The sequence below is a fragment of the uncultured Flavobacterium sp. genome (genome assembly GCF_963925415.1).
Lineage (GTDB): Bacteria > Bacteroidota > Bacteroidia > Flavobacteriales > Flavobacteriaceae > Flavobacterium.
On sequence record NZ_CAWUTS010000035.1, the window covers coordinates 1 to 53,570 of the forward strand.

Consider the following 53,570-nt stretch of genomic DNA (forward strand, 5'->3'; position numbering starts at 1 on the left):
TCAGAAAAATATTTGTCAGAATCTTTCAAAATTTGCGGCTTATCCATTGAATTATTCCAATAGTAAGTGTTATTTCCAACTTCATTATTAGGATTCCAATCAAAATATATTGTAGAACCATCTATAGACCAATGTTGATTTTCGGGTTGATTTCCTATAAAATTATCGCCCTTCATAATGTCTTCTAGTTGAAGACTTTGTGCAACAGCATTGTGTCCAATTAAGGTAAAAAGAAGTAAAAAATATTTTTGCATGGTTTTAGCGTTCGTATAATACAAATATATTAAATAAAAAAAGAGTCAAATTACTTTGACTCTTTTTTTATTTAATACTCTAAAAAATTATCCGTTCAATGCTTCCGCACCGCCAACAATTTCAAGAATTTCTCCAGTAATTGACGCCTGACGTGCTTTGTTGTAGGTTAATTTTAATTGATTTCTTAAATCTGTTGCGTTATCTGTTGCTTTATGCATTGCAGTCATACGAGCACCATGTTCAGAGGCAAATGAATCTCTAACTGCTTTGTATAATTGAGTTTTTAATGATTTTGGGATCAAAGTTAGCACAATTTCTTCTTTTGATGGTTCAAAAATATAGTCTGAAGACACCACTAGACCACCTGTTATGGGAGCTAAAGGCAAAAATTGTTCTCTTTGTACAATTTGAGTAGCTGCATTTTTAAACTGATTGTAAATTAATTCAATTTTATCATAGTCACCTGCTTCAAACATATTCATTATTTGTTGCGCAACTTCTGATACATGCTCAAAAGTTAAATCATCATAAACAGCGCTTTTATTTTCTACTACAGTATAGTTTTTTCCTAAAACATCGTTTCCTTTTTTACCAATAGCAAAAATATCCACTTGTTTACCTTCATAAGAATTAGCCACAACAATAGATTGTTTGATAACATTGGTATTAAAAGCACCACATAATCCTCTGTTTGAAGTTATGGCAACAACTAATACTTTGTTTATTTCTCTTTGTTCTGCAAAGGCTCCACCAGTGTCTCCATCAAGTGTTGCGCTAAGGTTTTGCAACAATTCCGTTAATTTTTCGGCATAAGGTCGCATGGCCGTAATAGCATCTTGTGCTTTTTTTAGCTTTGCTGCAGAAACCATTTTCATTGCCGATGTAATTTGCATCGTAGATGAAACGGAGGTAATTCTATTTCTAATTTCCTTTAAATTTGCCATCTGTATAGGTGTTAGGTTTTAGGTTGTAGGTTGTAGGTGTAGCACTTCTACTACCTACAACCTAATTCCTTTTTTCTAGTATTTCGCTGAAACTTCTTTTGCTGCTGCTCCTAAAACATCAGTAATTTCATCTGTGAATTTACCCGCTTTTAAAGCATCTAATATTGGTCTGTGTTTTGCATTAAGATATTCGATAAAATCTTTTTCGAATTCTTTTACTTTAACAACAGGTACGTTTTTTAATAAGTTTTTAGAACCCGCATAGATAATAGCAACTTGATCTTCAACTGTAAATGGGTCATTTACGGCTTGTTTTAAAATTTCAACGTTACGTTTACCTTTTTCAATTACGTTTTTAGTTACTGCATCTAAGTCAGAACCAAATTTAGCAAAAGCTTCTAATTCTCTATATTGAGCTTGGTCTAATTTTAAGGTACCCGCTACTTTTTTCATAGATTTAATTTGAGCATTTCCTCCAACACGAGAAACAGAAATACCTACGTTAATGGCAGGACGAACTCCAGAGTTGAATAAATCTCCATCTAAGAAAATTTGTCCATCAGTAATCGAAATTACATTTGTTGGAATATAGGCAGAAACGTCTCCTGCTTGTGTTTCAATAATTGGCAAAGCTGTTAATGAGCCTCCACCTTTTACAATTGGTTTTAAAACATCTGGCAAATCATTCATATCTTTTGCTATTTCGTCATTAGCGATAACTTTACAAGCTCTTTCTAATAAACGAGAGTGAAGATAAAAAACATCCCCAGGATATGCTTCACGACCTGGTGGTCTTCTTAGTAATAAAGAAACCTCACGGTAGGCTACAGCTTGTTTTGACAAATCGTCATAAATTATTAATGCAGGACGACCTGTATCGCGGAAATACTCTCCAATAGATGCTCCAGCCATTGGTGCATATACTTGCATTGCTGCAGGATCTGAAGCGTTTGCTGCAACAATAACGGTATAGGCCATTGCTCCTTTGTCTTCTAATGTTTTAGCAATTAAAGCTACAGTTGAGGCTTTTTGCCCAATTGCAACATATATACAAAATACGGGTTCACCCGCATCATAAAATTCTTTTTGATTTAAAATGGTGTCAATACAAACCGTTGTTTTACCTGTTTGACGGTCACCAATTACCAACTCACGTTGCCCTCTACCAACTGGAATCATAGCATCAATTGCTTTAATACCGGTTTGTAATGGCTCTGTTACCGGTTGACGATAGATAACTCCTGGAGCTTTTCTTTCTAAGGGCATTTCATATAAAGTGCCGCCAATAGGTCCTTTACCATCAATTGGGTTTCCAAGTGTGTCTACTACACGACCTACAATGTTTTCACCCACTTTTAATGAAGCAATACGTTGGGTTCTTTTAACATTTGAACCTTCACGAATTCCTGTAGATGGTCCTAAAAGCACTACCCCAACATTGTCCTCTTCTAAGTTAAGTACGATAGCTTCCAAGCCGTTGTCAAACTGAACTAATTCACCATATTGTGCATTAGACAATCCATAAACACGTGCTATACCATCCCCTACTTGAAGTACTGTTCCTACTTCTTCTAACGTTGCACCAGATTCAAAACCTGATAATTGTTGCTTTAATATTGCTGATATTTCAGCTGGATTTATTTCTGCCATTTTATTATAATTTGTACACTATTAACGTGCAATAAATATTAATAACTAAATTCTCTTTTTAAATTTTGCAATCTGTTTGAAACAGAAGCATTGTATTGTTGATCTCCCATTGTTAAAATAAATCCACCAATGATAGATTCATCTACAATGTTTTCTAAAGTTATCGTTTTATTTGAAAACTCTTTAATTTTTGCTAATACTTTAGCTTCTAAATCAGCCGTAATAGGAAAAGCAGTTGTTACTTTTGCAACTTCTATTCCGTTTAATTCATTAACTAATGCTTTAAAATCTGATGCTATTGTTGGCAATAATTCAAATCTCTTATTAGTTAAAAGCAATTGAAACAAGCTTTTCGTTTCTTTTTGTGCTTGAGCAAAAATTTGTACCAAAGAAGCGTGTTTAATTTCTCCTTTAATAATAGGGCTTTGTAAAAAGTTTTTTAACTCATTACTTTCCTTCACAGCATGAACAATCGATGTCATATCGTTTGTTACTTGTGCTGTGTTATTGTTTGCTTGTGCAATATCAAGTATGGCTTTTGCGTATCGAATAGCTGCTCTTGTACCTGCCATATTTTTTAGTTTAATTTGGCATCACCTAACATTTTCTCAACTAATTTAGTTTGAGATTCTTTGTTCGATAATTCTCCTTTTAATACTTTTTCTGCAATTTCTAAAGAAAGTGTTCCCACTTGATTCTTTAAGTCAGCAATAGCCGCGTTTTTTTCGCTTGCAATTGTTGCTTTTGCTTGTTCAATCATTTTTTCACCTTGAACTTGAGCTTCTGTTTTAGCATCGTTAATCATTTTATCTTTGATTTCACGTGCTTCTTTAATCATCATCTCTCTCTCTGTTCTTGCCTCAGCTACTAACTTTTCATTGTCTGATTTAAGGTTTAGCATTTCTTTTTTAGCATTTTCTGCCGAAAGTAAAGCCTCCTTAATTCCTTCTTCTCTTTCATTAACCGCATCAAGAATAGGTTTCCAAGCAAATTTTTTAAGTAGTAAAATTAATCCTACGAATAATAATAATGACCAAAAAAACAAACCTAATGAAAATTGTTCTAATAACTTACCCATTGTATATATTCTAAATTAGAAATTTTTTTGTTTTAAAAAACAACAGTTATAACCAACCGTTATAACTGTTGTTTAAATTTTAATTAAGCGAATAAAGCCGCGAAACCAATACCTTCAATAAGAGCTGCTGCTATAAGCATAGCTGTTTGAATTTTTCCTGAAGCTTCTGGTTGACGAGCAATAGCGTCCATTGCTGAACCACCAATTCTACCAATACCTAAACCTGCTCCGATTACGATCAATCCTGATCCAACAATTTCTGGAATTTGCATAATGTATATATATTTAATTAAACATTCAATTTATTAATGAGCATCATCATGATGCTCTTCGTTACCTGCTCCAAAATACAGGGCAGATAACATGGTAAAGATATAAGCTTGCAGTGCTGCTACTAATATTTCTAACAACGATAAGGCAAAAGCTAAAAAGAAAGATAAACTACTTCCTAACCAGTTTTTGAATATAAACATTAAACCTATAATACTCATTAATACAACGTGTCCTGCAACCATGTTTGCGTATAAACGTATCATTAAAGAAAAAGGTTTAATAATTGTTCCTAACAATTCTATTGGGGCTAATATGATCTTCATTAAAGAAGGTACACCTGGCATCCAAAAAATGTGTTTCCAATAGTTTTTATTGGCTGTAAATGTTGTAATTAGATACGTTAACAAAGCTAAGCATGCTGTGATTGCTATGTTTCCTGTAACGTTAATCCCTAAGGGAGTTAAGCCAAACATATTTAAAAACCATATAAAGAAAAATATAGTTAATAAATAGCTCATGTATTTTTTATAATTTTTTCCAATGTTTGGAATAGCTATATCGTCTCTTATATATAAAATGATTGGTTCAAAAAATCTTCCTGCTCCTTTTGCAATTCCGCCGTTTTTGGCATATGATTTTGCTAAACTTGTAAACAGCAATAACATTATTAGCCCTACTACAAAAATCATGAAAACATTTTTTGTAATAGAAAAGTCTAAAGGCATTTCATTTATTGCATGATGATGAACATCTTCTGCTACTTCTGCATTAGCATTGGCTACTTTATAAATTTTGTTGTGGTGTAGCCTATAAAAGTTTCCGTTTGACTCAGCTACAGCTTCACCATGATGAAATTTTGATGATAAAAAAATCTGTAATCCATTGTCTAGTAAAATAACAGGTAACGGAAAACTAAGGTGATGTTCTAAACCCGCATCATCTGTATATGATGTGAAGTGAAAGTCATGCGAATCTAATAAGTGATGACCAATAAAAGTTTTTATTTCAGATTTTAAATCACTTTCGCCTTCGGCATGAAGTGGGGTTTCTGATTGAATTATTTCTGCACTTTCTGCAATAGAATCATTAACTACAACTGCATTTGAAAACAAAGGTAACAAAGCAACAAATGTTGCTAGTATAAATTGGAGTGGTTTTTTTGAAATCACCATATCTTTTATAAACTTAATTTCTAAGGTTTTTAATTTTGGTGCAAAAGTACAATATTTATTCATATTCCAAATGAATTGTAAAAAAAAATTGCTCTTTTTTATAATGATTTTGTGCTTTTTTATTTTTTATTTAAAATCTTAATACTAAAAACAGTTTCTATTATTAGAAATAAAATAAAAATAAAAAAGAAGTTCGATTTTTCTATGGTAGTTGAAAGTGTATTGTTAAGTATGGGTCTTGCAAGTATAAAAGCAGTTATTGTTTGAATTGTTGTAGCCAACATAAAAGTCATGCCTGTGCTGTCAAAGTTTTTTTGAGCAATTTTTAAAACGAAGAACAAGCTTATTGCAGAAAAAATAAAAAAAAACAAGTATAAAAAAGGAATGCTGTAATAAAATGTTTCCTGGCTTTCATTTAACAAAGTGTACTCAAAAATTAGATAATGAATACTAAATATAGGCAAGGTTAATAGCAAAAAGAGGGCTAGTAAACCCAAATAGTTATTCGTCATCTTTATTTATATGTTTGACAGGTATGTTTACACGATATAATGGCAAAAAACAGGTGTTAGTATTAAGTTTTAAAAAAAACCAAAGAATATGTTTATTAATTACAACCTTTTATAGAGCTTTTTTTTCTTCTATTTGGGATTCATTTTTAACTTCGTTGATGTTTTTTACAGCGCTCTTCATTACACATGTTGCATTAAAAGTTGCTCCAGGCTCTACCCCAAGTTTTCCAATAATAACATCTCCTATTACATTTGAAGTTGATTTTAAGTTCAGCAAATCTATCGCTTCTAGTTTCCCAGAAAATCTTCCTTCAATATCTATGTTTTGACATTTTATAGTTCCCTCAACATATCCTTTTGGACCAATTACGAGTTTACCTTTTAAAACGCAACTTCCTAATAATGTTCCGTCAATTCTAAAATCAGCATTAGAAACAATATCCCCAGTTAGCTGTGTGCCTTCTGATATTCTGTTGATATTACTTACTATATTTTCAGTTGGTTTTTTTTTGTCAAACATAATTTATTTGTTTTTAGTTATATATTCTTCCAGATTTTTCTTTATTTGAACTACTTTGTAATTGTAGGAAGATATTACATAAGCTTGATCTGTAATTTTATAATCTTTATAGTCTTTTAGTAAAAACAACGTTGCCTGAGCTGATTCTTTTGATTGAAAACCATGCAGAACAACGAAATTAGTAGAGGCGTTATAAACGTCCAATGATCTTTTTACTCGCACATCGCTTCGGTCTTCAATAAAGGCATCAAGTTTTGCGTATAATGCTTGCGTTTCATCATTTTTTATATGGTCTTTTGGAAAAATAATTTTCCAAAAAGTTGATTCGGTTGTAAAATCTAAATTTTCTAAATTTGGAATATCTTTTGACAAAATATCCTCTGCTTGTTTGCCCTCTTTTGTGTTTGGATAGTTTAAGGCCACAAAGTTTAAGGCCTTTTTATAGGCTTCAAGCCCGCTTAAACGAGCTGTTATTTGTGCTTTAAGTAGTTCAAGTTTTGGTGCAATTTCATCTCCAGTGTAAGTGTCAATTAAGGTCGTAACTTTTAAATCAGAATCTCTTATGTTTCCGTTTTCAAATTCTTTATATAGATTGGTATAGATTGCTTCTGGTGACTGACTTCCTTGAGTTTCTTGATTGGGATTTTGAATTATTTGTGCATATCTACTGTCTGGGTATTCTGAAATTATTTGCTGCTTTATTTCATTTAACTTAGTGCTTCCTAAAATTTCATATATCTTAAATAGATTGTATTTTGACGGTAAAATTAAACGTTGTTCTGGCTGATTTTCTAATAGTTTTTCAAATTTTGATGCCGCTAATTTATATTCTTTAAATTTTTCTTTATAAATAGTTCCCAATTGATAATCGGCAAAATTTCGCTCTTTTTTTAAACTATCTAAGACTTTTTTAGTACTTGGCAATTGGCTTATGTAAAAAGCAACTTTATATTCTGGATTCTCAACAATTTGTTTTGTTTTAGAGTCTTTATTTACTTCTTTTTCATTAGAATCTGATGCATTAACAGAAGACGTACTCAAACGCCAATTATCTTTTAAATCTCTTTTGCCCCATTTTTTTTGAAAATCAGTTTTTCCTAATGAAACATTTGTTAGGCTATAAAAATAAAAGAGGCTAGATGTGTTGTTAAACATGTCTTGTGTGGGAGGTGATAAAAGATTAGAGTTACTTGATGATTGAAAGGCTTTATCAATGTTTATAGAATTGTTTTTTGATAGACCTAAACTATTTGCTTTATTTTCTTCAATTAAAGCAAGCCTTTCTTGTTCTTTAAGCTTTATTAAATCTTGTTCTTTTAGTTTTTCTATATGATCTAAATAATAGCTGGATTGTTCGTCAAGAGAAAGACTGACAACATATAAAATACTATCTGCTGCTTTTACAATAGTTTCATATTTAATTACATCTTCTAAATTTTCTCTTTTTTTGTTAATTACTCTGTATTCTCTTGTTTTTTGGCCTAGTTTAGTTAAAGTACTATCGTAATACTTACCTGCCACTAAATATTCAGTATTATAAAAATTAATTTCAGCAATATTTCTATAATTTGATGCAACTAGGTATTGGTCTTCCGTTTGATTTCTTAACGATTTATTGTAATAAAAAACGGCTTGCTTATCTTTGCTTTGTTTGTTATAAAACAAGCCCATTTGGTGATTTAATACGTCTAAAAATGGTCTGTTTTCTCGGTCTTCTAAAAGTTCATTGAAATGCTCAAGAAAAACAATAGTGTCCCCTTTTTCAACATCAAATTGTGACGCTAATTTTGCATGTGCTTGCATGGTGTATTTTTTGGGTGCTTTTCTTTTCATGTCAATAACTTCTTGAAAAGCCATGGCAGCACTGTCTTTAATGTTTAAACTTTCGTATAATTGGCCTATAATAAAAGTATATCTTGCTTTTTGATCTTTTATTTTGGTGTTTGCTTTAGCCGTTTTTAAAACCGCCTGTGCGGTGTCTTTTATTCCTAAACTCATATAGGCTTGAGACAAAATTGCAGACGCGTTAGCCAAATTTTGTCCTTGAAGGTTTTGATCTTTTAAAAGGCGTTTTAAATTATCAATTGCAAGTTGCTCGTTTTCTAATCTAATGTTGATTTTTTCTCTCCAAACCTTAGCGTCATATATTTTATCGCTGTTTGGGTATTTGTATAATATATAATTAAAGGCTTCTAAAGCCGGAATGTATCTTTTGTCATAATACCTAGATTTTCCTAGTAAAATATACGATTCGTCCATTTGAGAATTCTTTTCAGAACCTTCAATATTCATGGAGTGTTTTTGGATGGCTTTAATGGCTTTATCTTCAGAACGTTCAAAATTAGGATTTTTGGTTTCATCGGGGTTCATATCTGCCGCATCTTTTTGCATATATTCGGCAGGTAAAATTTCCCAAAAATTATCTTTATAGTTGCTTTCTAGTTCCGTTAACCCTTTTTCTAATGCCGTTTCACCATTATATAAAATATTGTATTTTGAAGTTTTAGCATGATAAGTTCTGTTTATAAATTTATCTTTCTTGACTGAACAAGAGACAATCAGAAGCGTTAATGCAACAATAATTATATAGGCGTATTTATTGATTTTCAAAGTAAAATAGTTTATTTGTGTATAACTAAAAATATTCTTTTTTAGTATCTGAACTTGTAAAAATACACTTTTTTTGGAACTATGAAAAATTTTAAAGATTTTTGAGCAAACTCGATACTGATTTACAGCAAATAATGGATACGTTATTGGTTATGCGGAAAAAAACATTTCTAATTCTTTTAATGTTTCTGTTGTGGGCACTAGGTCTTTAACAATAATCCCTTTTTCTAAAACCACAATTCTATCAGAAACCTCAACCGTGTGTTGCAAATCATGACTCGAAACTAAAACAGTAATGTTTTGATCTTCGGCCAATTCTTTAATTATTTTTTTTAATCTAAATTGGCTTGTAGGGTCAAGGTTAGCAAAGGGTTCGTCTAAAATAATTACTTCGGGGTTTCCAATTAAAGCACCCACAATACCTGCTTTTTTAGCATTCCCTTTTGATAAGTCTCTCAAGTATTTTTTATTGTTTAGAATTTCTCCATTAAAAAAATCTTCATGCTTTTTTAAAAAAGAATCTACATCTGCTTTATTCCATCCGCGAAGTTCTCCTATAAAATAAAAATATTCTTCGGGTGTTAAATAGCCAATTAAAAAAGTTTCATCAATAAATGAAGAGGTGAACGACTTCCAATCTTCACTGGTATTTATTTGAATGTTGTTTGACGTAATTTTGCCCGAAGTTGGTATTATTAAATCCAACAACATACTAAAAAAAGTGGTTTTTCCGGCTCCGTTATTCCCTATTAATCCAAAGCTTTGCCCTTTTGGAATATCTAAAGTGTCTATTTGTAAAACGGTTGTTCCGTTGTATGTTTTTTTAAGGTTTGAAACGTGTATCATGATTTCTTAATTTTCTTGTTGTTTAAATCCTGCTATGGCTTGATATTTTCTTTTCTTATAGGCTAACGTGATTTTTTTCATAAAAAAAGATCTAAAAATTAGGCCTAAAATTCCTATTATGGCTAATAAAATTGTAGCCGTATTCATGTTTGTCCATTTAAAAAATAAATACCAAAGCAATAAAGGAAACAACATTAAAGGTATTCCTACTATCCATTGTGCTGCTCCAGTTCCTTGATAATTCATAAACGGGCTTTTTTCTAAATCAATTTTCTTTTTATTAAACGAACCTGCATATAAAATTACCAACACATTAATTCCGATATTGTAAATAGCACAGGCCAAATTAATCCATAAAATATGCCATCCAAAATATACATACGGAATAGAAAGTAGCCCTAAAACAAGTGTTGAAAAAGTCATTAATGCTGCCTTTGATGCTAAATAATTTCTAAATTGAATGTTTTGAGCATGAATTAAACTAAAATAATTGCTATCCCAAGCTGGTATAAATTGTCCGAAATTGATCATAAACATTCCGGATGTAAAAATCCCTACGAACACAAAAAAGGCAGGCATTTTTTGATAAACTGGATTGTTATAAAAAATTAAACCATAGGCTAAAATGAGTACGGATAAAAATATAGTTGTTCTTGGTCTTTTGTTTCTCCATATTAATTTTAAATCGAGTTGTAAAAAAGGTGCTATAGATCCAAAACGTTTTGTCCATGTTAAATCAGTTGTTTCGGCAGTGGTTGTTTTTGACTTTAGGAAACTATCCAAATAGAAATTTTTTGACAGAAAACTATAATTTAAAAAATAAATTGCTCCCAAAACAGCTAAAAGACTAATAATAGTAAGTGGATTGTTGGAAACAAACAGCATTGCATTTGCAATACTTTCACTAATGCTAAAAATATTGAAATAATCTAGAACCCCTAAAATTAATCCCATAACAACAAAAGGAATAAACTTTGACAGTTGTGCTGTAAAACTTTTTTTGATTAAAAAATTAATATAATTTAAAATGATGTTTATTAAAAAAACACTTATAAACCAAGTAATTGCTTGTGAAGCAGTAATTGCTTTTTCTGAATAAGCAATAAGGGTAAAAGGAATAAAAATGAATAAGGAAATTAAATTGTAAAAGGAAAACAAGCTTTTTACCAAAACATAATTAATGATTTTTTTCTTTTTTATGTTTTGCGTTAAAAAAGATTTCATGTTGATAACAGGCAAAGTTTGCATAAAAAAACGAAGAATTAATTGAAATCCAATCCAAGAAGCAATATAGTTTTGAATAGACAGAAAAGGATTTGTTTTTGGAAAAATTTCTTCTAATATTTTATATAAGCCTAAGCCTAATGCTAAAAAAGAAAGCGAAAAATATAGAGCAAAAAAACCGAGCAGCATTTTAAGAGCTATGCTTTTTTCTACGCTAGAAGATCTAAAAAACGATTTCCATTCTAATTGTAAAAAGTGTTTTATCATGATTCGTTCTTTGGTTTTTTGTTAACTATTTGTAGCTTAAAAACTGATTTTTTACACCGTATTTGCTAATTCATATTCGGGGTAGGTTTCTTTGAGGTATTTTTCTGCTTTTGAAGGAATAATTTTAACAACAATATAAGTGACCAATAAAAACGTTACAATAAATAAACTAAATCCAAATAAAAAATAGTCATTAGGCATGTCTCCTGAAAAACTATTGATGGTAGTAAACATATGGGCAGGTAAAGTTAATATAATAGACATAGTGCCATAGCCCGAAATTATTTCTTCAAAGAGCCAAATTTTTCCTGTTTTTGATTTTCTTTTTTTCTTTTTTTTGTGTTCATAAATTATAATCGGCATTAGCATTATATACAGAGTAATTATAAAATAAGCTATGAACTCATTAAAAAAATAAAGTTTAAAAAAATAAAACAAACCTAAAACCATACTTAGTGTTAGAATAATTTTTGGAATCGTAAAAAAATCTTTTAAATGAGACCAAATAATTTTGTTGTATTTTTTACCTAAGGCTGCCTGCCGTTTTTCAACCACATCCATAAAACCAAAAACACCAAATTTTTTGAATTCAATTTGTAAAGCTTCTTCAAAATTTTGTTTTGGGTTATGCAACCATTGTTCTTCAATTGCGTTGGCCAAATGATCGACTAATTCGGTTTGCAAATCGTACCATTCTACATAATGTTGCCTTGTGAATTGGTATAAACGTTGTATTTGTTGATTATTTAGTTTCATTATCCTTTTGTCTTTTTAATAAAATTTATGTTAACTTTTGATAATTTCATCTTAATAACTCAATTTAGGATTCACAATAGTTTGCATGTTTTTTATAAATTCTTCCAATTCCGAAAGTCTGTTTACGGTTTCTTTTGTGCCTTTTTCGGTTAGTTTATAATATTTTCTTAATCGATTATCTACTTTTTCAACCTCAACATCTAATAAGTCTTCGGCTTCTAATTTATGTAACGCAGGGTACAAAGCACCTTCGGTAATGTTTAACTCACCTTTGGTAATTTGTTTTACCTTTTGTGTAATTTCGTAACCATACATTCTGCCGTTTTCTTCTAACAACTTCATGATAATGGTGTTTAAACTTCCTTTATACAATTGCGAATTTTTCATTTTAGGTTTTTTTACAACACAAATATACATAATATTCTTATACATTAGAATCTTATGTATAAATTTAATACATTTTTATTTTTTTACTATTCTTTGTTTTCTGTTTTTGTAGTATTTTTGTAAAAAATATATACATGTCCGCATTTTATAAACTCGCTATAAAAGAAATTAAAAGAGAAACCCCTAATGCCGTTTCAATACTTTTTAATGTTCCTGAAGAATTAAAAACCAATTATATATATATTGCCGGTCAATATGTAACGATTAAGCTAAGTCTTGACGGACAAGAAATTCGAAGAGCTTATTCTATTTGCAGCAGCCCAAAAAGTGGTGAACTACGAATAGCTGTAAAATCTGTGAAAAATGGTTTCTTTTCCAAATTTGCTAACGAAAGCTTAACTGCGGGCAGCTTATTAGAAGTGGGCACACCTGAAGGAAAGTTTGTTTTTGAACCTGATTTTGACAAACAAAAAAATTATGCTGCGTTTGTTGCCGGTAGCGGAATTACTCCTGTCATGTCAATCATACAAACGGTTTTAGAGCAAGAGCCAAACAGTACTTTTGTTTTGGTATATGGTAATAAAAACAAAGAAGAGACAATTTTTTACCAACAATTGCATGATTTGCATTTAAAATATGTAGGCCGTTTATTTTTACATTATGTGTATAGTAAAACTAATGTTGATGGTGAACTTTTTGGCAGAATTGATAAGGCAGCTGTAAATTTTGTATTGAAAAACAAACATGCACAAAAAGAGTTTTATACCTATTATTTGTGTGGCCCAGAAGACATGATTAACTTAGTTTCAAGCACCTTAAAAGAAAATAATGTGGTTGAAAAAAGTATTAAGTTTGAATTGTTTTCGAGTCCAACTTCAGAAAATGATGCTGCAATAGCTCAAGAAGGTCATACAAAAATTACGGTTTTGGTAGACAACGACCAAACCACTTTTGAAATGAGCAAAAAACAAACGCTGTTAGAGGCGGCTTTGAAACAAGGTTTAGACGCTCCTTATTCGTGTCAGGGTGGAATTTGCAGCAGTTGTATTGCGCGAATAACATCGGGGACAGCAGAAATGAAGAAAAACAACATTTTAACTGATACTGAAGTTGCAGAAGGTTTGGTTCTAACTTGTCAGGCACACCCTACATCGGCAGAAGTTTTTGTAAATTATGATGATGTTTAAAAATTAGTGATTAGTGATTAGTGATTAGTGATTAGTGATTAGTGATTAGTGATTAGTGATTAGTGATTAGTGATTAGTGAAATATACTAAATGCTAAGCCTTTCTAACTTTTTTTATCCAATACATTATAAAAATTGTTCCAACAATTGAAGGTGAAATCCAGTAGATTAAGCCTTCAAAACGTAGACCTGCAACTAAAAAAGCAGTAATTGAAGCAATATATGCACCTGACATTTTTCCAATATGAAAAGGTAGGATTTTTGTTTTATCTATGCTTTTATAAAATTTAAAGTCTCTTATTGAGGTTAATAAAGCCGTTAGTCCAAAAAACAGATATAAGATTCCACCAGAATTATTTCTTAGAAGAAAGTAAGTTCCAAAAAACAACATGACTAAAGAGGCAACAAACATTACACCTGAAATCAATTTATCTGTGAAATTTGCTTCTTTTTTCTTTTGGAATAAAAGGATTCTATTTCCTGAAATTACTAAGTAAATTGTAAAAATTCCGATTAAGAATAAAAAGTTGTTTTCATGATTTGGTAACCCACAAATTGGTAGAGAAATTAAAGAACTAATCACCATTCCATAAGAAAAAACTTTTCCTGCTTTTTGGTGATTTGCACTTCCTTTTATAAATAAAATACTTGCTAAACCTGATAAAAGAGCAATTCCTCCAAAAAAAGCGTGAATATAAATGAAGATTTTAATGACTTGTTCCATGATATTTTAATTTTATAGAACAAACTTATATCAAATAGGTTGCTTGAAATATTTTAATATTCTGAACTGTTGAAATAGGTTGATGAGTTGTTATTTTCTAACTAATTCTCAATGCTGGATACTACTTTTTCAACTGAAATACTTCGCATTACATCTTCATAGCCAGGAACAATTTTATTTCCATAAACAGATGTTGGTAATAAAGGATACTTTGTTCTATCCGAAATCAAACAGTTTACCATAGGTTGATTAAAAGGCTTAAAGCCCGCATAAGGATGGGTTGCTCCCCAAAGTGTAACAACCTTAACTCCAAGCATTGCGGCAATATGTGAGTTGCCTGAGTCCATGGAAAGCATTATATCTAAATTTGAAATCAAATGCAATTCTTCAGAAAAAGATAATTTTCCGGCAACAACAATTACGTTTGCATTATTATTTTGTAATTGATTTAATTTTTGAATTTCAGTTTTACCACCTCCAAATAATAAGATTTTTTGATTGTGTTTTTTTGATAATTCATTAATTACTTCTTGCATTAAATCTTGTGGGTAAACTTTACTTTCGTATTGAGCAAATGGTGCAATTCCAATTAAATTCATTTCAGAAAAAGCTTCAATTTTACTCAAAACTACAGTTGACAAAATTGCTTTTTCAGGAAATTTTGGATTGGTTAAATCAATTTGAAAACCTAATTTATTAAAGGTTTCAATATGTCTTTCAAACATTGATTTTGTAGGTTCAAAAATCTTGTTTTCAGCACGAGTTAATGCTTTTTTATCTGTCCGTCCTTTATCCGTTGCAGCTGATTTTATTCCTATAGAAAAAAATAAAATTCGAATTACTTTTGAACGTAACACATTGTGTAAATCAGCAATATGTGTAATCTTTAGTTTCTTTAAGTCTAGAAACAAGCGAATTAATCCTAAAAAGCCTTTGTGACGTTTTTTTACATCAACAGCAAAAAAAGACACGTTTTCAAGGCTGTCAAAAAAGGGCCTAAAAAAAGGTCTAGAAACAATTGTGATTTTTACCTCTTTATGCTGAATAGAAAAAGCTCTCAATACAGGAACGGTCATTGCGACATCACCCATGGCTGAGAGCCTTATTACCAGTATGTGTTTATTTGTTTGCATTGCTAAAATGCTTATTTTTTACTCTGATATAAAACAGGATTTAACTCATCGTCATTATACATTTTCATTTGTTTGTATACTTTCATAAATTTATCACCGTTTTCAATATCTACAACTAATTGACTGATTGAAGAAAACATATCGCTTTTTTGATCTAAAAGCACGTTTAATTTTTCTTGACATTTAGCTCTATGTTCCGACGAAGCTTCTTTTCGGGTTGCTTCTTCATTCATATGATATATTTTTAAAGCTAAAATAGATAAACGATCAATTGCCCAGGCCGGACTTTCGGTGTTAATTTTTGCTAATGGTTTAACTTGAACAGTACTATATTTTTGAAGAAAGTAGCCGTCTATATATTCAACCATGTCGGTACGGACTTGATTAGAAGCGTCAATTTTTCTTTTTAAAACAAGGGCTGCTACTGGATCAATTTGTGGATCACGAATAATATCTTCATAATGCCATTGAACAGTATCTACCCAGTTTTTAGCAAATAATAAATGTTCGATTTTATCTTTGGGAAAAGGGTTGTTTATAGGTTGGTCAACAAGGTCGTGAACATGATAATCGTTTATACTTTGTTCAAAAATGGAATAGGCAAGTTTTGCAAACATGGTTGTGTACTATTAATTTCTACAAAAATAGATAATTTTATACTTATAGCCCGAAAAAGAAAAGAATATTTCGATGTCTTTTGTTTGTAGCAGTTTTGAGAGATCTGTTTTTAAAAAAACTACAGGTTATGCTCTAAATGATATAAAAACAACCATTTAATTTAAATTTATAATTGCAAAACAAATAGTGTAATAGAAACAACGAACAATACATAAAGGGTTGTTTCTTTCATCCAATTTGTTTTTATTTTTTCAATAAAATTTGCACCTAAAATAGCTAAAGAAGGCAAACAAAATATGAGATAACTGTTGTTTTTATGGTTTGATAAAACATAAATTAACAGGCCTAGTATAAAGGCAAATATAATTTTTTGATGAGTAGCGTGGGTATTAAAGGGCTTGTTTTGAAAATCAAATGCTTGAGTAGAAAACAAAAGCAATGCAACCGAGCTAAAAACAGCCAATGCAATATTTTGATAAATAGTGTCAAAATAACTAAAATTAAAACTAACGGATATATCATTCACAATTGAAGAAAGCAATTGATTTTGAAAAATTAAATCAATTAATAAGGTAATATTTGCAACAACAAAGAGTGCTAAAAAAGGGATAATCCAATTTTTATAACTTCCTGAAACATGAAAAATTATAGTAATAAACACTAATATAATATATGTAATACACCAAAAATGAAATAAAGCCGCTATAAATATCCAAAATGAGGCGTCAAATATTTTTTCTTTTGTGCTTCTTAGGTTTTGCAAAGTAATTAATTTTCTTGTTGCTAAAAGCAAGAAAAAATTTGCAATAATTACATTTGGATTGGAAAAAATTGTTGGAAAGAAAAATAGAAAAATAGAAAACAAAAAAATAGCATAATTGTTTAATTTAGTCAGGTTGTTTCGAAGAACTAAATAATTATAAATAACATAAGAGGTCAGCAATAAAACAAATATTCCTATTTTTTGTGCAATAGACCATCCGTCATTTATGGTGCCTGGATCTTTAAATTGATATAAAAAATATAAGAGAAACGAAGTTATTCCTATAATTAAATAATTAATTGGTCTTGTTTTACTAAAAATGTTTGCTATCATAAAGATATTGTATATTTTTGCAGTGTAAATATAATACTATAAAAAAATGAAAGCATTTTTTGAAGGAATACAGACACTTTTTGTTGATTTTTTATTCTGGCCATATGATCAGTTAAGATCATTAGAACTTACAAGTTGGTGGTCAGCAAACATTGTTAATTGGATGTTTATTATTATTTGTATTTGTGCAATGGCTTATTGGACCATTCAATTAAATATCTTCAAAAACAACAATGAAGATGAAGATGACACAACAGCCCACTCGTTTTTAAAATAAATTTTTTCTCCAAAGAAGAAAAACGCTAGAGATCAAAACCAATATCTCTTCTATAATTCATCTTATCAAAGTGTAATTTATTTATATTTTGATAAGATTCTTTTATGGATTCTTCAAAGGTATTTCCAAAAGATGTAACGGCCAAAACCCTACCTCCATTTGAAACTATTACTCCATTTACTGATTTAGTACCTGCATGAAAAACTAGGGAATCTTCAATTTTATCTAAGCCTAATATTTCTTTTCCTTTTTCATATTCTTCAGGATATCCACCAGCTACTATCATAATAGTTGTCGCGCTTCTTTCGTCTATTTCTAGAGTAATCTTATTTAATTCTTGTTTTGCTATGGCATCAAAAATTTCAACTAAGTCTGATTTTAATCGTGGCATAACTACTTCTGTTTCAGGATCACCCATTCTTACGTTATATTCTATAACAATTGGTTCTCCTTTAACGTTTATTAGGCCAATAAAAACAAAGCCTTTATAATCAATATTGTCGTTTTGAAATCCTTGAATGGTTGGTATTACAATGCGTGTTTCTATTTTTTTTAACAATAAGGCATCTGCAAAAGGAACTGGCGAAACAGCGCCCATACCGCCCGTGTTTAGGCCTGTATCGCCTTCGCCAATACGTTTATAGTCTTTTGCTGTTGGCAAAATTTTATAGTGTTTTCCGTCTGTTAATACAAAACAGCTCAGTTCGATACCGTCTAAAAATTCTTCGATGACTACTTTTGAGCTTGCGGCACCAAATTTAGCGTCAACTAACATACTTTTTAATTCGGCTTTAGCTTCTTCTAAGTCATTTAATATTAAAACACCCTTTCCTGCTGCTAAACCGTCTGCTTTTAATACGTAAGGGGCATCAAGCGTTTCTAAAAATTTACACCCTTGTTCAACAGTTTGGGCAGTAAAGCTTTCGTATTTGGCGGTTGGTATGTTGTTTTTTACTAAAAATTGTTTGGCAAATTCTTTACTACCTTCTAATTGAGCACCGCGTTTTGAAGGGCCTATTACGGGAATTTGAATTAAGTCTGAATCATTTTGAAAAAAATCATAAATCCCATTTACTAGTGGATCTTCTGGTCCAACTACAACCATATTGATGTTGTTTTGAAGAACAGCTTTTTTAACAGCTTCAAAATCATTTGGATTAAGTTCAATATTTGTAGCTATTTGATTTGTTCCTGCGTTCCCGGGTGCTACAAAAAGTTTTGAACATTTATTACTTTGCAACATTTTCCATGCTAATGCATGTTCTCTTCCCCCTGATCCTAAAAGTAAAATATTCATTTTTTGTGTTGTTTGTTTGGCAAAAATACTTTGTTTGTGTTTGATATAAAAGCTTAGTAAGCATTTTCTTCGCCTTTAATGATATTAATAACCGTTATAAAGATTATTTTAATATCCATGATAAACGACCAGTTTTCAATATAAAACACGTCATATTTAACTCTATTAATCATGTCTTCTTCTTCTTGTATTTCGCCTCTAAATCCTTTTACTTGTGCTAAGCCTGTAACGCCGGGTTTTATATAATGTCGAACCATATATTTTTGTATTTTATTACCATACGCTTCATTTTGAGACCATAAATGCGGCCTGGGGCCTACTACCGACATATCTCCTTTTAGTACATTAAAAAATTGAGGTATTTCGTCAATACTTGTTTTTCTTAGGATTCTTCCTGTTTTAGTAACTCTTGGATCGTTTCTTGAAGCTGGTGTTTCGCCTAGTCCGTTTAACTTCATTGATCTAAATTTATAACAAAAAAACCCTTTTTCATTTATTCCCGGCCTACTTTGTTTAAAAAACACAGGGCCTTTAGATTCTATTTTTATTAAAATCGCTAAAATTGGCGTAATCCAAGATAATATAAAAACAATTATAAATAGCGAAAAAACTATGTCAAAAAACCTTTTAGCAAATTGAATTGAAGGATCATGAAGGGCGGTTTTTTGAAGTGTTAAAACCGGAAATAAGTCATAATAATTAAGTTTAAATTTTTTAGATAATATTGTAGAATTGTCTGGTATAAATTTTATTTCTATTTTATTTTTATCTGAAAAATGTACCAAATCTTTCATTTTTTCATTGGAAATTTCGTTTAAAGAACAGTAAATTTCATCTATTTCATGTTTTAAACAAAACACAGGTATATCATCTATTTTGCCTAAAATTTGTTTGTTTTTATTTTTATCCGAAAAGAAACCCTTAAAACGATATCCATAATCGTCTCTTTCATCAAAAATGTTTTTTAAATGAATTGATTCTTCTGTAAACCCTATAATTATTGTGTTTTTTAAATTATTACCTGTAGCTAGTCTGTATTTTTTTAAGTAATAAAACAAGGCTGTTTTTAAAAACATGATAATTAAAAAAAGGGATGATACATAAAAAAAAATTGCTTCGCTATTAAAAACCGCTTTTGTATAAAATGGAAAAAAAGCAATAATTATTAATGTAAAAAAACCAGCCTGTCTAACAATTTTTGAGAGTATTTCTACTGGAGTTGTATATCTGTAAACTTCATAAAATTTGTTAAAAACAGACACTAGGATCCATGCCAAAAACAAGAACATTTTTAAATGAATGTGCTTAATCTTTAAATCATCCAAAAAGTAAGGAGAAAAAATTAATACAAATGTAATGTCTAAAAAAAAACTTATGGGTCTAATATATTTTGAATACCTACCTTTATTCATCTAATAAATGTATTTTGTAAAATCTTTGTGCTCTTCTTTTGCTAATTCTTCAGCAGATAATGATTTAAAATAATCATAGGTTATTTTCATTCCTTGCTCTCTAGATACTTTAGCGTTCCAGCCTAATATTTCTTTAGCTTTTGTTGTGTCGGGTTGTCTTTGCATGGGGTCGTTCATCGGCAGTGGATGGTATACAACTTTTTGATTTGTTCCTGTTAATTTAATGATTTCATCTGCAAAATCTTTTATTGTAATTTCATCAGGATTACCAATGTTTACGGGCAAATGATAGTCGGAAAGTAATAGCCTATAAATACCTTCTACTTGGTCATCTACATAACAAAAAGAACGGGTTTGACTTCCATCTCCAAAAATAGTTAAATCCTCACCACGTAATGCCTGACCAATAAAAGCGGGTATTACGCGACCATCGTTTAGTCGCATTCTGGGTCCATAGGTATTAAAAATCCTAACTATACGTGTTTCTAAACCATGAAAGGTGTGATATGCCATGGTTATGGATTCTTGAAAGCGTTTTGCTTCGTCATAAACACCTCTAGGGCCAATGGTATTTACGTTTCCGTAATATTCTTCTGTTTGAGGATGAACTAATGGGTCTCCATAAATTTCTGATGTAGATGCAATAAGAATACGCGATTTTTTTACTCGAGCTAATCCTAACAAATTATGAGTACCTAACGATCCAACCTTTAAGGTTTGAATGGGTATTTTTAAATAATCAATAGGGCTTGCTGGAGATGCAAAGTGTAAAATATAATCTAAATTTCCATGAACATGTACAAATTTTGTAATATCATGATGATAAAACTCAAAGTTTTTATCCTTAAACAAGTGCTCTATATTTTTTAAGTCACCTGTAATTAGATTATCCATACCCATAACAAAATATCCTTCTTTTATAAATCTATCACATAAGTGTGAGCCTAAAAAACCTGCTGCTCCTGTTATTAAAATTCTTTTCATATTTTAAGTGTTAACCTTTTTGTTAATTTTATCTTAATACTAACGTTTTTGAATGGCTTTTATTGTGGATGTTTTTGAATTAAAAAGGCAATAAAATATAGTAAAAAAAACAACACCTCTTTGTCTCCATAAAAAACTTTCGGTCAAAAATAAACTTATCATTAGAATTGCAAAAGCAATATGTATAAAATCTTTCTTTTTAATACCGTTTTTAAGGTTATAAAGCAGCATTATGCTCAAAAGCAAAAAACCAAAAACACCTAACTCAGCAAAAACTTGGATATATTGATTGTGAAAATTCTTTTTTTGGTAGCCTTCTGTTGTTTCATTTCCTTGAAAAACATTATATTGAATTCCTTTTTTTTCTATTTTTTTATAAGAAGCGTTTAAACCAAAGCCTGTCCAAAAAATATTTTCTTCTTTTAAAAATTCAAAAAATAAGCGCGCTTGATATACACGAAATGATGATCCTGAAAAATAATCTGTTTGATTAAACTTCTCATTGAACCAAGCTTCTTTCATGCTTATTATGTTAGTGCCAACCTCTTTCTTGTTAATAACAGTGTGCCCTATATTGCTGTCTGACTTTATTTTAAATTCAAAAACAATACGTTCTTTTACTACGTTTAAAAATAAAAATGATGCAATAATCATTCCTAAAATAATTATGTTTTTCAACCTCATTTTATTTGCCGACTTAGAATAAAAGAAAAAATAAATTACTATTAAAACGCAAGTTGTAAAAATAATGATCTTAGATGACAACAATAAAAGAAATCCATATAAAAAAAAGGAATATAAAAAATCCTTTATTGATTTTGTGTCTTTAGTTAAAAAATAAAAAAAAGCTAGACTTACAAAAACTGAAAAATGAACAGCATTTAATTCTTTTGAAACTAAATTGTGAAAGAAAAAAACATTTATATTTCTATTTAATATGTAATTGTTAAATGCTTTTAAAATAAAAAATGCAGATAAAAAAACTATCGAGTAGCTGTAATATTCGAGGGTTTTACTTTTATATTTTTCGTAGTCTATTGCTGAAATTAAAAACGATAAAGGAATAATTAAAAGAGGTAATCCTGTAGATAAAGCATTTATTGTTGCTGTTTTTTCTGTTGACCAAAAAAATGATACGGCCATTAATGCATAGAATAGCATTAATAAGAATGTGTATTTTTCTTTTTTCTTACGTTTTTTAGCAAAAACAGTTTGTAAAATAAAAATAAAAATAAAAAAACTATTAATCAAATGATGAAATGGAATTGTTATTAATGCTAAAAATAAAAATAAAAAACCACGATTATTTTTTAAATAGGCTAGTATGGTTCTGATAAAATTCAAATAATAAAACATAAGGCTTATTTAAGAATGCAAGATATAGCTTTTTTCTTCTTGATACAATTTTTAGTTTGACTGAATATTTATATAAAAAAAAGATGTTAATTTAATTATAGTTTTATATTTGCAGGTATAACAATGATTTTAAGTGAAGAAAGCAATTATTACAGGCATAAATGGACAAGACGGCGCGTATTTAGCACAATTTTTGTTGAATATTGGATATGAAGTAACTGGTTTTACCCGAAAAAATACAGCGTCATTTAAAGGCTTAAATTATTTACAAATAAAGGACAAGGTAAAAATAGTTGAATGTAATTTATTAAATATTGAGCAAGTTTCTAAATTATTAGGCGCCATTGAACCTGATGAAATATATAATTTATCTGCACAAAGCTCTGTATCTAAATCATACCAAGAGCCAATAGATACTTTTGAATTTAACACCTTAAGTGTCTTTAACATAATAGAGTCTATCAAAAAAACAAACCCCTCTATAAAATTATATCAGGCTAGTAGTAGCGAAATGTTTGGAAGTGTTAAAAAACTGCCTATAACAGAAGAAAGCATAATACATCCTGTTAGTCCTTATGCTATTTCAAAAGTAGCGGCTCACTATACATGTGTTAATTATAGAGAAAGTTATGGCATGTTTATTTCTTGTGGAATTTTATTTAATCATGAATCTTATCTAAGGAATGACACTTTTTTTATTAAAAAAGTGATTAGAGAAAGTTTAGAAATTTCGTTAGGAAAAAGGGAAATATTAAAAGTAGGAAATATTGATATTAAAAGAGATTTTGGTTTTGCGCCTAAATATGTAGAGGCTATGTATTTGATGCTTCAACAAGAAAAACCTTGCGACTTTTTAATTTGCTCGGGAAAATCGGTTAGTTTAAGAGAAATTATATACTATATTTTTGAAAAACTAAAAATTTCGAAAAGTTTATGCATCATTGACCCTGCATTTTATCGCCCTTCTGATATTGAAGACATATATGGTATAAACGAAAAAGCAAAAAAAGAACTAAATTGGAATTATGACTTTAATTTCTTTGAGGTTTTAGATCTTTTATTAGAAGAAGAGGTTAAAAATTATAAAAACAAATAAGTTATTGATTTATGAGTTATAAAAAATCGGCAAACAGGGTTGTTATATCCTTTCTTGGTTAAAATGTTCAAGTATCCAGAACTTTAAATAAAAACAGGTGCATAAAGTTTTAAACAATCATCTTATCATGAGCGGTTTTTACAAAGGAGTTTCCGGACTTTCTTTGTTTGTTTCTATACGCCTATTATTAGATTATTTAGGGGCAGATAATTATGGCTTATGGGTGCTCGTTTTTACTTTATTTCAATTGGTTCTATTAATGGACATTGGCGTTCAAAGTTCGTTAAAAACTCAAATTCCCGTTTTGGTTCATGAAGGTAAAAAAGAGTTAATTAAGAGTTATATAAAAACCACTTATAAAATTTCAATTTATATTGCTGTTTCCCTTTTTATAATATTTGTTTTATTTACTTTCTTTGTTGATTTAAAAGAATTTTTTAATATTGGTTTTCAATCTTCTGTTTTTATTAATTTTCTTTTTCTGTTCAATGTGTTTTTTTTCTGTATTTCTTTTGTGGCAAATATTCATAAATCTTTATATGTTGCTTTTTTAAAAGGAAAATATTCTGAACAATCTGTTGCTGTTAATCAAATCGGAATTTTAATTTTAATTGTTTTATTAATCTCGTTTTTTCCAAATATAAGTTCTGAAAGGAAATTAATTTACATATCAATAATAAATGGTGTTTTTACTTTTTTAGTTAATATAGGATATACGATTGGCTTTTTTAAATTAGAAAAACTAACCTTAAGTGATTCTGTAAAAACAAATTTTTTATTTGTTAAAAGATTTTTAAAATTAGGATTTAAATACATGGTTGTTCAGGTAAGTGTATTGGTTATTTTTATTTCTGATACTTATATTATATCTCATGTCTTTAAACCCTCTGAAATTATTCCTTATGAAATAGTAAACAAACTATTTCAATTTCCGTTCATGATTTTGTTTGCCGCTCTATCACCTCTTTGGTCCATGTTTGCTAAAAATTATATCGAAAAAAACAAAAAAGAACTCCTGCAATCGTTTAAAAAATTTAACAGGTCTTTTATTTTAATATGTCTTTTAGTCGCTCTTTTCATTTATATAAGCCCTTTTGTAATTTCAGTGTGGATAAAAAATCCCGTTCAAATTCCGAGTTATTTAATTTTATTAACCGGTATTGTAACGTTATTGCGTGTTTATACTACCTTTTACTCTTTTTTTTTAAACGGAATAGGAAATTTAAATGCATATATCTTACTTTTAATAATTAGTGTTGTGATTAAAATACCCTTGTCCTATTATTTTATAGATTTGGGTTATGGAATAAATAGTGTTGTGATTTCGTCTTTGATTATAATGTTGGTTTGGATGTTGGTTATCCCTTTTAAGTGTTATCAATTAGTTAAAATAATTAAAAAATAAATGAATAGTTTCATATATAAAAACAAGAGTTTTTTTTTAGATTTAAAAAGAGTTTTTAACAACTTTTTTGGAGTAGAAATAATAAAATACCCTACTCCAGAGTTGGACCGACGCATTAAATTGCTTAAAAACTTCAATATTGACGTCGTAATTGATGTTGGTGCTAATATAGGCCAATATGGTTCTGAATTAAGAAATATAGGATATACCGGAAAAATAATTTCGTTTGAACCTACTTCAGGTGCTTTTTTAAAATTAAACAAAAGAGCTTTAAAAGATTCTTTGTGGGACGTATATAACTTGTCTCTTGGTGAACGAGACGGAACCTCATCTATAAATATTTCGAAAAACTCGGTAAGTAGTTCTATATTAAAGAATCTGCCTCAACTAACAGAAAGCGCACCTGATGCAACTTATATTAATAAAGAAACCATTATAATAAAAAAACTAGACAGTCTTTTTGATGATTTAGAAATAAAAAATAAAAATATTTATCTCAAAATAGATACGCAAGGATACGAAAACATGGTGCTTGAAGGGGCAAAAGAATCTTTAGAACATATAAGCGGTATTCAAATTGAAATGGCTTTAATACCCTCTTATGAAGGAAGTTTAACCTTTGAAGAAATGAGCGATAAACTAAAAAACCTTGGCTTTAAACTTACGACCATAGAAAGTGGTCATTACAATAAAAAAACCGGAGAACTTATTGAAGTTGATGGTGTGTTTTTTAAAAATTAAAATTAATAATATGATTGCATTCAACAAACTTTCCATAATAATTCCGGCTTACAACGAAGGACCAACCATTCATTTTATATTAGATAAATTGCAACAAGTTGACTTACTAAATAATATAGAAAAAGAAATTATTATTGTTAACGATTGTTCCAAAGATAATACCGAGGAAGCTATTAATAATTACATGAATTCTAACCCAACAATTAACATTCAGTATTTTAAACACGAAGTTAATAAAGGAAAAGGTGCTGCCTTGCATACTGGTATTCAAAAAGCAACGGGTGATTATTTAATTATACAAGACGCCGATTTAGAATATGATCCGCAAGAGTATAATTTACTTTTAAAACCGGTTTTAGATGGTTTTGCTGATGTGGTTTTTGGCAGTAGATTTACTGGTGGAAATCCACATAGAATTTCCTTTTTTTGGCACACTATTGGTAATAAATTTTTAACTTTTTTATCAAATATGTTTACCAATTTGAACTTATCAGATATGGAAACTTGTTATAAATTGTTTAATACTAAGGTAATTCAATCTATAAAATTAAGAGAAAATCGTTTTGGTTTTGAACCCGAAGTTACTGCAAAAATATCAAGAATACCCAAAATTAGAATTTATGAAGTGGGCATTTCTTATTACGGTAGAACGTATGAAGAAGGAAAAAAAATAGGTTGGAAAGATGGCTTTAGAGCTATATATTGTATCTTAAAATACGGACTTTTTAGAATAAAATAAAATGGAAACAAAAGAAATTGATTTAGAAGGTTTAGAAACTTTAAATGTTATTGAAAAAGCAAATAAATTCAATAAATGGATGTATGATACTATCAAACCCCACTGCAAAGGAAAAATATTAGAAATTGGAAGTGGTATAGGAAATATATCTGAATATTTCATTAAAGACAATCAAAATATTGTTCTTAGCGACTTAAGGGATAATTATATAGAAATAGCCAAAAATAAATTTGCGAATGAAGTGTTAAAAATTGATTTGGTAGATGCTGATTTTGATACTAAATACAGTAATTTAGTAGGCACTTTTGATACTGTTTTTGCTTTAAATGTTGTAGAACATATAAAAGATGATTTGCAAGCCATTGCAAACTGCAAAAAACTTTTAAAAAAAGGAGGTCATCTTATCATTCTTGTGCCTGCTTATCAAAGCTTATATAATCAATTTGATGTTGAATTAGAGCATTTTAGAAGATATACACACAAGAGTTTAAAAAAAATAATAAACGCAAACCAACTAAACATAAAAAAAACATTTTCATTTAATGTAATTGGCATATTAGGATGGTATGTTACAGGTTCTATTTTAAAGAAAAAAACCATTCCCGAAGGGCAAATGGGGTTGTTTAATAAATTAGTTCCTATATTTAAACTTGCCGATTTGCTCACTTTTAAAAAAATTGGGTTGTCGGTAATTTGTTTTTCAGTAAAAAATTAGACTATGTTGATACTATTATTTTTATTTTTTATTTCAACATTATTGTTCTATATTTATGGAGTTTTTTTTATTTCGATCTTTGACAACAATAACAACAAATATTCTTTTTTTGATTCTTTTTTTATAGGTTTTTGTTTTATTGGAACAATACTAAACTTATGGTCAATCTTTTTACCAACAAATATAACTTCTATAATTTTTTTAATACTTTTTGGATTTTATATTTATTACAAACAAAAAAATCATTTAAATTTAAAAGCAAAAAATCTATATAGAAAAATTAAAGAAAACAAGCTTATTTCTTTATTGATATTTTTTATAATATTAATACAATTATTATATTCTGTAGGAATTCCAAAAAATTATGATTCTTATCTTTATCATATTAATGCAATACAATGGAATGAAAAGTTTTCTGCAGTTCCTGGTTTAGCAAATTTACATGATAGGTTTGGTTTTAATTCTTCTCAATTTGTTTTATCTGCTGCTTTTTCTTTTAATGATCTTTATAATCAATATATATTTATAACTAATTCATTATGTTTTTTAATTCTAATTATTTGGATATTACTTTATTCAATACATAAGAAAGACTTGTTTGGCATAATTGCACTACTGTTTGGATATTATTTTTTTTATCAATATTACGCAGATTTTTCTTCACCAAGTACAGACTTGATTCCAAATTTATTATTTGGATATTTAATGTTAAAATTAATTTTTAATGCTAATTCAATATATAACAAAAGTTTACTTTACATAGCACTTTCTTTTTTTATAATTACTTTTAAAATTTCACTTATACCAATAGTAATTGTTGGTTTAATTTCAATTTATTATCAAAAGCAAAACTTCACATTTTTAATAAAAAAAACTATTCTTTTTGGTTTTGTATTTATATTACCATGGATTATTAGAAATGTAATCTTAACAGGATATTTAATTTATCCATTAGCAAGTGTTGATGTTTTTAACTTTGATTGGGAAGTTTCAAAAAATAGTGTTGTTGATATTCAAAAATGGATTAACTCGTGGGCTAGAATCCCTTTTGCAGAACATACCAAAGTTCTTTCATTGTCATTTAAAGAATGGTTTACTATATGGTGGGAAAACAATTCCCTTATAAGAAATAAAGTTATTTTTATAATTTCAACTTCTGCGCCTATATTCTTTTCTTTATACTACTTTTTAAATAAAAAGGAAGTTAAATCAAATATATTAATTTCATTTATTATCTCTTATTTAACATTTTTACTTTGGTTGTTTACAGCTCCAGATATTCGGTTTGTTTTTGCTTGTTTATTAATTTTATGTGTATATCCACTTTTAATTTTAAAAAAATATATCTACCATTTTGATAAGCTAATTAAGGTAATAATACTTTTTTTTGGAATGTTTTTCTTTTATACTTTTTTTAGTGTTGGTTACAAAATATTTATAGATGAATTTAGAAGTTTTAATAAATTCGAAAACTATTATTATTTACCTAAAGATGTTTATTATATTAAGTTTAATAGAGGTCTTGAATTTAATTCTTATGAATATGAAACAACTTCTGGTAAAAAAATAAAATTTTTTGAGCCCAAAAAGGGAGGAGTACAATGTTTTGATAAATTCCCTTGTTCCTGGAAAATCGAAAATTCATTGCATCTAAGGGGCAACAGTTTACAAGATGGTTTTTATATAAAACAGTAAATACTAATTATTTAAAAAAATTAATATGTTATTATATATTTGTTACTTTTTGTTTTTTTTTATTATCTATAAATCAGATTTTAAAAGTTCATTAGCTGATCTTATAATTAAATCTACTTTGTTGTTTTCAACAATTATTGTTATGCTTGTTGAAATTTTAAGTTTTTTTAATTCCTTAAATTTAATAAGTATATTATCTTTTTGGTTACTTTTTTTTATACTTTTAATCTATCTTTTAATAAAAAGGAAAGTTTTTCAAGCTATAAAAGGAAAGTTATTTAGCCTAAATAAAAAGATTTCTGTAGAAGATAAGTTATTAATAATTATAATAATTACGGTTGTTTTATTATTACTATATCAAGGAATAATATATCCACCTAATAATTGGGATTCTTTAACCTATCACATGTCAAGAATTATGTATTGGTTAGGTAATGAGAATTTAAACCATTTTCCAACACATATTTTACGTCATTTATACCAACCACCTTTTGCGGAATATTTAATAATGAATGTAAATGTTTTGCAAGGAAATGATTATTTTTCAAACTCAATACAATTACTATTCCTTCTTTTTACATTAATTTCTTTAAATGAAATATTAAAATGGCTTGAAATTAAAAAATTAATTAGAATAGTTACTTTCTTATTTTGTTTATCAATACCGTCAGTCGTTTTACAAGCAACTTCTTCAAAAAATGATATTGTATGTGCCTTTTTTGTAGTTACTTCAATACTTTTTTTAATAAAATGTTATGAAAAACCCAAGACAATTAATTTTATGTTTTTAGGCCTTGCTATTGGATTAGGAATGCTTACAAAAGGCACATTTTATATTTTTATTTTTCCTGCATTGTTGTTTTTTGTATTATTATTTTTTACAAAAAACTTAAAACAAAAAACGTACAGTAAAATATTTTTGGGTTTTATTAGTGTCTTATTCATTTTTATGATAAATGTTGGTCATTTTTCAAGAAATTATTCATTAAATCATAATATTCTTAATATTGACGACACTGAAAACAAAATGTTTTGGAATGAGGAAATGAATGTAAAGTTCTTTATGTCTAATTTGTTAAAGAATATAGGCTTACATGTAGGTTTTCCTCTTACTACTAGTTATAATGTAGCTTTAGAAGGTTTTCATGAAAAATATAATATATCAATAGATAATCCAAAATTGAATTTCTTGGGTTTAAAATATTCCAGTCCAAAAAAATTTGAAACTCATGAAGATCTAGTTCCAAATACATTTCATTTTGTTTTACTTTTAGGTATTTCTGTTTTTTTGCTATTTTATTCTTTATTTAAAAAAAATTACAAATTATTAATGCTTTTATGTGTTGTAATCTTGCAAATAATCTTATTTACATTTTATCTTAAATGGCAACCATGGCATACTAGGTTACATATTCCTGTATTTATTTTATCATCTATATTTATTGGGTTCTTTTTAAATTTATTTAAAAAACCATATCTTTCCTATTTAATATCATTTGCTTGTTTATATTCATTTTGGTTTAATTATGCTTATAACAACACAAGACCAATTATTACTAATAGACTTTACACCAAAAATATATTTACTGATGATACTCGATTTAAAAAATATTTTGCTAATCAACCTTTCTTATATTCTGAATATGCTAACGTTTTAAATAAAATGTATGAATATAATCCTAAAAAAGTAGGTTTAGAATTAAATGATTGGGAATATCCTTTACTTGCAAGTTTTTATCATGATCATTTGAAAATTGTGGCAATTAATGTGACAAATTCTACCAATAAAATAAAACAAGATATAAATAATATTGATGTAATCATTTCTAATAAAAACAAAGGAAATGAATATAATTTTAATGGTAAGACATATTTAAATAAAACTCCTGAAAATAAACATATTTGGCTTTATAAATAATGAAAATAAACTTAAAAAAATACCTGTTATACTCTTCTGTTTTTGCCATATTTACAGAGGCCTTTTTTTTCAATTATATTATTGATTGGAAGCTGTTATACTTAATTATTTTTATTAATTATTTTGTTCTAATTCTGTGTTTTAAATCTATTAAAATCAATATTTATTTTAAATATATAATTGGTTTTCTTTTTTTGCATGGAGTCATTTGCTATTCTATCATAGAAATTCCGCCAAATTATATGTTATCGCAAATATTAGGCATAACTATAGTGGGTTTGTACTTCTACAATTTTGTGTTGGTATATGAAAAAGAAGAAATTATTAATGCCTATTTAAAAATAGTTCTTGTGGTTGCTGTTATTGGTTATCCTTTGTATTTTTTAAATATAAACTTAAACGACGGAACACGACTTCAAAGTATTTTTAAAGAACCCGCGCATTACGTTGTTGTTGTTATACCTGCTTGTTATTATTTTTTAAAAACAAAAAAATACATTCCTTTTTTCGTGGTTTTTGGAACTTTAGTGCTTTCCAATTCTTCTCTTGGCTATATAGGGTGTGGTTTAATTTTTTTGCTCCCAAATTTAACCTTAAAGCGAGTTGTGTATTTAGCTGCGACTATTCCAATCATAACCGTGTCGTTTATATATACGTATAATGAACATCCTTTTTTTAAAATGAGAGTTGATGACACTTTTGAAAATTTAAAAGTAATTAATACCGGTAAGTTTAAAGAAGACACCAATTTAAGCTCATATATTATCTTGGCAAATGTGTATATAATGAAACAAAACGTTAGTGACCACCCATTAGGAAGCGGTATAGGCAGCCACCATTATATGCATACTACTAAATACATTAAAGAAATAAGGCCTCCAAAGTATATAAGAACTATTGATCGATATAAAGACAATTCTTTTGACGCAAACTCATTATTTAATAGAATGTGTTCGGAGTTCGGAGTTTTAGGAATCGTTTTTATTATTTTTATTTTGACACACCTTTTTAAGGTTTTTGGTTCTGATTTATATTTTTCACAAGGTGTTGTCATTTATATTTTACTTAAACTATTTAGAGATGGGCATTACTTTCCCCCAGAGTTATATTTATTTATTTGGCTGTTATATTTTGACATAAAACCTAAAAAAAACAAAATTAATGAAATGTAATATTTGCAATCAAGAAACCAAGCAATTATTTAGTGCTGAAATCATGAAAAAACATACTATATTATATTATAGTTGTTTGTCTTGTAACTTCATACAAACAGAAAAACCCTTTTGGTTAGATGAAGCATATTCAAGTGCAATATCGTCAATTGACGTAGGTTATGTAACTCGTAATGTTGTGTATGCTGAAATAGTTTCGTCAATTATAAAGTTTTTTTATAACAGGAAAAATAAATTTATAGATTATGGGGGCGGTTATGGAATGTTTACACGATTAATGCGAGATAATGGTTATGATTACTATAGACAAGATATCTATTGTGAAAATTTGTTCGCAGAATATTTTGATATAAATGATTTTCCAAAAGAGAAACTGAAAAAATTTGAAGTTTTAACCTCTTTTGAGGTTTTTGAACATTTAATTAATCCAATTAAAGAAATTGAAAAGATGTTTGCTTTTTCAGAGTCTATATTATTTAGCACGGCTTTACAACCAGATATTGAATTTAAAAGTATTGATGATTGGTGGTATTTTTTACCTTTTTCAGGACAACATGTTTCTTTGTATTCTAAAAAATCATTAGTTGCTATAAGCAAAAAATTTAATTGCAATCTCTATACAAATAACAGAGATTTTCATCTTTTAACTAAAAAAAAATACATTATAAATCCTGTTTTTATTATATACTATGCTTACAAAATTAGAGACAAAATAATGGGTAAAAACTTTTTAAATAAAAAAAGTCTAATTAAAAAAGATTTTGAATTAATAAAAAACAGCTAATACTTGTAAAAGCTTTTTTTATTGTAAAACCAACGAAAGTAATTTTTCGTTACCTACAAATGCTGGTGGATATTTATTTGTATGCGTTAAATTATATCTCGCCTTTTCTAAATCCCATGAGAATGAGGCATCAGTAAGAAAAAGATCAGAATATTTATAATTAGAGCCGTCTATAGTAAGGTCGCCTATATTTACAGTTATGTTTGTTACGGTAATATGAGGTTGGTTTTTATTAGTGCTAGCCACAACAATAAAGTTTTCTGCAACAATTCCTTGCGGCACGTATATTACTAGTTTTTGTGGCATTGGAGACCCTTTAATTAATTGTGATAATGGCTTATCATATTGCATATAATTATCCGTTTGATAAAAAACGGCAATACTGTCATCTTTTTCATAAATGGCATTAATTTCTATTGAATATATGTCTTCTTGAGGTTCTTGACCCTCTTTTTTCTTATCACTTCCACACGAAATTAAAGTAAAAACACAAACTAAAACTGTAATTATTTTTTTCATTTTTTTATTTATTATAATATGAGAGAATCTTTTATTTTAATTATTACCCTTTATATTGATTGTTAATTAATTATATTTGTTTTCATTTTAAAAAAAAAGCATGAAATATAATGCAAAAAAAGCATTCCCTTTTTTAATTTCATTATTATTTTTATTTCCATTGTTTAAAGAAAATATTGTTTCTTTTATATTTATTTTGGTATCATTAAATACAATAATTTATCAGTTTCAAAACAAAAGCTTTAAAAGGCCAAAAAAGGAAATCTTGTTGCTTACAATACCTTTTTGGATTGTTTTTATATTGTCCTTGTTTTATTTTGATGGTTTACAAAGCCTAAAGCCAATAAGTAATTCCATGTTTTTTTTGCTTTTTCCAATACTTTTTAATTATATTCCTGAAGAAAATTTTTCATCTGACAAGCTTAATAAATACATTAACATTCTTAAAAACGCAAGTTTACTAATTATAGTATATTATCTCGTATCTTTCTTTTACAATTATACTATTTATGATTTTTTTATAGTATCGAACAACGTTTCTAAGTTTAGAAATTTTGTTTATAATGAACTTTTGTTTTTCAAAATTCATCCTGCTTATTTTACAACTATTTTAGTTTTTTGTACTGCTTTTTCTTTAAAAGAAATACTACAAAAAAAGAAATGGGTTAACCTTATTTACGTGTTTTTCTTTATTCTCATTACATTCTTATTATTAACAAAAATAAATATAATTTATTTAACCTGCTTATTAATTAGTTTTGTTTTTTTTCAAATAAAAAAACATTTCATCCAAAAGGTTTTGGTTTTTGGTTTATTACTAGGGGGGGGGTCTTTTTTAGTGAATAATACTCCTGGATTAAACGAGCGCTTTTATGAATTATCTGTTAGTTTAACAAAAGTCCCTAACGAATTCTCCTATAATTCTACAAATATTAGAGTGGCCATTTACAATTGTGATTATCAAATAATAAAAGAAAATTTTTGGTTTGGGGTGGGTTTTAATAATATAATAGATGAAATAGACCGTTGCTTAAATTCTACTTATAATTCAAGCTTTACTAATGATCACAACTATTTAAGTCATAATTATTATATGTATATACTTATCTCTGGCGGAATATTTAGTTTACTTTTCTTTCTGTTTTATCTTTATACTGTGCTTAAGGTTCTGTTAAAAACAAACCTATTTATATGTTATGCTTTTTTTATAAATTGCCTTACCATTTCAATGATAGAGGATTTTTTCTTTAGGGCTTACGGATTATTTTTCTTTAATCTAATTGTTTTAATGTTTTATAAAAATAATCAAATAACTGGTGAGCGTTATATTGTAGACGAATCAGACAAAGAATGATAAAACGCAACTGTTTCACTATTGCATTTTTCCCAACTGTATTTTTTAGATTCTATTAAGCCTTTCTCTATGATTTCTTGTCGAAGTGATTGTTGATTTAATTGCTTAACTTTTGAAATAAATTCAGCAGTAGACAAATCGTTTAATAATAGTGCAGAGTTTTCGGCCACTTCTCTAATTGTGGCGTTATCAAGCCCTATTACTGGGCAACCTGCTCTCATGGCTTCAACAACTGGAATTCCAAAACCCTCATAGCTTGACGGATATACTAGTGCCAATGCTTTATTAAACAAAACATTAAGCTCTTTGTTTTCTAATGATGGTAAAAAAACTACTCGTTGAAAAGCTTCTTTTGAAAATAATTTTATTTCTGATTCATTAAATATACCACCACCTACAACAACTAGCTTGTGGTTCTGTAATTCATTTAAAACTGAAGCTACAAAATTAAAATTCTTGTAGCTTGTTCTTCCTCCTACAAATAATAAAAAATCTTCTTCTAATTGGTTTGTTTTTATGAAGTTAATTTCACTAACGGTATAGTTTTTTATAGGAAAATAATCATCGCTAACTCCTACATGAATAACCGCTGCCTTTTGACTTGGTTTTAAGGGGCATAGGCGCTTTAAATCTGTGTAGGTGTTGTGTGATATACAAATTACTCCTTTTGATCTTTTTATGGCGCTATACTTTAATATATTATGAAGTTGCTTATTTTTATAATTGGCATAATAGCTGTGAATAAAATCATATACTGTTGTTACTTCAATTTTATTTTTACTGCCTATTAAGCCTCTATAATAACTAGAATGGTATATAAATGAATCATCACTATTATAATAATTGGGTAATATTCTATGAATACTATTACTTTTTGTTTTTATAATTTGTTTTGCTGAAAACTCAAGCTTTTGACGATGAAAATTTTCTTTTGCGTTTATGCTTTCCAAATAATGTAAATCAAATTTATTTTGCTTCTCTAAATATTGGGTTAGTTCAAACCAATAATTAGAAACGCCGCCATTTTTAACTTTTGAGTAAATAATATTATCTAAATAAATTTTCATTTTTTTTGTTTTTTTTTGCCTTTTTGATTGCAATAAATTCTATTTTTGAAAAAAAAAATGAGCAGAAACAAAACTATTACAATATTTACCGGATATTATGCTCCAGAAGACACTGCAATAGGCCTTTATACATCTCAATTTGCTCTTTTTTTGTCAAAAAAAGGATACAGCGTTTCTGTTATAACCGGTTTCCCATATTATCCAAATTGGGAAATTCTAAATGAATACAAAAACAAAAGTAGTTATTTTAATGAAATAATTGATGGAATTAAAATTTTTAGGTACAAACAATATGTTCCTAAAAATGTGACTTTTATTGGAAGAATAAAATTAATGACAACTCATTTATGGGGCAGCTACATTAACTCCAGAAAGATTAAAGAAACTGATTTAGTTATTTGTATAGTTCCTCCTACACTTTCAATTATTGCCGCAGCTATATTAGTCCGAAAAACTAAAGCAAAATTATGGGTACATGTTCAAGATTTTGAATTTGATTTGGCTTTTCAGTCTGGCATTTTAAATGAAAAAATAGTTGGTGTTTTTTTTAAAAAATTGGTGTTCTCTTTAGAAAAAACTTTGCTAAAGAAAGCAGATATTATTAGTGCTATTAGTTTAAACATGGTTAAAAAAACAACTGAAAAAACAAAAAAAAAGGAGGCGTATTTTTTTCCAAATTGGGTTTCATTGAAAAACATAAATCCTAGTATTGCCAAACAACATAGGTATATAAATAAAGAAAAGTTTACGCTCTTATATTCTGGAAACGTAGGAGAAAAACAAAATTGGGCTTTATTAGAATTGCTTGCAAAAAAATTAATGCCTTTTAATGTTGATATCATTATTGTAGGTAATGGATCTTATATTGAAAAGCTAAAGCACAATCTTGCGCCCTTTGATTTTGTTTGTTTTTATGAGCCCATTCCTTATGAAGGTTTAAACGATTTGTTGTGCAGTGCAGATGTTCATTTTTTGTTTCAAAAAAGTGGTGTTATGGATACCGTTATGCCTTCTAAAATATTAGGAATGATGGCAAGTGGTAAACCCTCTATTATTACTGGAAATGAGTTTTCTGAAGTTGCCCGTATTTATAATGAAAATAATTTAGAAGGTTTCTTTTGTTCAGATGATATTGATCCTATATTAAATTTTATTAAAAAAATAAAAACAAATAAAGAAAACGCAATTCCTAACGATTTAGGCTCAAAAGAATTTGTGTTAGAACATTTTTCTGAAGAAAAAATATTACAAAAATTTGAAGAAAAAATTGCATCCATTCTTTAGTTTAAATCGACGCAAGTTTTTTTATAACGAAGAACCAAAGGGTTTTAATGATTTCTTCCATGATTTAATATAAAAACCAAAAACATTCTTTATCTTACTTTTATCTAAAACACTAAAAGCGGGCCTTTTGGCTGGAGTAGGATAATCTGTAGACGAAATAGCTTTTAATGCTATTGAAATGTTGTTTAAATCAAAAATCTTTTTGGCAAAATCAAACCACGAACATTGTCCTTCATTGCTGAAGTTGTAAACGCCAAAATGGTTGTAGGTAGATGCTGAATCAAGTTCAGCATGACAAGATTGAGTTATTTTAACTAATGCTTCTGCTAAATCAACAGCGTTTGTTGGGGTTCCTATTTGGTCATTGACAACAGATAAACTATCTCTATCTGAACCTAAACGCAACATAGTTTTCATAAAGTTATTAGCAAATTGCGAATAAACCCATGAGGTTCTAATTATAAAATGTTTTTCCCAAACAGCTATAATGGCTAATTCACCATCTAGTTTGGTTTGTCCATAAACCCCTGTTGGATTAGGAATGTCGTCTTCTGTATAAGGAGTTGTTTTGCTTCCATCAAATACAAAATCTGTGGAAATGTGTAATAAAACTGTGTTGCTTATTTTACAGGCTTTAGCTAAATTTTGCGCTCCAATTACGTTAATTGAAGAGGCTTTTTCTGATTCTGTTTCTGCTTTATCAACTGCTGTGTAAGCAGCTGTGTTTATGCAAAAATCGGGTTTAAATTGTTCAAAAACATGTTTAACATTTTTTGAATTAGTTATGTCAAGCTGCTTAGAATCACAAAAAACAAATTCGATATCAGGATAATTTTTTTTAATAAATTGGAGCGATTGACCCAGTTGACCGTTTGATCCTGTTACTAAAACTACCATGCTTTTTTAGCATTTTTCAATTCGGGTAAAACCAGATCTTTTTCGGAAACAATGCTTTTTTCAAGTGGAAATTGCCAATCTATTTTTAAAAAAGAATCATTAAAAATTATACCGCCTTCACTTTCTTTGTTATAAAAATTATCACATTTATAGAAAAAAGTTGCCGTTTCGCTTAATACTAAAAAACCATGTGCAAAACCTCTTGGCACAAAGAATTGTTTTTGGTTTTCTGCCGAAAGTAAAATAGATTCAAATTGACCGAATGTTTTAGATTCTGGTCTAATATCTACAGCAACGTCTAAAACATTGCCTTGAAGCACCCTTACTAATTTTGCTTGAGCATGTTTGCCCGTTTGATAATGTAACCCTCTCAAAACTCCTTTTGTAGAATAGGATTGATTATCTTGAACAAAATGGATGTCTTTTCCAATTCCTTTTGCAAAAGTATTTTCATTAAAACTCTCCATAAAATAACCTCTTTCGTCTTTGATTATTTTAGGCTCAATAATAAAACACCCTTTTAATTTTGTTTCTATAAAATTCATTTTCAATTGGTCTTTCAAAACAATTTCAAAAATTAAACAGTTGATGATTCTTGTTTCGTTTTAATGTTTTTTATTCTTGCAACAAACTCATTAAGTGTGTGCCATAACCACTCTTTATCAAAGGCTGAGCTAATTCTTTGAGTTGATTTTTATCTATAAACCCCATTTTATATGCAGCTTCTTCTATGGCTCCAATTTTTAAACCTTGTCGTTCTTCTATTACTTGCACAAATTGACCGGCTTGCATCAAAGATTGAAAAGTACCTGTGTCTAACCAAGCCGTACCTCTGTCTAAAATACTTACTTTTAAGTTGCCTCTTTTTAAATATTCTTTGTTAACGTCTGTTATTTCTAATTCACCTCTATGACTTGGTTTTATGTTTGCGGCAACCTCAACAACTGAGTTGTCATAAAAATATATCCCCGGAACTGCATAATTTGATTTTGGTTTTTCTGGTTTTTCCTCTATTGAAAGAACATTGCCCTCTTTGTCAAAGTCAACTACGCCATAACGTTCTGGATCGGTAACGTGGTAGGCATAAATAACCCCGCCGTCAGGATCGCTATTCGCCTGCAGCAATTCGGCTAAACCGCTTCCATAAAAAATATTATCTCCTAATATTAGTGCCACTTTATCTTTTCCAATAAAATCTTTTCCAATAACAAAAGCTTCGGCTAAACCGTTTGGATTTTGTTGAACGGCATATTCAAAACGACAGCCTAATTTTTTACCATCTCCTAACAATTGTTGAAAAAGAGGTAGGTCATGTGGTGTTGAAATGATTAAAATTTCATTTATTCCGGCCCATATTAAGGTTGATAATGGATAGTATATCATTGGTTTGTCGTAAATAGGCATCATTTGCTTACTTACGGCCAAAGTTAACGGATGCAGCCTTGTTCCCGATCCTCCTGCCAATATAATTCCTTTCATCGATATAGTTTTAAGCGGTTTTTTATTTAAAATTATAAAACAATTGATTAACTTAAGCTTCTTTTGTGTGTTTGTGCTCTATAAAAAGATCTTAAAGCGCGTGTGATAAAAAACAGGAATAAAAATAAAAAAGGCATGACTACTTTCATTAAGCCGTTTTTAATTATAATGTTTAGGTTTAAACTTTTTTCCTTAATTATTTTTTGATAATTCAAGAGTTTTATTTTTTGGGCAGATAAAAAGTAAATTAAATTCCCTTTGGTAATTATTACTTGGTTTAACTCATTATTTTCGTTATAATAAATCAATTTATCACTTTTTAAATTACTCTGTGTGGTGTTTGAAAATTGATTTAAAATTGCATTTATTTGAGCTATTGTTTGTTCGGTTTCAGCAATTTGATTTTTTAAACTTTTATATTCTTCTTCTTTTACTTGAGTAAAATATTCCGAATCTTCTAAATAATCTAATAAAGGCTTAATTACTTTTTCTTTTTTGATTAAGTCCGTTGTTGTAATTATAATTAAATGGTTTTCATAGTTTTTACTGGTTTCCGAAGATTCCATTATTTTTTTTAAATCTCCATCTTCAGCCATTAATTTAATTACTTCATAATTAGATTCTTTTTGTTCAATAAATTTATAAATATCATTTATGGGTTCTATTTCAATTTTTTTAATGGCTGTGTAGTTTTGAATTCCAATAGCATTAAGAAATACACTGTCCTTTTCTTCAATTTTAGTGTTTAATAAGTTAATTTTGGCGTATAAATAATCTACACTTTCAAAATTAGGAATTACTATTATTTCGTGGGTATATTTTTTGTTCTGATCTAAAAAATTTCCCAAAACTGCGCCAATAACAAATAAGAATGTCACTAAAATTAGGTTCCGTTTTATAAACAATATAAAATCGAATATGGCATCTTGACTTTTTTGAAAAAAACCAGTAATTTTTTGAAATAAAACGCCTAAATCTATTTCTTTGTCTTGTGAATTTGTGCTCATTAATAATTAATTTATGTTAAATATTTGTTCTAAAATTTTTATTGTGATTAAATAAGTTGGTTTAACTCCTGTTGTTCCTAATCCACCGGATGCAAGCGTGCTTCCTGTTTCTAGTGGGTTGTCTGATGCGTAATAAGCATATCTGACTTGTACATTGCGCTTGATGCTTTTTCTAATTCTTGATGCCGATTGAATAGCTTTTTGATAGTAAGACCCTTCCATTTCTAACCCTATAGCTTCCCAAGTAGATTCGTGAAAGAATTTTAATAAATCCCTGTTTTGTAATGATGTTCCAAAAACGGTTACCATTGGTCCCGAAAAAACAGGTATGCCGTTTCCGTCAAACATTTCTTTTGTCAGTTGGTTTTTAAAAGAATAGTTGTCTGCTGTGCCTTCATTTACATGAGCATTTGGAATCATGATATCTCCTTTTGAACCTTCTAAAATACCTGCTTTTCCCATTATAGAAACCGACTCTACGTTCAAAAAAACTTTGGGTTGGCTTTTGGGCTGATATGGTTTTAACAATTCGTCAATGGTTTCATAGGCTTGTTCGCCAAAAGCATAATCCATAACGATTAAAACGGGTTTATTTGTTTCTGTTTTTGCGGTTGAAAAGTTGGTTTGTTTGAAATCAATGTAAGCTGTGTCAAAAATTTGAACATCAATGTTGGTCCCTGATGTGTCTGGTAATGAAATCATGCCGTTTTTGAGTGCAAAATCTTGCACTTTTTTTCGCAAGTCTTTGTTTTCTGAACTGCTTAAATCTTCGAAAACCTGAAAATTATTGAGCCCTTTGTATTTTTTTCCTAAAACAGGTTCTGCAAAAATAGAATTCATTACACTGTGCATGTTAGCGCTTATGATATGAAGAGGCCTGTGTAATAAGTTGTTTTTTTCTAAAGTTTCTTTGATGTTATCTGCCCAAATTTCTCCATATATATGATGACCTAAGCGCTCTCTTAAAATGGGGCTAAACGTTATGGTTCGTTTGTTGTTTTCAACAACTTCTTCGATGGCTAATTTTCCAAGCCAATATATTATTTGAAGAAAACGTTCAGGAACTGCAGGAGTGGCAAAATTTGGATAAATGGCTTGTACCTCGGCGAAGGTTCTTCCTAAAACATTAGACAGGTGTGAAATGGCTTTTTCTCTATCGTTTGGTGTTAATTTGTTTTTTTGTGTTACATATTGTTCCACCTTTTTCCAATCGTGAGATACCTCGCCCGACTCGTCTACCAATATTCTGTTTTTTATTTTGTGAGATTCAATAAAAATAAAAGTTAAATGCGTTAGAATATCATAAATGTCAGATCGCCCTCGTGTAATTTCAACATTCATTTGCTCGTCGTCAATACGATAACAGTTTCTTTTTCTTTTGGGAGGAATAATTGCTTTAAAATGCGAATTTGCGTAACCTTCATCTGAAGTAAGATTAATAAAACGACATTGTTCTATACCAACCGGAAGCCTTTCTATAACATAAAGCAAGCCGTTTAGTTCTACTTTTTCTTCGGCAATGCTCCCATAAATTTCAGGTCTTAGAGATAATAATGCTTCGCGCAAGGTTTCTCCAGAAATTCCCATAGGTTTATAAAAACCTCTGTTAAAAAGGTGGCGCATGCTTATATATAAACGCTCAATTGCCGCTGATGATTCTTGTGCTCTAGAACGCGATATGTTTTTAATTTCTTGCATGTGTTATTTATTGATTACAAATATAGTATTTTTAGCTTAAGTTGGTAAAGGTTTGTTTAATTGCTCATTCTTAACTTATCGGCTATTTCTCTATTGTCGCTCAATCGAGCTAGTTTATTTTGTCCGCCTAATTTTCCAATGGACTTCATGTACTCTTGAAAACCGTTTTTTGGTACTTTTGAAACGACTACTGTTCTCAATACTTTACCTATAATTAAATCGTTATAATACGCGTTTTGCTTGCGCATGGCATTATCTATTTTTAACGCAAATGCTGACAAATTATTGGGTTCGTTTTCAAATTCTATAAACCATTCGTGATACGGTAAACCGGTGCTTGGTGTAATTTGTGGCGCAACGGTGAATTCGTTTACTCGAACTTCTGTGTTTTGAACAGCTTCTTGCAAAGCGCTTTCTACTTCTTTTGCAATAACATGTTCTCCAAAAGCTGAAATGAAATGTTTAATTCTTCCTGAAACAATAACTCTATATGGTTTTAAACAAGTAAACTGAACAGTATCTCCAATATTATAAGCCCAAAGACCCGCATTTGTAGATATAATAAGAACATAATTAATGCTTAGCTCTACTTCTCCGATGGTATGCCTTTTTGGATTTTTTGTATGAAATTCGTCTGTTTTTATAAATTCATAGAAAATTCCTGAATTTAATAACAAAAGCATTCCTTTTTCTTTTTGAGAATCCTGGTAGGCAAAAAAACCTTCTGAAGCTGGAAATAGCTCTATGGAATCTACTTTTCGACCGATTAATTTTTCAAATTTAGCTCTATAAGGTTCGTAGTTTACGCCCCCATAAATAAATAAGTTGAAGTTTTTAAACAACTCCCCAACCGGTTTATGGGCTTTTTCTTTTAATTTTTCAAAATACATAAGTACCCATGGCGGAATTCCTGATATAACAGCCATGTCTTCGTGAATAGTTTCGTCTACAATAGCGTTTATTTTTGTTTCCCAATCTTCAATACAATTGGTTTCCCAACTTGGCATTCTGTTTTTTTGCAAGTATTTAGGCACAAAATGAGCTACAATTCCTGATAAACGTCCCAAATTAATTCCGTTTTTATATTCTAAATAAGGACTGCCCTGTAAGAAAATCATTTTTCCGTCAACAAATTGTGCGTTCCCTGTTTGGTGTATATAATTCAATATTGCATTTCGGGCCGCTTTAATATGAAAAGGCATGGATTCTTTGGTAAGCGGAATATATTTGGCTCCAGATGTTGTGCCTGATGTTTTGGCAAAATATAAAGGCTTCCCTTTCCAAAGAATGTCGGGCTCTCCATTTACGACTTTTTCTATATAAGGCTTTAAGGCTTCGTAATCTCTAACTTTAACGTTAGTAGTAAAGTCGTGGTGGGTTTTGATTTGATTAAAATTATGGTCTTTTCCAAATTGTGTTGTTGCAGCTTGGTGGATTAAGGCCAAAAAAACTTTTTGTTGGGTTTCAATAGGGTTTGTTAACCACTTTTTGGTTTTATGGTGAATAGCTCTTGCAAATAATTTTGCTGCAATACTTTTTAATGTCATGGTTTTCAAATTAACACTGATGTTTATTAAAACACTTTTTGTAAAAAAAAGCCTGTTTTTGTTCTGGTAAAAAAAGATCAAAAGGGCCTCTTTTATGGTTTATAGAAATTTGTTTGCTCGTAAAATCTTTAAATAAACAACGGAAAATAGATTCTTAAAGGTTTATTGAAAATTAATATATTGTGTGGGGTTTATAGGAAAACCATCTTTCCAAAGTTCAAAATAAAAATTGCCGCTGTTGTTTTGAAATTCGGCGCTGCCCGCTTGGCCTATTACTTCTCCCATTTTTACATTATCTCGCGGTTCTTTTGTTAAAAACACTATGTTTTTATAAACCGAAATAAGGTCTTCCTTGTGTTTTATAAGCACTACATAGCCCGATGTGGGGGTCCAATCTGCAAAAAGAATGGTTCCTGGTGCAACTGCTTTTATAGGGGTTTCTTTTGCAATGGCAATATCGATTCCGTAGTTTTTTTTAATGGGGTTATAGTTTTTTATAATTTTCCCGTTTGTTGGAGGAAAAAGAACAAAGTTAACTTTAGGCTTTGCTTTGTCAAAAACATTGTATTTGTCTTCAAGAGCTACTTGATCTCTTAATTTTTGCTCTGCTTTAGTTGTTTTAACATCAAAATCTTCCGGATTGTTGTTTGTTTGATTTCTAAGAGAGTCTTTATTGAGTTTGGCGTATTCTAATTCACCTACTAATACCTTTTTAATAGATGCTATAAATTTATTGTTGATTTCTATATTGTTTTTTAAAGAATCTGATTTAATGGACAAAACTACTGTTTCTTCTTTTAATTTAGTTGACGCATATCCTGGAATGTATTCGCGAAGCGAGGTAAAGGCTATAAAAAAAGTTGTGATAAAAATTAATAAAAAAGCAGAAAGTGTAGCCACTACAAAAACGTTCATGAGGTTTAATTTTAATGAAAAGGTTTCTTCAAACGTGTCTTCGTTTAAAATTACAAGTCTTCGTTTATTGAATAACTTTTTTTTTATAAGTTGCCTTTTTATTTTTTTTTCTGCCATTTTTAACCTTTTGGTTTACAAATATAGTAATTATGGCTTGTTATGATATTTCTTGATTCATAATTATTTGTAAAAAAAGAAGTGTTTGGTATTTTCTTTTTATCTTTGTGCTATTAAACAATAGAAATTATGAATGCATTATCTATATTTTTAGGGATTGTGGGAGTGCCCCAGGTAGTCTTGGTTGTTGTTATTCTTTTACTACTTTTTGGTGGTAAAAAAATTCCGGAATTAATGAAAGGATTAGGAAGCGGTATTAAAGAGTTTAAAAACGCAGCCAAAGAAGAGGAAAATAAAGATTCTAAAAAAGACGATTCAACTACTAAAGAGTAAGTTTTTTTTAAATTCCAATCTCGAAGTTTCGGGAGAAAATCCCAAATTCCAATTTCTCATGCGACAAGTTCAGGATAAAAATTGGAATTTGGGGTTTATAGTTTTATAACCTCTTGAATAATTTTTTGCTTACAGGTTTCCCAATTGAATTCTTGATACCTTTTTGGTGTTTGATCTAAATCTGCATCTTAAAAATAATACAAACTTTTTATAAGCATAAATTTAGAACCATCGAAATATTTTTGCAAATAAAAGTCAATCATTTCACTCAAAGTAAATTCGTTAAGTAAAAAATATAAATCAATAAAATCTTTTTTACTTCCACGACCATAAATTGCATTTAACTTCATGGCGGCAATATCTTCTTTTGAAGCCATTCTTATTCCATTAATAATTAAATGTTTTCTTAAAAGTGGATATTGATAGTTTACAAAATCAACTTTTACACTATTAACTGAAGTTATCAAAATATTTTTACTTTTTTTAAAAACCTCAAAAGTTCCAAAATCATTTAATGTTCTTGTGAATAATTCTTCGTCTATTTCAGATTTTCCAAACAAATATTTATCAATAGAATTTCTATGAGTTCGAAGAGTTCTGGACTAACTGTCTGTGTTTGTAGCCTCTAAATTCTGACTTATCTATATTAAAAATAGTTGAAACATAAGAAAGCGTAATCGCATCTAAACTTCTTAAATTTAAAGTAACTTCTTTGATTGTGTTTAAGCCATAAAATGCTTTTAAATTTACCCAATCGTTCCAATTTCCATATTTTAAAACCTTACTAATCATTTGTTCTTTGTAAAAATTCAAATCAAAAGTAGTTTTATCCACATCCCAAAAAAGATGCTGCGAAAAGGCGTTTATGGTAATTTTTTGTTGCATAAATACAAAGATGCCTTTTTTTAAATTTCTAATGTAAAAATTTTAAAGATTGATAATTATGCTTTTAAATAACCATCGTCAACTGAATCCGTTTCCTTGCTTCATCTATCTCAACCACTTTTACTTGCACGTGTTGGTGAAGTTTTACAACTTCGTTTACGTCGCTTACAAATCCTTGTTTTAATTGGGAAATGTGTACCAAGCCACTTTCTTTAATGCCAACATCTACAAAACAACCAAAAGCGGTAATGTTATTAACTATTCCTGGTAAAATCATTCCTGTGCTTAAATTGCTTATAGATTTTACATTAGGATCAAATTCAAAAACTTTTGCTGATTTTCTTGGGTCTAATCCTGGTTTTTCTAACTCTTTTACAATGTCTTTTAATCCTAAAATACCTGTTTCAGATGTAATGTAATTTTCTAATTTTAAAAGGCTAATTTTTACTTTGTTAGCCATTAATTCGTTTACCGAAATTTTCAAGTCTTTGGCCATTTTTTCTACGATTTCATATGCTTCTGGATGAACAGCTGAATTGTCTAGTGAATTTTTTCCGTCTTTAATTCGTATAAAAGCCGCGGCTTGTTGATATGCTTTTTCTCCCAAACGGGGTACTTTTTTTAGTTCTTTTCTATCTGCAAAAGGGCCATTTTTTGCGCGATAAGCTACAATGTTTTCGGCCATTTTTTCGCCTATTCCGCTTACATAACTCAATAAAGCTTTACTGGCTGTATTGATGTTTATGCCCACCGAATTTACACAACGAACTACAACAAAGTCTAACTTTTCTTTTAATTTAGTTTGATCTACATCGTGTTGATATTGTCCTACTCCTATAGATTTTGCTTCTATTTTTACTAATTCTGCCAAGGGGTCAGAAAGTCGTCTGCCTATGGAAACCGACCCACGAACAGTTACATCATAAGTTGGAAATTCTTCTCGTGCAATTTTTGATGCTGAATAAATCGATGCGCCTGCCTCTGAAACAATAAAAACCTGAACCGGTTTGTCAAATGCAATTTTTTTTATGAAAAACTCGGTTTCCCGACTAGCAGTTCCGTTTCCGATAGAAATTGCTTCAATATTATACGCGTTTACCATCGAGCGTATTTTTTTCATTGCCATTGATGACTCGTTTTGTGGTGCATGCGGATAAATTGTTTCGTTATATAACAAATCTCCTTTTTCGTCTAAACAAACTACCTTGCAACCACTTCTATAACCAGGGTCAATGGCTAAAATTCGTTTCTCTCCTAATGGTGGAGCTAATAGTAACTGACTTAAATTTTCTGCAAAAATATCAATAGCTTTTATATCGGCTTTAACTTTGGCTTCTTGTAATGTTTCATTAGAAATTGCGGGCTCTAATAAGCGTTTATAGGAGTCTTTTATAGCAATTTTTACCTGTACTGACTTTTTACTGTTGCATTTTATAATATGCTCTTCTATAAATTCAATAGCTACTTCTTCAGGTTTTTCTGCATCTATTTCAATTTTTAATTTTATGAAGCCTTCGTTTTCTGCACGCATCATCGCTAAAATACGATGCGATGGTGCTTTTAAAACAGACTCGCTCCAATCAAAATATTGTTTAAATTTTTGAGCGCCTTCATCTTGTTCTTTTTTTTTAACCACTTTTGTGGTTATAATAGCTTTTCGTTGAAATAATCTCCGAAGCCCTCTTCTGATCTGTATGTTTTCATTAATCCATTCGGCAACAATATATCGTGCTCCTTGCAAAGCGTCGTCTTCATTAGCTACGTTTTTCGATATATATTTTGAGGCTTCAAAGTCAATTTCATCATTATTTTGTGCCATAATGATTTTTGCTAAAGGCTCTAAGCCATTTTCTCGAGCTACATCTGCTTTTGTTTTTTTCTTTTTTTTGTAAGGCAAATACAAATCTTCTAGTTCTTGTAAATCAAAACTTTCTTCTATTTTTTCTTTTAGTTCTTTAGTGAGTTGGCCTTGCTCATTAATGGTTTTTAAGATGGTTGTTTTACGTCTTACAATTTCGTCATATTGTTTAGATAGCTTGGCAATGTTTTCAATTTGAACTTCGTCTAAACCTCCTGTTTGATCTTTTCTGTATCTTGAAATAAAAGGGATGGTGCAATCTTCTAAAAGTAATTTTAATGTGGCTTCTATATTTTTATCAACAGTATTTACTATTGATTTAATGAATTGGATTTGGTTCATTTAAATTGGTTTACTTTTTTTTTATAAGGCAAACTTACGTACCTTTTTTAATTTTCATGATTAAAGTTTCTTTTTACAAAACCTAAAGCTACTTCAACAATTTTTCCCATTGAGTTTGCTTTTTTAAAATTTAAATCTAAAGTGTATTCGTATATTTCCTCTCGCAATTGCTTTATGTTTTCTTTAGGTGCTATTTTTAACGTTTTCATTGCTAAAATTAGATGTTTCAGACGTTTTTCTGAGTCAATTAGTCGTTTTACCAAAATAGATCGTTCTTCGCTTTGATACTGTTCTATTGCGTTTTGATTTAATTTATCATATACCAGTTGGTTAAACTTAAAGTTTTCTTTAAAAAGAAAAGGTTTGTACAATTTAAAATTGCCCTCATAACACTGTTGGTCAAAATCAATTGCTCGAATTTTAAAAACTCTTTGATCAAAATCGTAAATAGGTATTATCACAAAATTATAGGATCGCATATCGCCCAAAAGAGTTATCATACAGCGTTCATTAAACTTTACAAATTCTTTTGCTATTTGGGCTTTTTCGTGCTCATTGCATTCTTTTAAGTTGTGCTCTAAAAAAACGTCTCCAGGTATACCTACAATATGTTCCTCTATTAAAGTATCTTCAAACACTAAAAAATTTATTCTGTTTGGAGATAAAATATGCTCTAATTCTAAACCAAAGACACGAGAAGCATCCGCTTTTTTAACATAAAAATGCGTGTAATTGTTGTTTATGATATTTCGCACCTTTATTCTAAAAGGTTGTGAATTTCCAAATGTGCAAAAATCTATATAATCTACATTTAAAAAAGGAATAATTCTTTCATTTCCGTTGGAATGTAAAAGGGTGTATATTTTTTTTAAGCTTATATCTATCTCTTCTTTTTCAAATTCATTATAATAAACCCTGATCCATAATGTGTCTTTTCCCTCTTTATCATTTACTGCTATAGAGCCTTGAAAACGCAATAAATCATCATAAAATACATTTGTTTTTGTTACTCTCTTGTATTTTTCAAGATAAGTGTGTAAAGTGGTATTTATTGGATAATATTGTTTTTTTAATTGAGGTTTTTTTTCGTTCATGATGTAGGTTATATAAAAAACTAATCTTGTACTATAGTTTCTTTTGGATCTTTTTTTTGAAATTCGGGCTGAATATTTACATGATTGATGTTATATGTTTTTAACAAAACGCTTTCTATTTGATTTAGAAGTTCATTAAATTTACTTAATTTTATGTTTTCTGAACAATCTAAATGCGCTTCTAGATGTAATTCTTGTTCGTTTAAGTGCCAAACATGTATGTGGTGTATGTTGTTTACGCCTTTAATTTTATTGATTGTTTCAACAATATGTTTAACATCAATACCGTCAGGAGTAAAAAGCATTAACATTTTAGTAGCTTTTAAAAGCAAATCAAAACCTACAAAAATTAAATAAATAGCAATTATAAAGGTTAAAACACTGTCAATCCAATATATTTGAAAATAATACATTAATATTCCGCCTATTAAAACAGCAATAGAGGCCAACATATCGGTTAATAAATGTAAATAAGCTGATTTCATATTTAGGTTTTGTTTTGAATCATTTTTTAACAACAAAACAGAAAAACCATTAACCAAAATTCCTAAAGCTGCAAGCCACATTACTAATGTAGGTTGTATTTCATTTGGATATAAAAAACGTCCAACAGCTTCGTAAATCAAATAAAAAGCAACAATTATTAATGATAGAGCGTTCACAAAAGCTGCAATGAGTTCGGCTCGTTTTAATCCAAAAGTTTGTGCATAAGAGGCTTTTCTTTTTGATAGTTTTTGAGCAATATAACTAAAAACTAGAGAAAGAACATCAGAAAAATTATGTAATGCATCAGAAATTAAAGCTAAACTACCCGAAACAAGACCGCCTATAATTTGTGCCACTGTTATAAGCACGTTTAATAAAATAGTAAGTAATAAGTTTTTTTCTTTAGTATAATAATTATGGCTCATTTATAAAAAAAAATTTGTTTTTATATCAACAAGAAATTTTATTTACTCTGGTTGCATGCCTACCGCCTTCGAAACTTGTGTTTAAAAAAACCTCTACCATAGATACAGCCTGAGGAATTGAAGTATATCGTGCAGGAATGCTAAGAATATTGGCATCATTATGTTGCCTTGCTAATTCGGCTATTTCTTTTGTCCAACAAAGAGCTGCTCGAATACCTTGGTGTTTGTTTACACTCATAGCAATACCATTGCCAGATCCACAAATAACAATACCTAAATCTGCTTGTTTTGCTTCTATATCTTTTGCTACTGCATGACCAAAATCAGGATAATCAACACTATCAAAAGTATCTGTTCCATGGTTTGTTACAATATGTCCTTTTTCTAGTAAAAACGCAACAATAGCTTTTTTATAATCAGGTCCAGCGTGGTCGTTTCCAATTGAAATTTTCATTTAATTCGTTTTTAATTATTATTACAGACAAAGTTAGTTAAACGTTTATTAAGAATTCTTTTTTATTAAAAAAAATTATAAATTATTAGCAATCAGTGGTTTAAAAAAACAAAAAAAGGACTGTTAATAATTATTTACAACTAGTTGATAATCAGTTAATGTTAAATTAACATTACTTGTTAATAAATAAAAATAGTTTTTTAAAACTTTTTTTAATTTGTATTAATATTTTATGTAATCCAAAACTGTTTTATAAAAAGCAAATTTATTTTCTATTATTTTTTAGTAATTTATCATCAAATAATATGTAGTTATAAACATAAATTAGAAAAAACTTATTAAGAAAAAATGATTTATTTTAGTTATCAACAGTTGTTTATAAAGTATTATATTTCCTTTATTTTAAAGACTTTATAATATATTTATTTTGTTCATTGTTTTGTATAAATTAAATAATAATAATAATAAGCTATTTTATATAAAATTTATAACACCTATTAACATACTATCATAACCACCAAAAATTTAAATTTAATTAAAATATTTTGTGTTGTATTTAATAAATGTTGAAAACTATTTAATTTTTTCAATTAATATATTTTTTACTTAATTCTATAATCTTAATACTTCTTCGTACTTTTAAACTTTATTAGAAAAGATTATGACAAAGAAAATTAAAAACCTTGGTAGTAAAGAAAAAGAATTTACTTCACAAATTTTAAAAATTATAGCACAAGATGCTAACAAAACATTTAATTATAAACAAATAGCAGCAGTATTGAATGTTACTGATACAAAAAGCCGAAATGAAATTATTAAAGATTTAAATCGATTAAAACAAAAAGGTAAAATAGAAGAACAGGATAAAGGAAAATTTAAAATCATAGCAAAGTCTGAATATTATGAAGGAACTATTGATATGACTTCAAGAAAATCTGGATATTTTATTTGTGAAGAACTAGATGATGATGTTTACATTCCTTTTCAAAATTTAAATCATGCTTTAGATAAAGATAAAGTTAAAGTTTATATTTATAACAAACGAAGTTCAAGAAAACCAGAAGCTGAAGTACTTGAAATTTTAGAACGTAGTAAATTAGATTTTGTTGGTGTTATTGATATTCAAAAAAACTTTGCCTTTGTTACAACAGCAAATAATAAAATGTACACTGATATTTTTATTCCAAAAGATAAGTTAGGTGCTGCAGAAAATGGCGATGTTGTTTTGGTAAAAATGGAAGATTGGCCTAAAAAAGCAGATTCTCCTTTTGGAAGAGTTGAAAAAGTACTAGGTAAACCTGGTGAACACAACACCGAAATTCATGCAATTTTAGCCGAATATGGATTACCTTATGATTTTTCTGTAGAAGTAGAAGTTTATGCTAATAAAATAGATACTTCTATTACTCAAGAGGAGATTGATAAAAGAAGAGATATGCGAAAAACACTCACTTTTACTATTGATCCAAAAGACGCTAAAGATTTTGATGATGCCTTATCATTTAAAGTTTTAGAAAATGGAAATTACGAAATCGGAATTCACATTGCAGATGTATCACATTATTTAAAAGAAGGAACAATTTTAGATGATGAAGCATATAATAGAGCTACTTCTGTTTATTTAGTTGATAGGGTAGTGCCTATGTTACCTGAAGTTTTATCAAATTTTGCTTGTTCTCTTCGTCCTCATGAAGAAAAATTAACTTTTTCTGCAGTTTTTCAACTGAATAATAAAGCAGAAATTGTAGATTCTTGGTTTGGAAGAACTGTTACATATTCAGATCAAAGATTTGCTTATGAAGAAGCACAATCAATAATAGAATCAAAATCTGATATAATACCAACTGAAATTTCTATTACTGGAGAAGCTTATCAAGTTCCAAAACCAATAGTAGATGCAACTTTAAAATTAGATGAATTAGCTAAAATTCTTCGTAAAAAAGAATGCAAGCAGGTGCTATTTCATTTGATAAAGTAGAAGTGAAATTCAATTTGAATAAAGAATCAGAACCTATAGGTGTTTTTTTTAAAGTTTCAAAAGATGCCAATCATTTAATTGAAGAATTTATGCTTTTAGCTAATAGAAAAGTAGCTGAATTTATTGGAAAACAAAAGAAAACATTTGTTTATAGAATTCATGATGAGCCAAATGAAGATAAATTATTTAATCTTCAAGCGTTAATTTCTCGCTTTGGATATAAATTAGATTTAAGAGATAAAAAAAACATATCAAAATCTTTAAATTCTTTAATGCAAGAAGTTAATGGAAAAAAAGAACAAAATTTAATAGATACTCTTGCAATACGAACCATGAGTAAAGCTAAGTATTCAACAGATAATATTGGTCATTATGGTTTAGCTTTTGATTATTACAGCCATTTTACTTCACCCATTAGACGTTATCCAGATGTAATGGTTCATCGATTATTACAATATTATTTAGATGGAGGAAAGAGCGCAAACGAAGAAGAATTTGAAGAAAAATGTAAGCATTCTAGTTCTATGGAATATTTAGCAACACAAGCCGAAAGAGATTCTATAAAATATATGCAAGTTAAATATATGCAAGATCATAAAGATCAAGAATTTTTAGGTGTTATTTCTGGTGCCACAGAATGGGGTATTTATGTTGAAATTATTGAAAACAAATGCGAAGGAATGTGTAGAATTAGAGATATAAAAGATGATTATTATACATTTGATGATAAGCAATATGCTTTAGTTGGTGAAGTTTCTAAAAATATTATTCAATTAGGAGACGAAGTATATGTTAAAGTAAAAAGTGCAGATCTAGTAAAAAAACAACTTGATTTTACATATTTAAGAAAAAAAGAGTAAATCAACATTTATAACTTATTATTTAATTTTTAAAAATAGTTTAAAAAAAGGAATAGTTTTTGTTTAACTATTAAAAAAACATATAAATATGAAAAAAAACGTATTAATACTATTACTAATTAGTACATT

The 53,570-nt window shown here is 28.9% G+C and carries 49 protein-coding genes and 2 pseudogenes; 15 read left to right on the plus strand and 36 right to left on the minus strand.

Translation table 11 applies throughout. From position 1 onward, the window contains the following. The 13 genes and pseudogenes from AABM47_RS02530 to AABM47_RS02590 all read right to left on the minus strand — a co-directional run. Positions 1–254: pseudogene (locus AABM47_RS02530) on the minus strand (S9 family peptidase); the annotation flags it as partial. An 87-nt stretch (positions 255–341) separates the two neighbouring features. Continuing rightward, entirely contained in the window at positions 342–1,199 is an 858-nt protein-coding gene (gene atpG / locus AABM47_RS02535; RefSeq protein ID WP_338409353.1) for an ATP synthase F1 subunit gamma, read from the minus strand. Between the two features lie 75 nt (positions 1,200–1,274). Then, the gene (gene atpA, locus AABM47_RS02540) at positions 1,275–2,849 is read right to left on the minus strand and encodes a F0F1 ATP synthase subunit alpha (RefSeq protein ID WP_338409354.1); all 1,575 of its coding nucleotides are present in this window, start codon (positions 2,847–2,849) and stop codon (positions 1,275–1,277) included. 38 nt (positions 2,850–2,887) lie between these two features. Next, positions 2,888–3,421: an ATP synthase F1 subunit delta gene (atpH, locus tag AABM47_RS02545; RefSeq protein ID WP_338409355.1), complete on the minus strand. Its 534-nt coding sequence runs from the start codon at positions 3,419–3,421 to the stop codon at positions 2,888–2,890. A 5-nt stretch (positions 3,422–3,426) separates the two neighbouring features. Then, entirely contained in the window at positions 3,427–3,927 is a 501-nt protein-coding gene (locus AABM47_RS02550) for a F0F1 ATP synthase subunit B (protein ID WP_338409356.1), read from the minus strand. 83 nt (positions 3,928–4,010) lie between these two features. Then, entirely contained in the window at positions 4,011–4,199 is a 189-nt protein-coding gene (gene atpE, locus AABM47_RS02555) for an ATP synthase F0 subunit C (protein ID WP_024980572.1), read from the minus strand. Between the two features lie 33 nt (positions 4,200–4,232). Further along, positions 4,233–5,372, minus strand: a complete 1,140-nt coding sequence (gene atpB, locus AABM47_RS02560; protein ID WP_338409400.1) for a F0F1 ATP synthase subunit A — start codon at positions 5,370–5,372, stop codon at positions 4,233–4,235. Between the two features lie 621 nt (positions 5,373–5,993). Continuing rightward, positions 5,994–6,404: a polymer-forming cytoskeletal protein gene (locus AABM47_RS02565; protein WP_338409357.1), complete on the minus strand. Its 411-nt coding sequence runs from the start codon at positions 6,402–6,404 to the stop codon at positions 5,994–5,996. A gap of 3 nt (positions 6,405–6,407) precedes the next feature. After that, positions 6,408–9,014 (minus strand): gliding motility protein, encoded by a 2,607-nt coding sequence (locus AABM47_RS02570; protein WP_338409358.1) that lies wholly within the window; start codon positions 9,012–9,014, stop codon positions 6,408–6,410. A gap of 150 nt (positions 9,015–9,164) precedes the next feature. After that, positions 9,165–9,860 (minus strand): ABC transporter ATP-binding protein, encoded by a 696-nt coding sequence (locus AABM47_RS02575; protein ID WP_338409359.1) that lies wholly within the window; start codon positions 9,858–9,860, stop codon positions 9,165–9,167. 6 nt (positions 9,861–9,866) lie between these two features. Beyond that, positions 9,867–11,351 carry a DUF5687 family protein gene (locus AABM47_RS02580; protein ID WP_338409360.1) on the minus strand — a complete coding sequence of 495 codons (1,485 nt, stop codon included), beginning with the start codon at positions 11,349–11,351 and terminating at the stop codon, positions 9,867–9,869. 51 nt (positions 11,352–11,402) lie between these two features. Continuing rightward, complete coding sequence (locus AABM47_RS02585) at positions 11,403–12,107, minus strand: hypothetical protein (RefSeq protein ID WP_338409361.1); 705 nt, start codon at positions 12,105–12,107, stop codon at positions 11,403–11,405. A 51-nt stretch (positions 12,108–12,158) separates the two neighbouring features. Further along, positions 12,159–12,494 carry a helix-turn-helix transcriptional regulator gene (locus tag AABM47_RS02590; RefSeq protein ID WP_338409362.1) on the minus strand — a complete coding sequence of 112 codons (336 nt, stop codon included), beginning with the start codon at positions 12,492–12,494 and terminating at the stop codon, positions 12,159–12,161. Positions 12,495–12,628: 134 nt separating this feature from the next. On the opposite strand from AABM47_RS02590, the gene AABM47_RS02595 reads away from it, so the two are divergent. Further along, a complete protein-coding gene (locus AABM47_RS02595) occupies positions 12,629–13,681 on the plus strand; it encodes a ferredoxin--NADP reductase (protein WP_338409363.1) in 1,053 nt (350 codons plus the stop codon). Between the two features lie 93 nt (positions 13,682–13,774). Here AABM47_RS02595 and AABM47_RS02600 read toward each other — a convergent pair whose 3' ends face one another. From AABM47_RS02600 to AABM47_RS02615, 4 genes are all read right to left on the minus strand, one after another. Next, the gene (locus AABM47_RS02600) at positions 13,775–14,404 is read right to left on the minus strand and encodes a hypothetical protein (protein ID WP_338409364.1); all 630 of its coding nucleotides are present in this window, start codon (positions 14,402–14,404) and stop codon (positions 13,775–13,777) included. 101 nt (positions 14,405–14,505) lie between these two features. Continuing rightward, positions 14,506–15,537, minus strand: a complete 1,032-nt coding sequence (locus tag AABM47_RS02605) for a glycosyltransferase family 9 protein (protein ID WP_338409365.1) — start codon at positions 15,535–15,537, stop codon at positions 14,506–14,508. Between the two features lie 11 nt (positions 15,538–15,548). Continuing rightward, the gene (locus tag AABM47_RS02610) at positions 15,549–16,154 is read right to left on the minus strand and encodes a DUF4254 domain-containing protein (protein ID WP_338409366.1); all 606 of its coding nucleotides are present in this window, start codon (positions 16,152–16,154) and stop codon (positions 15,549–15,551) included. A gap of 167 nt (positions 16,155–16,321) precedes the next feature. After that, the gene (locus AABM47_RS02615; RefSeq protein ID WP_338409367.1) at positions 16,322–17,251 is read right to left on the minus strand and encodes a DUF6427 family protein; all 930 of its coding nucleotides are present in this window, start codon (positions 17,249–17,251) and stop codon (positions 16,322–16,324) included. Between the two features lie 46 nt (positions 17,252–17,297). Here AABM47_RS02615 and AABM47_RS02620 point away from each other — a divergent pair, with 46 nt between their 5' ends. After that, positions 17,298–17,528 carry a uracil phosphoribosyltransferase gene (locus AABM47_RS02620; RefSeq protein ID WP_338409368.1) on the plus strand — a complete coding sequence of 77 codons (231 nt, stop codon included), beginning with the start codon at positions 17,298–17,300 and terminating at the stop codon, positions 17,526–17,528. Between the two features lie 25 nt (positions 17,529–17,553). Here AABM47_RS02620 and purD read toward each other — a convergent pair whose 3' ends face one another. Genes purD through AABM47_RS02640 form a run of 4 tightly spaced genes read right to left on the minus strand, consistent with a single transcriptional unit; the run spans position 17,554 to position 22,382 of the window. Next, positions 17,554–18,825 carry a phosphoribosylamine--glycine ligase gene (purD, locus tag AABM47_RS02625; protein WP_338409369.1) on the minus strand — a complete coding sequence of 424 codons (1,272 nt, stop codon included), beginning with the start codon at positions 18,823–18,825 and terminating at the stop codon, positions 17,554–17,556. 53 nt (positions 18,826–18,878) lie between these two features. Further along, positions 18,879–20,237: an undecaprenyl-phosphate glucose phosphotransferase gene (locus AABM47_RS02630; RefSeq protein WP_338409370.1), complete on the minus strand. Its 1,359-nt coding sequence runs from the start codon at positions 20,235–20,237 to the stop codon at positions 18,879–18,881. Further along, positions 20,238–21,221 (minus strand): UDP-glucuronic acid decarboxylase family protein, encoded by a 984-nt coding sequence (locus AABM47_RS02635; RefSeq protein ID WP_338409371.1) that lies wholly within the window; start codon positions 21,219–21,221, stop codon positions 20,238–20,240. A 39-nt stretch (positions 21,222–21,260) separates the two neighbouring features. Next, positions 21,261–22,382 carry an O-antigen ligase family protein gene (locus AABM47_RS02640; protein WP_338409372.1) on the minus strand — a complete coding sequence of 374 codons (1,122 nt, stop codon included), beginning with the start codon at positions 22,380–22,382 and terminating at the stop codon, positions 21,261–21,263. 328 nt (positions 22,383–22,710) lie between these two features. Between AABM47_RS02640 and AABM47_RS02645 the strand changes: the two genes are divergently transcribed. The 9 genes from AABM47_RS02645 to AABM47_RS02685 all read left to right on the plus strand — a co-directional run bounded on the left by AABM47_RS02645 (position 22,711) and on the right by AABM47_RS02685 (position 32,842). After that, positions 22,711–23,673, plus strand: coding sequence for a GDP-mannose 4,6-dehydratase (locus AABM47_RS02645; RefSeq protein WP_338409373.1), 963 nt, complete (start codon positions 22,711–22,713; stop codon positions 23,671–23,673). Positions 23,674–23,800: 127 nt separating this feature from the next. Then, entirely contained in the window at positions 23,801–25,078 is a 1,278-nt protein-coding gene (locus AABM47_RS02650; protein ID WP_338409374.1) for an MATE family efflux transporter, read from the plus strand. Then, on the plus strand, positions 25,079–25,819 hold the full coding sequence (locus AABM47_RS02655) for an FkbM family methyltransferase (protein ID WP_338409375.1): 741 nt from the start codon (positions 25,079–25,081) through the stop codon (positions 25,817–25,819). 10 nt (positions 25,820–25,829) lie between these two features. Beyond that, entirely contained in the window at positions 25,830–26,558 is a 729-nt protein-coding gene (locus AABM47_RS02660) for a glycosyltransferase family 2 protein (protein ID WP_338409376.1), read from the plus strand. 1 nt (position 26,559) lies between these two features. Continuing rightward, complete coding sequence (locus AABM47_RS02665; RefSeq protein ID WP_338409377.1) at positions 26,560–27,273, plus strand: class I SAM-dependent methyltransferase; 714 nt, start codon at positions 26,560–26,562, stop codon at positions 27,271–27,273. Between the two features lie 306 nt (positions 27,274–27,579). After that, the gene (locus tag AABM47_RS02670; RefSeq protein ID WP_338409378.1) at positions 27,580–28,968 is read left to right on the plus strand and encodes a hypothetical protein; all 1,389 of its coding nucleotides are present in this window, start codon (positions 27,580–27,582) and stop codon (positions 28,966–28,968) included. A gap of 406 nt (positions 28,969–29,374) precedes the next feature. After that, complete coding sequence (locus tag AABM47_RS02675; RefSeq protein ID WP_338409379.1) at positions 29,375–30,886, plus strand: glycosyltransferase family 39 protein; 1,512 nt, start codon at positions 29,375–29,377, stop codon at positions 30,884–30,886. Between the two features lie 194 nt (positions 30,887–31,080). Then, positions 31,081–32,058, plus strand: coding sequence for a hypothetical protein (locus tag AABM47_RS02680; protein ID WP_338409380.1), 978 nt, complete (start codon positions 31,081–31,083; stop codon positions 32,056–32,058). Continuing rightward, positions 32,048–32,842 carry a class I SAM-dependent methyltransferase gene (locus AABM47_RS02685; RefSeq protein ID WP_338409381.1) on the plus strand — a complete coding sequence of 265 codons (795 nt, stop codon included), beginning with the start codon at positions 32,048–32,050 and terminating at the stop codon, positions 32,840–32,842. The genes AABM47_RS02680 and AABM47_RS02685 overlap by 11 nt, the downstream gene beginning before the upstream one ends. Before the next feature lie 18 nt (positions 32,843–32,860). On the opposite strand, the gene AABM47_RS02690 is transcribed toward AABM47_RS02685, so the two are convergent. After that, on the minus strand, positions 32,861–33,361 hold the full coding sequence (locus tag AABM47_RS02690) for a hypothetical protein (protein WP_338409382.1): 501 nt from the start codon (positions 33,359–33,361) through the stop codon (positions 32,861–32,863). Between the two features lie 100 nt (positions 33,362–33,461). On the opposite strand from AABM47_RS02690, the gene AABM47_RS02695 reads away from it, so the two are divergent. Continuing rightward, on the plus strand, positions 33,462–34,715 hold the full coding sequence (locus tag AABM47_RS02695; protein WP_338409383.1) for an O-antigen ligase family protein: 1,254 nt from the start codon (positions 33,462–33,464) through the stop codon (positions 34,713–34,715). Here the strand turns inward: AABM47_RS02695 and AABM47_RS02700 are convergent. Continuing rightward, the gene (locus tag AABM47_RS02700) at positions 34,685–35,782 is read right to left on the minus strand and encodes a glycosyltransferase family 1 protein (RefSeq protein WP_338409384.1); all 1,098 of its coding nucleotides are present in this window, start codon (positions 35,780–35,782) and stop codon (positions 34,685–34,687) included. The genes AABM47_RS02695 and AABM47_RS02700 overlap by 31 nt on opposite strands. Positions 35,783–35,839: 57 nt before the next feature. Here AABM47_RS02700 and AABM47_RS02705 point away from each other — a divergent pair, with 57 nt between their 5' ends. After that, entirely contained in the window at positions 35,840–37,066 is a 1,227-nt protein-coding gene (locus AABM47_RS02705; RefSeq protein WP_338409385.1) for a glycosyltransferase WbuB, read from the plus strand. A gap of 21 nt (positions 37,067–37,087) precedes the next feature. Here the strand turns inward: AABM47_RS02705 and rfbD are convergent, their stop codons facing one another. The 7 genes from rfbD to AABM47_RS02740 all read right to left on the minus strand — a co-directional run bounded on the left by rfbD (position 37,088) and on the right by AABM47_RS02740 (position 44,726). Next, a complete protein-coding gene (rfbD, locus tag AABM47_RS02710; RefSeq protein WP_338409386.1) occupies positions 37,088–37,963 on the minus strand; it encodes a dTDP-4-dehydrorhamnose reductase in 876 nt (291 codons plus the stop codon). Then, complete coding sequence (rfbC, locus tag AABM47_RS02715) at positions 37,957–38,508, minus strand: dTDP-4-dehydrorhamnose 3,5-epimerase (protein ID WP_338409387.1); 552 nt, start codon at positions 38,506–38,508, stop codon at positions 37,957–37,959. Before rfbC ends, rfbD begins: the two co-directional genes overlap by 7 nt. Positions 38,509–38,578: 70 nt before the next feature. After that, complete coding sequence (gene rfbA, locus AABM47_RS02720; RefSeq protein ID WP_338409388.1) at positions 38,579–39,442, minus strand: glucose-1-phosphate thymidylyltransferase RfbA; 864 nt, start codon at positions 39,440–39,442, stop codon at positions 38,579–38,581. A 47-nt stretch (positions 39,443–39,489) separates the two neighbouring features. Continuing rightward, on the minus strand, positions 39,490–40,449 hold the full coding sequence (locus tag AABM47_RS02725) for a hypothetical protein (protein ID WP_338409389.1): 960 nt from the start codon (positions 40,447–40,449) through the stop codon (positions 39,490–39,492). A 6-nt stretch (positions 40,450–40,455) separates the two neighbouring features. Further along, on the minus strand, positions 40,456–42,147 hold the full coding sequence (locus AABM47_RS02730; RefSeq protein ID WP_338409390.1) for a hypothetical protein: 1,692 nt from the start codon (positions 42,145–42,147) through the stop codon (positions 40,456–40,458). Positions 42,148–42,203: 56 nt separating this feature from the next. Next, positions 42,204–43,694, minus strand: a complete 1,491-nt coding sequence (locus AABM47_RS02735; RefSeq protein ID WP_338409391.1) for a GH3 auxin-responsive promoter family protein — start codon at positions 43,692–43,694, stop codon at positions 42,204–42,206. Between the two features lie 162 nt (positions 43,695–43,856). Further along, positions 43,857–44,726 carry a M23 family metallopeptidase gene (locus AABM47_RS02740; protein WP_338409392.1) on the minus strand — a complete coding sequence of 290 codons (870 nt, stop codon included), beginning with the start codon at positions 44,724–44,726 and terminating at the stop codon, positions 43,857–43,859. Between the two features lie 129 nt (positions 44,727–44,855). Here AABM47_RS02740 and tatA point away from each other — a divergent pair, with 129 nt between their 5' ends. After that, positions 44,856–45,059, plus strand: a complete 204-nt coding sequence (gene tatA / locus AABM47_RS02745) for a twin-arginine translocase TatA/TatE family subunit (RefSeq protein ID WP_338409393.1) — start codon at positions 44,856–44,858, stop codon at positions 45,057–45,059. 188 nt (positions 45,060–45,247) lie between these two features. Here the strand turns inward: tatA and AABM47_RS02750 are convergent, their stop codons facing one another. The 6 genes from AABM47_RS02750 to rpiB all read right to left on the minus strand — a co-directional run bounded on the left by AABM47_RS02750 (position 45,248) and on the right by rpiB (position 50,603). Further along, positions 45,248–45,619 carry a nucleotidyl transferase AbiEii/AbiGii toxin family protein gene (locus AABM47_RS02750; protein WP_338409394.1) on the minus strand — a complete coding sequence of 124 codons (372 nt, stop codon included), beginning with the start codon at positions 45,617–45,619 and terminating at the stop codon, positions 45,248–45,250. Positions 45,620–45,638: 19 nt separating this feature from the next. Then, positions 45,639–45,944 carry a hypothetical protein gene (locus AABM47_RS02755; protein ID WP_338409395.1) on the minus strand — a complete coding sequence of 102 codons (306 nt, stop codon included), beginning with the start codon at positions 45,942–45,944 and terminating at the stop codon, positions 45,639–45,641. 64 nt (positions 45,945–46,008) lie between these two features. Further along, positions 46,009–48,144: a Tex family protein gene (locus AABM47_RS02760; protein WP_338409396.1), complete on the minus strand. Its 2,136-nt coding sequence runs from the start codon at positions 48,142–48,144 to the stop codon at positions 46,009–46,011. Positions 48,145–48,191: 47 nt separating this feature from the next. Then, positions 48,192–49,238, minus strand: a complete 1,047-nt coding sequence (locus tag AABM47_RS02765; RefSeq protein ID WP_338409397.1) for a hypothetical protein — start codon at positions 49,236–49,238, stop codon at positions 48,192–48,194. Positions 49,239–49,258: 20 nt separating this feature from the next. After that, on the minus strand, positions 49,259–50,149 hold the full coding sequence (locus tag AABM47_RS02770) for a cation diffusion facilitator family transporter (RefSeq protein ID WP_338409398.1): 891 nt from the start codon (positions 50,147–50,149) through the stop codon (positions 49,259–49,261). A 25-nt stretch (positions 50,150–50,174) separates the two neighbouring features. Beyond that, on the minus strand, positions 50,175–50,603 hold the full coding sequence (gene rpiB, locus AABM47_RS02775; RefSeq protein WP_338409399.1) for a ribose 5-phosphate isomerase B: 429 nt from the start codon (positions 50,601–50,603) through the stop codon (positions 50,175–50,177). 661 nt (positions 50,604–51,264) lie between these two features. Between rpiB and rnr the strand changes: the two are divergent. After that, positions 51,265–53,441: pseudogene (gene rnr / locus AABM47_RS02780) on the plus strand (ribonuclease R). Positions 53,442–53,570: the final 129 nt, after the last annotated feature.

What these genes read in the sequence shown, in the direction of transcription:
- AABM47_RS02690 (WP_338409382.1), bottom strand. Translation starts at nt 33,361, where the DNA reads ATGAAAAAAATAATTACAGTTTTAGTTTGTGTTTTTACTTTAATTTCG.
- AABM47_RS02695 (WP_338409383.1), top strand. Translation starts at nt 33,462, where the DNA reads ATGAAATATAATGCAAAAAAAGCATTCCCTTTTTTAATTTCATTATTA.
- AABM47_RS02655 (WP_338409375.1), top strand. Translation starts at nt 25,079, where the DNA reads ATGAATAGTTTCATATATAAAAACAAGAGTTTTTTTTTAGATTTAAAA.
- AABM47_RS02755 (WP_338409395.1), bottom strand. Translation starts at nt 45,944, where the DNA reads ATGCAACAAAAAATTACCATAAACGCCTTTTCGCAGCATCTTTTTTGG.
- AABM47_RS02735 (WP_338409391.1), bottom strand. Translation starts at nt 43,694, where the DNA reads ATGACATTAAAAAGTATTGCAGCAAAATTATTTGCAAGAGCTATTCAC.
- AABM47_RS02650 (WP_338409374.1), top strand. Translation starts at nt 23,801, where the DNA reads ATGAGCGGTTTTTACAAAGGAGTTTCCGGACTTTCTTTGTTTGTTTCT.
- AABM47_RS02605 (WP_338409365.1), bottom strand. Translation starts at nt 15,537, where the DNA reads ATGCAAACAAATAAACACATACTGGTAATAAGGCTCTCAGCCATGGGT.
- AABM47_RS02550 (WP_338409356.1), bottom strand. Translation starts at nt 3,927, where the DNA reads ATGGGTAAGTTATTAGAACAATTTTCATTAGGTTTGTTTTTTTGGTCA.
- AABM47_RS02660 (WP_338409376.1), top strand. Translation starts at nt 25,830, where the DNA reads ATGATTGCATTCAACAAACTTTCCATAATAATTCCGGCTTACAACGAA.
- AABM47_RS02640 (WP_338409372.1), bottom strand. Translation starts at nt 22,382, where the DNA reads ATGCTATTCTATGCATTAATGGCCGTATCATTTTTTTGGTCAACAGAA.
- rfbC (WP_338409387.1), bottom strand. Translation starts at nt 38,508, where the DNA reads ATGAATTTTATAGAAACAAAATTAAAAGGGTGTTTTATTATTGAGCCT.
- AABM47_RS02615 (WP_338409367.1), bottom strand. Translation starts at nt 17,251, where the DNA reads ATGATAGCAAACATTTTTAGTAAAACAAGACCAATTAATTATTTAATT.
- atpB (WP_338409400.1), bottom strand. Translation starts at nt 5,372, where the DNA reads ATGGTGATTTCAAAAAAACCACTCCAATTTATACTAGCAACATTTGTT.
- atpG (WP_338409353.1), bottom strand. Translation starts at nt 1,199, where the DNA reads ATGGCAAATTTAAAGGAAATTAGAAATAGAATTACCTCCGTTTCATCT.
- atpH (WP_338409355.1), bottom strand. Translation starts at nt 3,421, where the DNA reads ATGGCAGGTACAAGAGCAGCTATTCGATACGCAAAAGCCATACTTGAT.
- AABM47_RS02585 (WP_338409361.1), bottom strand. Translation starts at nt 12,107, where the DNA reads ATGAAACTAAATAATCAACAAATACAACGTTTATACCAATTCACAAGG.
- AABM47_RS02730 (WP_338409390.1), bottom strand. Translation starts at nt 42,147, where the DNA reads ATGCAAGAAATTAAAAACATATCGCGTTCTAGAGCACAAGAATCATCA.
- AABM47_RS02700 (WP_338409384.1), bottom strand. Translation starts at nt 35,782, where the DNA reads ATGAAAATTTATTTAGATAATATTATTTACTCAAAAGTTAAAAATGGC.
- tatA (WP_338409393.1), top strand. Translation starts at nt 44,856, where the DNA reads ATGAATGCATTATCTATATTTTTAGGGATTGTGGGAGTGCCCCAGGTA.
- AABM47_RS02595 (WP_338409363.1), top strand. Translation starts at nt 12,629, where the DNA reads ATGTCCGCATTTTATAAACTCGCTATAAAAGAAATTAAAAGAGAAACC.
- AABM47_RS02565 (WP_338409357.1), bottom strand. Translation starts at nt 6,404, where the DNA reads ATGTTTGACAAAAAAAAACCAACTGAAAATATAGTAAGTAATATCAAC.
- AABM47_RS02600 (WP_338409364.1), bottom strand. Translation starts at nt 14,404, where the DNA reads ATGGAACAAGTCATTAAAATCTTCATTTATATTCACGCTTTTTTTGGA.
- AABM47_RS02665 (WP_338409377.1), top strand. Translation starts at nt 26,560, where the DNA reads ATGGAAACAAAAGAAATTGATTTAGAAGGTTTAGAAACTTTAAATGTT.
- AABM47_RS02740 (WP_338409392.1), bottom strand. Translation starts at nt 44,726, where the DNA reads ATGGCAGAAAAAAAAATAAAAAGGCAACTTATAAAAAAAAAGTTATTC.
- AABM47_RS02580 (WP_338409360.1), bottom strand. Translation starts at nt 11,351, where the DNA reads ATGATAAAACACTTTTTACAATTAGAATGGAAATCGTTTTTTAGATCT.
- AABM47_RS02705 (WP_338409385.1), top strand. Translation starts at nt 35,840, where the DNA reads ATGAGCAGAAACAAAACTATTACAATATTTACCGGATATTATGCTCCA.
- AABM47_RS02635 (WP_338409371.1), bottom strand. Translation starts at nt 21,221, where the DNA reads ATGAAAAGAATTTTAATAACAGGAGCAGCAGGTTTTTTAGGCTCACAC.
- AABM47_RS02620 (WP_338409368.1), top strand. Translation starts at nt 17,298, where the DNA reads ATGAAAGCATTTTTTGAAGGAATACAGACACTTTTTGTTGATTTTTTA.
- AABM47_RS02685 (WP_338409381.1), top strand. Translation starts at nt 32,048, where the DNA reads ATGAAATGTAATATTTGCAATCAAGAAACCAAGCAATTATTTAGTGCT.
- AABM47_RS02575 (WP_338409359.1), bottom strand. Translation starts at nt 9,860, where the DNA reads ATGATACACGTTTCAAACCTTAAAAAAACATACAACGGAACAACCGTT.
- rfbA (WP_338409388.1), bottom strand. Translation starts at nt 39,442, where the DNA reads ATGAAAGGAATTATATTGGCAGGAGGATCGGGAACAAGGCTGCATCCG.
- purD (WP_338409369.1), bottom strand. Translation starts at nt 18,825, where the DNA reads ATGAATATTTTACTTTTAGGATCAGGGGGAAGAGAACATGCATTAGCA.
- AABM47_RS02765 (WP_338409397.1), bottom strand. Translation starts at nt 49,238, where the DNA reads ATGAACGAAAAAAAACCTCAATTAAAAAAACAATATTATCCAATAAAT.
- atpE (WP_024980572.1), bottom strand. Translation starts at nt 4,199, where the DNA reads ATGCAAATTCCAGAAATTGTTGGATCAGGATTGATCGTAATCGGAGCA.
- AABM47_RS02610 (WP_338409366.1), bottom strand. Translation starts at nt 16,154, where the DNA reads ATGTTTGCAAAACTTGCCTATTCCATTTTTGAACAAAGTATAAACGAT.
- AABM47_RS02760 (WP_338409396.1), bottom strand. Translation starts at nt 48,144, where the DNA reads ATGAACCAAATCCAATTCATTAAATCAATAGTAAATACTGTTGATAAA.
- AABM47_RS02630 (WP_338409370.1), bottom strand. Translation starts at nt 20,237, where the DNA reads ATGAATAAAGGTAGGTATTCAAAATATATTAGACCCATAAGTTTTTTT.
- AABM47_RS02770 (WP_338409398.1), bottom strand. Translation starts at nt 50,149, where the DNA reads ATGAGCCATAATTATTATACTAAAGAAAAAAACTTATTACTTACTATT.
- atpA (WP_338409354.1), bottom strand. Translation starts at nt 2,849, where the DNA reads ATGGCAGAAATAAATCCAGCTGAAATATCAGCAATATTAAAGCAACAA.
- AABM47_RS02675 (WP_338409379.1), top strand. Translation starts at nt 29,375, where the DNA reads ATGTCAAGAATTATGTATTGGTTAGGTAATGAGAATTTAAACCATTTT.
- rpiB (WP_338409399.1), bottom strand. Translation starts at nt 50,603, where the DNA reads ATGAAAATTTCAATTGGAAACGACCACGCTGGACCTGATTATAAAAAA.
- rfbD (WP_338409386.1), bottom strand. Translation starts at nt 37,963, where the DNA reads ATGGTAGTTTTAGTAACAGGATCAAACGGTCAACTGGGTCAATCGCTC.
- AABM47_RS02590 (WP_338409362.1), bottom strand. Translation starts at nt 12,494, where the DNA reads ATGAAAAATTCGCAATTGTATAAAGGAAGTTTAAACACCATTATCATG.
- AABM47_RS02725 (WP_338409389.1), bottom strand. Translation starts at nt 40,449, where the DNA reads ATGAGCACAAATTCACAAGACAAAGAAATAGATTTAGGCGTTTTATTT.